Origin of the sequence: Streptomyces sp. SLBN-31, from assembly GCF_006715395.1 — a bacterium.
GTDB lineage: Bacteria > Actinomycetota > Actinomycetes > Streptomycetales > Streptomycetaceae > Streptomyces.
The window spans coordinates 565,930-623,600 of record NZ_VFNC01000001.1; the positions used below are offsets into that span (position 1 = coordinate 565,930).

General features: G+C 72.1%; 48 protein-coding genes and 2 pseudogenes (1 of these 50 running past the window's edge). 31 read left to right on the forward strand and 19 right to left on the reverse strand.

Going from position 1 to position 57,671, the window contains the following annotated elements; all coding sequences use genetic code 11:
- Window positions 1–32: 32 nt before the first annotated feature.
- Window positions 33–401 (forward strand): DivIVA domain-containing protein, encoded by a 369-nt coding sequence (locus FBY22_RS02720; RefSeq protein WP_142142296.1) that lies wholly within the window; start codon window positions 33–35, stop codon window positions 399–401.
- On the forward strand, window positions 398–976 hold the full coding sequence (locus tag FBY22_RS02725; protein WP_142142297.1) for a DNA-3-methyladenine glycosylase I: 579 nt from the start codon (window positions 398–400) through the stop codon (window positions 974–976). Before FBY22_RS02720 ends, FBY22_RS02725 begins: the two co-directional genes overlap by 4 nt.
- 15 nt (window positions 977–991) lie before the next feature.
- Here the strand turns inward: FBY22_RS02725 and FBY22_RS02730 are convergent, their stop codons facing one another.
- A complete protein-coding gene (locus tag FBY22_RS02730; protein ID WP_142142298.1) occupies window positions 992–1,795 on the reverse strand; it encodes an enoyl-CoA hydratase/isomerase family protein in 804 nt (267 codons plus the stop codon).
- Window positions 1,796–1,861: 66 nt separating this feature from the next.
- On the opposite strand from FBY22_RS02730, the gene FBY22_RS43815 reads away from it, so the two are divergent.
- Window positions 1,862–2,026, forward strand: coding sequence for a hypothetical protein (locus FBY22_RS43815; RefSeq protein ID WP_160159853.1), 165 nt, complete (start codon window positions 1,862–1,864; stop codon window positions 2,024–2,026).
- Between the two features lie 152 nt (window positions 2,027–2,178).
- Window positions 2,179–2,346 (forward strand): DUF3117 domain-containing protein, encoded by a 168-nt coding sequence (locus FBY22_RS02735; protein ID WP_003966491.1) that lies wholly within the window; start codon window positions 2,179–2,181, stop codon window positions 2,344–2,346.
- A 105-nt stretch (window positions 2,347–2,451) separates the two neighbouring features.
- Here FBY22_RS02735 and FBY22_RS02740 read toward each other — a convergent pair whose 3' ends face one another.
- Window positions 2,452–3,150: an O-methyltransferase gene (locus FBY22_RS02740; RefSeq protein WP_313905430.1), complete on the reverse strand. Its 699-nt coding sequence runs from the start codon at window positions 3,148–3,150 to the stop codon at window positions 2,452–2,454.
- Between the two features lie 238 nt (window positions 3,151–3,388).
- Here FBY22_RS02740 and sigE point away from each other — a divergent pair, with 238 nt between their 5' ends.
- From sigE to FBY22_RS02765, 5 genes are all read left to right on the forward strand, one after another.
- Complete coding sequence (sigE, locus tag FBY22_RS02745; protein ID WP_142142300.1) at window positions 3,389–4,093, forward strand: RNA polymerase sigma factor SigE; 705 nt, start codon at window positions 3,389–3,391, stop codon at window positions 4,091–4,093.
- Complete coding sequence (locus tag FBY22_RS02750) at window positions 4,090–5,097, forward strand: anti-sigma factor (protein ID WP_142142301.1); 1,008 nt, start codon at window positions 4,090–4,092, stop codon at window positions 5,095–5,097. The genes sigE and FBY22_RS02750 overlap by 4 nt, the downstream gene beginning before the upstream one ends.
- Before the next feature lie 121 nt (window positions 5,098–5,218).
- On the forward strand, window positions 5,219–7,318 hold the full coding sequence (locus tag FBY22_RS02755; RefSeq protein WP_142142302.1) for a trypsin-like peptidase domain-containing protein: 2,100 nt from the start codon (window positions 5,219–5,221) through the stop codon (window positions 7,316–7,318).
- Window positions 7,319–7,520: 202 nt separating this feature from the next.
- A complete protein-coding gene (locus FBY22_RS02760) occupies window positions 7,521–7,961 on the forward strand; it encodes a sec-independent translocase (RefSeq protein ID WP_142142303.1) in 441 nt (146 codons plus the stop codon).
- A gap of 225 nt (window positions 7,962–8,186) precedes the next feature.
- Window positions 8,187–8,852, forward strand: a complete 666-nt coding sequence (locus tag FBY22_RS02765; RefSeq protein WP_174267070.1) for a hypothetical protein — start codon at window positions 8,187–8,189, stop codon at window positions 8,850–8,852.
- A 68-nt stretch (window positions 8,853–8,920) separates the two neighbouring features.
- Here FBY22_RS02765 and FBY22_RS02770 read toward each other — a convergent pair whose 3' ends face one another.
- The 3 genes from FBY22_RS02770 to FBY22_RS02780 are packed head-to-tail and all read right to left on the reverse strand — an operon-like array spanning window position 8,921 to window position 11,976.
- A complete protein-coding gene (locus tag FBY22_RS02770; RefSeq protein WP_142142305.1) occupies window positions 8,921–10,054 on the reverse strand; it encodes an Mrp/NBP35 family ATP-binding protein in 1,134 nt (377 codons plus the stop codon).
- 43 nt (window positions 10,055–10,097) lie between these two features.
- Window positions 10,098–10,691, reverse strand: a complete 594-nt coding sequence (locus FBY22_RS02775; protein WP_142142306.1) for a DUF1003 domain-containing protein — start codon at window positions 10,689–10,691, stop codon at window positions 10,098–10,100.
- Complete coding sequence (locus FBY22_RS02780) at window positions 10,681–11,976, reverse strand: magnesium transporter MgtE N-terminal domain-containing protein (protein WP_142142307.1); 1,296 nt, start codon at window positions 11,974–11,976, stop codon at window positions 10,681–10,683. The genes FBY22_RS02775 and FBY22_RS02780 overlap by 11 nt, the downstream gene beginning before the upstream one ends.
- A gap of 213 nt (window positions 11,977–12,189) precedes the next feature.
- Here FBY22_RS02780 and FBY22_RS02785 point away from each other — a divergent pair, with 213 nt between their 5' ends.
- Window positions 12,190–12,933 carry a hypothetical protein gene (locus FBY22_RS02785; protein ID WP_142142308.1) on the forward strand — a complete coding sequence of 248 codons (744 nt, stop codon included), beginning with the start codon at window positions 12,190–12,192 and terminating at the stop codon, window positions 12,931–12,933.
- A 4-nt stretch (window positions 12,934–12,937) separates the two neighbouring features.
- On the opposite strand, the gene FBY22_RS02790 is transcribed toward FBY22_RS02785, so the two are convergent.
- Window positions 12,938–13,453, reverse strand: coding sequence for a hypothetical protein (locus FBY22_RS02790; protein ID WP_142142309.1), 516 nt, complete (start codon window positions 13,451–13,453; stop codon window positions 12,938–12,940).
- A 23-nt stretch (window positions 13,454–13,476) separates the two neighbouring features.
- Window positions 13,477–14,607, reverse strand: a complete 1,131-nt coding sequence (locus FBY22_RS02795; RefSeq protein WP_142142310.1) for a magnesium and cobalt transport protein CorA — start codon at window positions 14,605–14,607, stop codon at window positions 13,477–13,479.
- A 475-nt stretch (window positions 14,608–15,082) separates the two neighbouring features.
- Here FBY22_RS02795 and FBY22_RS02800 point away from each other — a divergent pair, with 475 nt between their 5' ends.
- Window positions 15,083–15,667 carry a suppressor of fused domain protein gene (locus tag FBY22_RS02800; RefSeq protein ID WP_142142311.1) on the forward strand — a complete coding sequence of 195 codons (585 nt, stop codon included), beginning with the start codon at window positions 15,083–15,085 and terminating at the stop codon, window positions 15,665–15,667.
- A gap of 41 nt (window positions 15,668–15,708) precedes the next feature.
- Here FBY22_RS02800 and FBY22_RS02805 read toward each other — a convergent pair whose 3' ends face one another.
- A complete protein-coding gene (locus FBY22_RS02805) occupies window positions 15,709–16,935 on the reverse strand; it encodes an MFS transporter (RefSeq protein WP_142142312.1) in 1,227 nt (408 codons plus the stop codon).
- 167 nt (window positions 16,936–17,102) lie between these two features.
- Between FBY22_RS02805 and FBY22_RS02810 the strand changes: the two genes are divergently transcribed.
- From FBY22_RS02810 to FBY22_RS02820, 3 genes are all read left to right on the forward strand, one after another.
- Window positions 17,103–17,744: a DUF6758 family protein gene (locus FBY22_RS02810; RefSeq protein ID WP_142142313.1), complete on the forward strand. Its 642-nt coding sequence runs from the start codon at window positions 17,103–17,105 to the stop codon at window positions 17,742–17,744.
- Between the two features lie 109 nt (window positions 17,745–17,853).
- The gene (locus FBY22_RS02815; RefSeq protein WP_142142314.1) at window positions 17,854–18,711 is read left to right on the forward strand and encodes a PHP domain-containing protein; all 858 of its coding nucleotides are present in this window, start codon (window positions 17,854–17,856) and stop codon (window positions 18,709–18,711) included.
- 47 nt (window positions 18,712–18,758) lie between these two features.
- Window positions 18,759–19,364 (forward strand): MarC family protein, encoded by a 606-nt coding sequence (locus tag FBY22_RS02820; RefSeq protein WP_142142315.1) that lies wholly within the window; start codon window positions 18,759–18,761, stop codon window positions 19,362–19,364.
- A gap of 83 nt (window positions 19,365–19,447) precedes the next feature.
- Here FBY22_RS02820 and FBY22_RS02825 read toward each other — a convergent pair whose 3' ends face one another.
- Window positions 19,448–19,600: a hypothetical protein gene (locus FBY22_RS02825; protein ID WP_142142316.1), complete on the reverse strand. Its 153-nt coding sequence runs from the start codon at window positions 19,598–19,600 to the stop codon at window positions 19,448–19,450.
- Window positions 19,601–19,782: 182 nt separating this feature from the next.
- Between FBY22_RS02825 and FBY22_RS02830 the strand changes: the two genes are divergently transcribed.
- Window positions 19,783–20,676 carry an NYN domain-containing protein gene (locus tag FBY22_RS02830; RefSeq protein WP_174267071.1) on the forward strand — a complete coding sequence of 298 codons (894 nt, stop codon included), beginning with the start codon at window positions 19,783–19,785 and terminating at the stop codon, window positions 20,674–20,676.
- Here the strand turns inward: FBY22_RS02830 and FBY22_RS02835 are convergent.
- Both FBY22_RS02835 and FBY22_RS02840 read right to left on the reverse strand, forming a co-directional pair.
- Window positions 20,673–21,572 (reverse strand): alpha/beta fold hydrolase, encoded by a 900-nt coding sequence (locus FBY22_RS02835; RefSeq protein WP_142142317.1) that lies wholly within the window; start codon window positions 21,570–21,572, stop codon window positions 20,673–20,675. The two genes, FBY22_RS02830 and FBY22_RS02835, sit on opposite strands and share 4 nt — an antisense overlap.
- A gap of 481 nt (window positions 21,573–22,053) precedes the next feature.
- On the reverse strand, window positions 22,054–24,837 hold the full coding sequence (locus FBY22_RS02840; RefSeq protein ID WP_142142318.1) for a DEAD/DEAH box helicase: 2,784 nt from the start codon (window positions 24,835–24,837) through the stop codon (window positions 22,054–22,056).
- A 468-nt stretch (window positions 24,838–25,305) separates the two neighbouring features.
- On the opposite strand from FBY22_RS02840, the gene FBY22_RS02850 reads away from it, so the two are divergent.
- Entirely contained in the window at window positions 25,306–26,043 is a 738-nt protein-coding gene (locus FBY22_RS02850) for a ferritin-like domain-containing protein (protein WP_174267072.1), read from the forward strand.
- Between the two features lie 57 nt (window positions 26,044–26,100).
- On the opposite strand, the gene FBY22_RS02855 is transcribed toward FBY22_RS02850, so the two are convergent.
- The 4 genes from FBY22_RS02855 to FBY22_RS02870 all read right to left on the reverse strand — a co-directional run bounded on the left by FBY22_RS02855 (window position 26,101) and on the right by FBY22_RS02870 (window position 28,145).
- Window positions 26,101–26,370, reverse strand: a complete 270-nt coding sequence (locus FBY22_RS02855; RefSeq protein ID WP_142147309.1) for a hypothetical protein — start codon at window positions 26,368–26,370, stop codon at window positions 26,101–26,103.
- A 274-nt stretch (window positions 26,371–26,644) separates the two neighbouring features.
- Window positions 26,645–26,872, reverse strand: a complete 228-nt coding sequence (locus tag FBY22_RS02860) for a DUF3107 domain-containing protein (protein ID WP_142142321.1) — start codon at window positions 26,870–26,872, stop codon at window positions 26,645–26,647.
- Window positions 26,873–27,071: 199 nt separating this feature from the next.
- Window positions 27,072–27,716, reverse strand: a complete 645-nt coding sequence (locus tag FBY22_RS02865) for a TetR/AcrR family transcriptional regulator (protein ID WP_058923384.1) — start codon at window positions 27,714–27,716, stop codon at window positions 27,072–27,074.
- 204 nt (window positions 27,717–27,920) lie between these two features.
- Complete coding sequence (locus FBY22_RS02870; RefSeq protein ID WP_142142322.1) at window positions 27,921–28,145, reverse strand: hypothetical protein; 225 nt, start codon at window positions 28,143–28,145, stop codon at window positions 27,921–27,923.
- 173 nt (window positions 28,146–28,318) lie between these two features.
- On the opposite strand from FBY22_RS02870, the gene FBY22_RS02875 reads away from it, so the two are divergent.
- The 9 genes and pseudogenes from FBY22_RS02875 (at window position 28,319) to moeZ (ending at window position 39,099) form a co-directional block, all read left to right on the forward strand.
- Window positions 28,319–29,401, forward strand: a complete 1,083-nt coding sequence (locus tag FBY22_RS02875; protein ID WP_142142323.1) for an alpha/beta fold hydrolase — start codon at window positions 28,319–28,321, stop codon at window positions 29,399–29,401.
- Window positions 29,402–29,409: 8 nt separating this feature from the next.
- On the forward strand, window positions 29,410–30,816 hold the full coding sequence (locus FBY22_RS02880) for a DUF3152 domain-containing protein (RefSeq protein WP_142142324.1): 1,407 nt from the start codon (window positions 29,410–29,412) through the stop codon (window positions 30,814–30,816).
- 5 nt (window positions 30,817–30,821) lie between these two features.
- A pseudogene (locus FBY22_RS02885) lies at window positions 30,822–31,115 on the forward strand (ABC transporter permease subunit); the annotation flags it as partial.
- Window positions 31,112–32,703: pseudogene (locus tag FBY22_RS02890) on the forward strand (dipeptide ABC transporter ATP-binding protein). The pseudogenes FBY22_RS02885 and FBY22_RS02890, both read left to right, overlap by 4 nt.
- Window positions 32,704–32,893: 190 nt before the next feature.
- Window positions 32,894–34,567 carry a DUF3492 domain-containing protein gene (locus tag FBY22_RS02895; protein WP_260844699.1) on the forward strand — a complete coding sequence of 558 codons (1,674 nt, stop codon included), beginning with the start codon at window positions 32,894–32,896 and terminating at the stop codon, window positions 34,565–34,567.
- Entirely contained in the window at window positions 34,564–35,826 is a 1,263-nt protein-coding gene (locus FBY22_RS02900) for a hypothetical protein (protein ID WP_142142326.1), read from the forward strand. The genes FBY22_RS02895 and FBY22_RS02900 overlap by 4 nt, the downstream gene beginning before the upstream one ends.
- A gap of 334 nt (window positions 35,827–36,160) precedes the next feature.
- Window positions 36,161–37,120 (forward strand): NAD(P)-dependent oxidoreductase, encoded by a 960-nt coding sequence (locus FBY22_RS02905; protein WP_142142327.1) that lies wholly within the window; start codon window positions 36,161–36,163, stop codon window positions 37,118–37,120.
- A complete protein-coding gene (locus FBY22_RS02910; RefSeq protein WP_142142328.1) occupies window positions 37,108–37,857 on the forward strand; it encodes a spherulation-specific family 4 protein in 750 nt (249 codons plus the stop codon). Before FBY22_RS02905 ends, FBY22_RS02910 begins: the two co-directional genes overlap by 13 nt.
- A 63-nt stretch (window positions 37,858–37,920) precedes the next feature.
- Window positions 37,921–39,099: an adenylyltransferase/sulfurtransferase MoeZ gene (gene moeZ, locus FBY22_RS02915; RefSeq protein WP_142142329.1), complete on the forward strand. Its 1,179-nt coding sequence runs from the start codon at window positions 37,921–37,923 to the stop codon at window positions 39,097–39,099.
- A gap of 77 nt (window positions 39,100–39,176) precedes the next feature.
- Here the strand turns inward: moeZ and FBY22_RS02920 are convergent, their stop codons facing one another.
- The 3 genes from FBY22_RS02920 to FBY22_RS02930 form a co-directional block, all read right to left on the reverse strand.
- Window positions 39,177–40,739, reverse strand: a complete 1,563-nt coding sequence (locus FBY22_RS02920; protein ID WP_142142330.1) for an alpha/beta hydrolase — start codon at window positions 40,737–40,739, stop codon at window positions 39,177–39,179.
- Between the two features lie 136 nt (window positions 40,740–40,875).
- Window positions 40,876–42,417, reverse strand: a complete 1,542-nt coding sequence (locus tag FBY22_RS02925; RefSeq protein ID WP_142142331.1) for an alpha/beta hydrolase — start codon at window positions 42,415–42,417, stop codon at window positions 40,876–40,878.
- Between the two features lie 94 nt (window positions 42,418–42,511).
- A complete protein-coding gene (locus tag FBY22_RS02930) occupies window positions 42,512–45,244 on the reverse strand; it encodes a lysylphosphatidylglycerol synthase domain-containing protein (protein ID WP_142142332.1) in 2,733 nt (910 codons plus the stop codon).
- Between the two features lie 186 nt (window positions 45,245–45,430).
- On the opposite strand from FBY22_RS02930, the gene FBY22_RS02935 reads away from it, so the two are divergent.
- The 5 genes from FBY22_RS02935 (at window position 45,431) to nudC (ending at window position 55,866) form a co-directional block, all read left to right on the forward strand.
- Window positions 45,431–45,817: an MGMT family protein gene (locus FBY22_RS02935; protein WP_142142333.1), complete on the forward strand. Its 387-nt coding sequence runs from the start codon at window positions 45,431–45,433 to the stop codon at window positions 45,815–45,817.
- Window positions 45,818–46,074: 257 nt separating this feature from the next.
- Window positions 46,075–49,758, forward strand: coding sequence for an ATP-dependent DNA helicase (locus FBY22_RS02940; RefSeq protein WP_142142334.1), 3,684 nt, complete (start codon window positions 46,075–46,077; stop codon window positions 49,756–49,758).
- Between the two features lie 101 nt (window positions 49,759–49,859).
- Window positions 49,860–53,354, forward strand: coding sequence for an ATP-dependent DNA helicase (locus FBY22_RS02945; protein WP_142142335.1), 3,495 nt, complete (start codon window positions 49,860–49,862; stop codon window positions 53,352–53,354).
- A gap of 10 nt (window positions 53,355–53,364) precedes the next feature.
- The gene (locus FBY22_RS02950; protein WP_142142336.1) at window positions 53,365–54,768 is read left to right on the forward strand and encodes a dipeptidase; all 1,404 of its coding nucleotides are present in this window, start codon (window positions 53,365–53,367) and stop codon (window positions 54,766–54,768) included.
- Window positions 54,769–54,924: 156 nt separating this feature from the next.
- A complete protein-coding gene (gene nudC / locus FBY22_RS02955) occupies window positions 54,925–55,866 on the forward strand; it encodes an NAD(+) diphosphatase (RefSeq protein WP_142142337.1) in 942 nt (313 codons plus the stop codon).
- Between the two features lie 85 nt (window positions 55,867–55,951).
- On the opposite strand, the gene FBY22_RS02960 is transcribed toward nudC, so the two are convergent.
- Window positions 55,952–56,194, reverse strand: a complete 243-nt coding sequence (locus tag FBY22_RS02960; RefSeq protein ID WP_058923365.1) for a mycoredoxin — start codon at window positions 56,192–56,194, stop codon at window positions 55,952–55,954.
- A gap of 183 nt (window positions 56,195–56,377) precedes the next feature.
- Here FBY22_RS02960 and FBY22_RS02965 point away from each other — a divergent pair, with 183 nt between their 5' ends.
- Window positions 56,378–57,671 carry the 5' portion of an ATP-dependent DNA helicase UvrD2 gene (locus tag FBY22_RS02965; RefSeq protein WP_142142338.1) on the forward strand. The gene runs 905 nt beyond the window's last position, so only the first 1,294 of its 2,199 coding nucleotides appear in the window; it begins with the start codon at window positions 56,378–56,380; the stop codon falls past the right edge of the window.

The following is a 57,671-nucleotide window of genomic DNA, read 5'->3' on the forward strand; positions in this document are numbered from 1 at the left end:
GCTTCCTGACACCGAGCGTGGGGACCACCGCGATGGTTATGTTCTTGTTCCTGGTCGTCGCTCTCGCCGTCGTGGTCGCCGCGGTCACCCTGGCCGTGGTGGGCGGCGGCGAGGGCGAGGGCCCGTTGCCCGAGGCGGCCCCGGACCGGCTGCGGGACCCGTTGCCGCTGGACCGCCCGGTGGGCCGGGCGGACATCGACGCCCTCCGCTTCCCCCTGGCCGCCCGCGGCTACCGCATGGCGGACGTCGACGACGCCCTCAACCGGCTCGCGGCCGAACTCTCCGAGCGCGACGCCCGCATCGCCGACCTGGAGTCGGCCCTGGCGGGCGCCCGGGCGGCGGCCCACGCCCCGCACATCTCCATGGAGAAGCCGACGCACGAGCAGGGGGAGCAGCGGTGACCGACGGCGCCGCCATCGCCGGCCCGGACGGCGCGCTGCGCTGCCCGTGGGCCCTGTCCACCGAGGACTACGTGGCCTACCACGACGAGGAGTGGGGCCGCCCGGTCCACGGCGACGACGCCCTCTTCGAACGCCTCAGCCTGGAGGCCTTCCAGTCCGGACTGTCCTGGATCACCATCCTGCGCCGCCGCCCCGGCTTCCGCGCCGCCTTCGCCGACTTCAGGATCGGAAAGGTCGCCGCCTTCACCGAGTCCGACCGCGCCCGGCTGCTCACCGACCCCGGCATCATCCGCAACGCCGCCAAGATCGACGCGACCCTGTCGAACGCGCGCGTGCTGGCCGAATGGGCGCCGGGCGACCTGGACGAACTGATCTGGTCCCACGCCCCGGAGCCGGGCCCGGCCCCGAGGACGCTCGCGGACGTCCAGGCCGTCACACCGGAGTCGACGGCCCTGTCCAAGGCCCTGAAGAAGAAGGGCCTGCGCTTCGTGGGCCCGACCACGGCATACGCCCTCATGCAGGCGTGCGGCCTGGTCGACGACCACCTGGAGGCGTGCGTCGCCCGCCTCGCGTGAGGGCGCGGGCGGTGATCAGCGGCCCAGGTACTTCGGCTTCTCCTTGTTGACGAACGCCTGCACCGCGATGACGTGGTCCTCGGACGACCCCGCCCGGGTCTGCAGTTCGTCCTCCTTCTCCAGGCTCTCCTGAAGGGAGTGGGACAGCGCGTAGGCGAGGGACTCCTTGATCGCCCCGTACGCCACCGTCGGCCCCTCCGCCAGGGCCCGCGCCACCTTCTCTGTCTCGGCACGGAACTCGCCGGCCGGCACCAGACGGTTCACGATCCCGAGCTCCTGCGCCTCCTGCGCGGTGATGCTTCGTGGGAAGAGCAGCAGATCGGCGGCGCGGCCGGGCCCGACGACCCGCGGCAGCGTCCACGAGATCCCGGAGTCGGCGGTCAGCGCCACCCCGGCGAAGGACGTGTTGAACGCGGCGTTGTCGGCGACGACCCGGTAGTCCGCGGCGAGCGCCAGCCCGAAGCCCGCGCCCGCGGCCACCCCGTTCACCCCGGCCACCACCGGCTTCGGCATCGCCACCAGGGCCCGCACGATCGGGTTGTAGTGCTCCTTCACCGTGCTCATCGTGTGCGACGACCCCGTCTCCCGGTCCGACGCCAGCAGCCCGATGTGCTCCTTGAGGTCCTGGCCGACGCAGAACGCCCGTTCCCCGGCGGCGGTCAGCAGCACCGCCCGTACGGCGTCGTCACCGGCCGCCTCCTGGACCGCCTCCCGCAGCGCGACCTTCGTCGCGATGTTCAGCGCGTTCATCGCCTCGGGGCGGTTCAGCGTGATCGTCGCGAGTCCGGCGCTCACCTCGTAGAGCACGGTGTCGGCCATGGTGTGTCCCCTCCGCTGTCGCGGCTGCGGGCGTACCGGCCGGTACGCCCCTGTCCACAGGACAGCATGGCGGAGATCACCGCCGTAGAACCGGAACGGACGTGTGACCTGCGTCAAAGAATTCTGCGGGGTTTTTCGCCGTCGGAAACCCGCAAGGTCGCGCAGTATCGCAGTCACATCGCCGAATTGAGTGGTTTTGCTCGCGCGCGTTGCCCAAGCGATGCCGACTGATGTTGGTCATCGGGTCCTGAGATGCGGGATAATGGCTTGGAAGCAATGTGTTCGATGCCGGTGTCGCGTGTCCAAGTCCCACGCCTGGACCGCGCGTGCCCTCCAGGGCCGTCGGCTTTGACGATGAGCTGGTTTCAGGAAGGGGAACGAGCATGGCGGCCATGAAGCCGCGAACGGGTGATGGCCCGCTCGAGGTGACCAAGGAGGGGCGGGGCATCGTCATGCGCGTTCCGCTCGAAGGCGGCGGTCGGCTCGTCGTCGAGCTGACCCCTGACGAGGCCGACGCGCTCGGCGACGCCCTCAAGAAGGTCGTCGGCTGACGCGGAAGCGACCATACCCCTACAGCCGCCCCGGCATCCAAACGATGCCGGGGTCGCTGTTTTTCCCGGCGCGCGTACGTCCCTCACGTGCCGTTCGCGGCACGGTCAGCGCTTGACCGCGCACAGCAGGCCGTCGCCGACGGGCAGCAGCGAGGGCACCAGTTCCTGGCTCTCGCGCACCGCGCGCAGCAGCTCCCGCAGCCGCAGCACCTCGGTCGGCTGCGGGCCCGAGTCGACCGTGCGGCCGTTGGCGAAGACGCCCTCGAAGACCACCAGACCGCCCGGACGGAGCAGGCGCAACGATTCAGCGAGGTAGTCCATGACCTCCTGCCGGTCGCCGTCGCAGAAGACCAGGTCGTAGCCGGCGTCCGCGAGGCGGGGCAGCACGTCCAGGGCACGGCCCGGGATGAAGCGCGCCCGGTTGCTGGCGAAACCAGAGGCACGGAAGGCCTGACGGGCGAACTGCTGGTGCTCCGGCTCCGGATCGACCGTGGTCAGCACGCCGTCCGGGCGCATGCCGTGCAGGAGATGGATGCCGGAGACGCCGGTGCCGGTGCCGATCTCGGCCACCGCCTTGGCGTCCACCGAGGCCGCCAGCAACCGCAGCGCGGCGCCCGTGCCGGGCGACACCGAGCGCAGCCCCGCCTCACGGGCCCGGTCGCGGGCCCAGCGCAGGACTTCGTCCTCGGCGACGTAGGCGTCGGCGAACGCCCAGCTCGTCTGCCGGTTGCCGGTAATGACCCTCTCCTGTCCCCGTGGTTGCCTGGGCGTGACTGTATCCGTTGGGCCCGGGAACCCGCAGATGGGACCGGGCGTTTACAAGGGTGTGGACGACGGCGGGGGGACACAGTTGGATCACGACGACGGACGGACCGCCGAGCAACTGCAGACGCAGCGGGCCGAGCCGTATCAGCCCAGATCAAATTCTCGTAAAACCGCTTATCCGGTCCTAACGGGCGAGGTGGCTATGGTAGGGGCTCCACTGGACACCACCGGAGATGACAGGGGAGGTGCGGCCGCGCCCAACGGGGATCGGGGTGGAGTGCTGCGGCGCTTCCTCGGATCGGCGGGCAGGCCGAAATCCGTGAACGACACCGCTGCTGACCCCAGCCACGCCGCTGACCAAGCCCAGACCGCGACTTTCTCCACCGACGCGGACGGGCAGGCGTGGACTCCGCCCACGTGGGAGGAGATCGTCAGCATGCACAGCGGCCGGGTGTACCGGCTGGCCTACCGCCTGACCGGCAACCAGCACGACGCCGAGGACCTCACGCAGGAGGTCTTCGTCCGCGTCTTCCGCTCCCTGTCGACGTACACGCCGGGCACCTTCGAGGGCTGGCTGCACCGCATCACCACCAACCTCTTCCTCGACATGGTCCGCCGCAAGCAGCGCATCCGCTTCGACGCGCTCGGCGAGGACGCGGCCGAGCGGCTGCCCAGCCGCGAGTCCAACCCCCAGCAGATCTTCAACGACGCCCACTTCGACGCGGACGTCCAGCAGGCCCTGGACACCCTCGCGCCCGAGTTCCGCGCCGCGGTCGTCCTGTGCGACATCGAAGGACTCTCGTACGAGGAGATCGCCGCGACCCTGGGCGTCAAGCTCGGCACGGTCCGTTCCCGGATCCACCGGGGCCGTTCGCAGCTGCGCAAGGCCCTCGCGCACCGTTCACCCGAGGCCCGGGCGGCCGAGCGCCGCTCCTTCGTGCCCCGGGTGGCCGCTCTGGGAGGAGGGGGCGCGACCGCGTGAGTGGATCACGACCCAACCCGGCGGAACGCCGCCTGGCCGAACAGCATCTGGGAGACCGGCTCTCCGCCCTGGTGGACGGAGAGCTCGGACATGAGACGCGCGAGCGGGTCCTCGCCCACCTGGCCACCTGCGCCAAGTGCAAGGCGGAGGCGGACGCGCAGCGCCGGCTGAAGAACGTCTTCGCGGAGGCGGCCCCGCCGCCCCCGTCCGAGAGCTTCCTGGCCCGACTCCAGGGGCTTCCCGGAGGAGGTGACCCGGACGGCGGTGGCTCGCCGTTCGATGGGGGTGGATTCGCCGGACTGTCCGGACGCCTCCAGGGCCCGGCGACGACCGGGGTCTTCGGCCTGAAGCGCGGTGACCGCTTCGCGTTCGACTACGTCCCCTCGGGGCCGGGGTCGCACGCTCCCGTCCTGCCCGCCTCCGACCCGCGTGACGCCGGCCGGGGATTCCGCATCCACGACGTCAGCCGTCACGAGAACGACCGTCCGGCCTCGCGCGGCATGCGGTTCGCCTTCGTCGCCGCCGGCGCGGTGTCGCTCGCCGCGATCGCGCTGGGCGGTGTCACAACCGGCACGCCGACCGACACCGCCGCGGACGCGCGCGGCGGAACGGGCGCCGGCAGCAACGTGACACCGGCGCGCACGCAGGGTTCGGGAGCCGCGACGGCCCCCGAGAGCCAGCGGCGCCGGGGGGTGGGCCCCCTCCTCACCCAGCAGGGCCAGACCTCGCTCGGTGACACCCCGGTGGCCCCGACAGAGGTGTCCGCCCCGTTGCTGCCGGGAGTACCGCGTCCGGCGGCCGCCGCGCAGACCCTGCACACGCTGACCGCCCCGGTGGTGGCCGGCGCGGCAGTGATGTCCCCGCTGATACGCCCGCTCACCGCGTCCGCGCCGCTCACGCTCACCACGTGGTCGGCGGTCCCCGAGGCGACCCGCCCCGGGCTGCTCGCCGCGCCCGTCCCCGCCCCCGACTCCGCTCCCTCCCCCTCCGCGTCCTCCCGCTGACCCGGCTCCGTGAACCTGGTTGAATCCGGGGTGGACCGCGCCCACGGCAGGCAGCCGGGTGCGGAGTCGAACAACCGCGGCCACCGAGACGAACCGTGCCGCGGTGAGCTGTGGGGAGAGCATGGACGAGGGGAAGCCGACGAAGCCGAAGTGGTGGAACCGCACGGGCCGCCAGGCCTCTGCCGACGCCGACGGCGACTTCGAACTCCAGCGGCCGGCGGTGCCGGGGGCCGACGGCGACTTCGAGCTGCAGCGCCCCCGGGATACGGCCGCCGCCGAGGGAGTTCCGGAGCCGGAAGGACCTGACGCGCCCGGCGTACGGGGCGACGCCGACGCGGCCCGGGCCGCCGAGACACCGGCGGCCGGCCAGGCCCCGGAGGCACCGGCCGCCCCGGCGGCCGACTTCGCTCCCGCGGCGACCGCCGCCCCAGCCCCGCCCGTGGAGCTGCGCAAGCCGCTGCACGACCCCGACCCCTACAGCACCCCGCCGTACGGCGAGCCCGGCCCCTGGGCCCCGGCCCCACCGGTCCAACACCCGGCGACCCCGACGCCGCATGGAGCATCGCCCGCAGCGCCACCCCACGGCGCGGCCACACCGGCCCACGGCACGGCGGCCCCGACGCCGCATGGCGCGGCCACACCGGCCCATGGCGCGGCGCCCCCGGCCCCGCATGGCACGGCGGCCCTGGCCCCGCATGGCGCGGCGGTCCCTGCGCTCCACGGCACGGCGACCCCTGCCGCGGCCCCGCCGGTCCAGCCCCCGGCGGCCACACCGGCCCATGGCGCGGTGCCCCCGGCCCCGCATGGCGCGGCGGTCCCTGCGCTCCACGGCACGGCGACCCCTGCCGCGGCCCCGCCGGTCCAGCCCCCGGCGGCCACACCGGCTCACGGCACGACGACCCCGGCGCCCCATGGCACGGCGGCCCCCGCGCCCCCGGCGGACCCCGGCCCGCAGCCGGTGGCGCCTGGGGCGGACGCCGTGCCTCAAGGGCCGCCCGGCGTGGCCCAGGCGCCGTCGGCCGACCCCTGGCGGAACTACGACCCGTGGGCGCAGCCCCCCACGCCCGGTCCCCTCCAGCAGACCGGTGCCTCGCTCGCCGGCGGGCCGCCGCGGCGGGGGCGGAGGGTCCTGGTGCTCGGGGCCCTGGTCCTCGCCCTCGTGGCCGGAAGCGTCGGCGGGGTCATCGGGGCGTATCTGGAGCGGAACGGCGGCGTCGGTGCCGTAGAGCTGCCGCAGGCCGGGAAGGAGCCCGCCGGGCGGGCGCCGGACAGTGTGGCCGGGATCGCCGCGCGGGCGCTGCCCAGCGTGGTGACCCTGCATGTGACCGGTGCCGAGGAGTCCGGTACCGGAACCGGCTTCGTACTGGACGGTCTCGGGGACATCCTCACCAACAACCACGTCGTCGAGCCCGCCAAGTCCGGCGGCCGGATAACCGTCACCTTCAACAGCGGCGACACCGCCAAGGCCACCGTCGTGGGCCGGGACAGCGGGTACGACCTCGCCGTCGTCAAGGTGAGCGGGGTGCGCGGGCTCAAGCCCATGCCCCTCGGCAACTCCGACAACGTCCAGGTCGGCGACCCCGTCGTGGCCATCGGCGCCCCCTTCGACCTGGCCGGCACGGTCACGTCCGGCATCATCAGCGCCAAGGAGCGGCCCATCACGGCCGGCGGGGACAGCGCCGACGGGACCGACGTGTCGTACGTCGACGCCCTGCAGACCGACGCGCCGATCAACCCCGGAAACTCCGGCGGCCCCCTGCTGGACTCGCGGGCCCGTGTCATCGGCATCAACTCCGCCATCCGGTCCGCCGACGACGGCTCGGACTCCGGCAGCGGGCAGGCCGGTTCGATCGGCCTCGGGTTCGCCATCCCCGTCAACCAGGCCAAGCGCGTCGCCGAAGAGCTCATCAACACCGGCCACGCGACCCACCCCGTCATCGGCGTGACCCTCGACATGAGCTACACCGGGGACGGCGCCCGCGTCGGCACGAAGGCCTCCGGCGGCGGCCCCGCCGTCACCACGGGCGGTCCCGGCGACAAGGCGGGCATCGAACCGGGCGACGTCATCACCGCGGTCGACGGCCAACGCGTCCACTCCGGCGAGGAACTGATCGTCAAGACCCGCGCCCACCGCCCCGGCGACCGCCTGGAAGTGACCCTGCGGCGGGACGGCAAGGAGAAGAGGATCTCCCTGGTGCTCGGTTCCTCCGGCAGCGGCTGATTGACACGAACCTCACAGGTGCGCCCCGCAACCCCCGCCCACAAGGCAAACAACCCCCAAAACCGCACACGCGGCCACATTCCAAGGCCCCGGGACAGTACCGGTCGTACAGGATGGCCGGGTACCGTGGACCCGGCCCGGACCACGGAAGACCGCACAGACCGCGAGGGCCGAGGACCGAGGACATCGCTAGGAGCTTCAGGTGTTCAATGACGTAGGACCGCTCGAGCTGGTCACGCTCGTTGTCCTTGCCGTGCTCGTCTTCGGTCCGGACAAGCTCCCGAAGGTCATCCAGGACGTCATGCGGACGATCCGCAAGATCCGGGAGTTCTCGGAGAGCGCCAAGCAGGACATCCGCTCCGAACTCGGCCCCGAATTCAAGGACTTCGAGTTCGAGGACCTCAACCCCAAGACGTTCATCCGCAAGCAGCTGGACAACGACGACCTGGGGCTCAAGGAGATCCGCAACGGCTTCGACCTGAAGAAGGAGATGGCCGAGGTCACGGAGGCGGTGCAGACCCACGACTCCGACTCCTCCGTGTCGGCGGCGAACGGTTCCCCCGGGGCCTCCGGCGGCCGCGTCGACATGACGAAGAAGCCCGAGGAGGACGACCGTCCGCCCTTCGACGCGGACGCCACCTGAGCCGTGTCGCGGGGGCTTCGAAGCCGTCGTACGTGACGCGTTTCATACTCCGTCCTGCCCTCCGGGGCCTGAACCGGCCTTCCTCGGCGCCCCGCGCGGCGGGCGGTTTCCCGGCTGTCCGGAGCGGGGTGGCTATGCTGCCGAGTTGTTGTGCGGACCGGACGAGTCAGCCCGAAGGGGGGCGGGCCGCTTCGGTCCGACGAGAGCGAGGAGGCGTCCGGGCACATGGAGACGACGAGTCGGGCAGTCGCGCAGGCGCCGGCCGCGGAGGGCGGACAACACGTCCCCTCCGCCCGGCGCACGGTCGACGGCTACCTGCAGGCGCCCTTCCCGTGGTACGGCCTCGACGAGGCCTTCACGGGGCCGCGCTGGCTGATGCAGGTCGGAACGGCGGCCGACGGTGCCGTCGAACACGGGTCGATCGGGCACGGCGACGAGCCCTCGGTCAAGAACGAGGTGGGCAACACCGGTGAGCCGCGGGAGAAGTTCGCGGTCGTGGTGACGGTCGCCGCGAACCCGTCCCGCAGGAGCGCCGACGGCACCGGCCTGCTGGAGGCCACGTCGGTCTCCTCGGCGGCGTGGCTGGCGGGCGTGGGGCTGCTGTCGTTCACGTGGCCCGGCCAGATGGACCACACGCTGCGGGACGACTGGCTGGAGCAGCAGACGGAGACGGCCTGGGCGCTGGCCGACGACCTGGAGGGCCCGGAGTGGTCGACTCTCTCCCTGCCCGTGGACGGCGTGCCCACGCCCTTCCACTACCGGGAGTCCGAGTTCGGCTGGGTGCTCGCCGGGTCCACGCAGGAAGGCGTGCACGTGGGCGCGTACGGCAGGGGCATGAGCGCGTACGGGCTCGGCTTCGCCATGATCAAGGACATCGCGGCGTACGAGTAGCGCCGAGTGGGGAACTGCGGGCCGGAAGCGGCCGGTCGCGCAGTTCCCCGCGCCTCTGGGGCGATGATCTAGAACTTGTTCCTGGGGGTGATCCCCAGGGACATCCCCGAAAGGCCCCTCTGGCGGCCGCCCAGCTTGCCCGCGATGCCCCGCAGTGCGGTGCCCGCCGGGCTGTCGGGGTCGGTCAGGACCACCGGCTTGCCCTCGTCGCCGCCCTCGCGCAGACGGACGTCGATCGGGATGCTGCCCAGCACCGGGACCGTCGCGCCCGTCGTGCGGGTCAGGCCGTCGGCGACCGTCTGCCCGCCGCCCGTGCCGAAGACGTCGACCATCTCGCCGCAGTGCGGGCAGGGCAGCCCGGACATGTTCTCGACCACGCCGACGATCTTCTGGTGGGTCTGGACGGCGATGGAGCCCGCCCGCTCGGCCACCTCGGCGGCCGCCTGCTGCGGGGTCGTCACGACCAGGATCTCGGCGTTCGGGACCAGCTGGGCCACGGAGATCGCGATGTCGCCGGTGCCCGGGGGCAGGTCCAGGAGCAGGACATCCAGGTCGCCCCAGTAGACGTCGGCGAGGAACTGCTGCAGCGCGCGGTGCAGCATCGGGCCGCGCCACACGACCGGCGCGTTGCCCGGCGTGAACATGCCGATGGAGATGACCTTCACGCCGTTCGCGGACGGCGGCATGATCATGTTCTCGACCTGGGTGGGACGGCCGTCCGCGCCCAGCATGCGCGGCACGCTGTGACCGTAGATGTCGGCGTCGACGACACCGACCTTCAGGCCGTCGGCCGCCATGGCCGCCGCCAGGTTCACCGTCACCGACGACTTGCCGACGCCGCCCTTGCCGGACGCGACCGCGTACACGCGGGTCAGCGAACCCGGCTTGGCGAAGGGGACCTCGCGCTCGGCCTGGCCGCCGCGCAGGGCGTTCGCCAGCTCCTTGCGCTGCTCGTCGCTCATCACGTCGAGCGCGACGTCGACGCGGGTGACGCCCTCGACGCGGGAGACCGCCTCGGTCACGCGCTGCGTGATGGTCTCCCGCATGGGGCAGCCGGAAACCGTCAGGTACACGGTGACCGCGACCGCGCCGTCAGCCCCGATCTCCACCGATTTGACCATCCCGAGCTCGGTGATGGGGCGGTTGATCTCGGGGTCGTTCACCGTCGCCAGTGCCTCGCGCACCGCGTCTTCGCTAGCCATAGGAACGATGGTACGGCTCGCTAGCCTCGCCCCGGTAAGCCCGTCACCGGTCTTCTACGTCACGTGCCCGCGACCGTTCCGTCGGGAATACGGCATGTTCGTGGTGCCCGTCCTTGCGGTACTCCAGCTCCTTCATCAGGTCCTGCAGCTCGGAGCGGATCCAGTCGCGGGTCGCGACCTCGCCGAGGCCGATGCGCAGGGCGGCGATCTCCCGGGTCAGGTACTCGGTGTCGGCGATGGAGCGCTCGTTCTGCTTGCGGTCCTGTTCCAGGTTGACCCGGTCGCGGTCGTCCTGCCGGTTCTGCGCGAGCAGGATCAGCGGGGCCGCGTAGGAGGCCTGCAGGGACAGCATCAGGGTCAGGAAGATGAACGGGTAGTTGTCGAAGCGCAGGTCCTTCGGCGCGAAGACGTTCCACGCCACCCACATGATGATGACGACCGTCATCCAGACGATGAACCGCCCGGTGCCCAGGAAGCGCGCGATGCGTTCCGACAGCCGCCCGAAGGCCTCCGGGTCCCACTCGGGCAGCAGCCGGCGGCGCGGCGGGCGCGGCTGGTCCAGCCTCGGCCGCGGGCGGGTGCTCGCCGTGGCGCCCGCCGGGGTCCGCTCACGCGTGCTCTCGCGCTCAGGAGCCATGCGCGGCCACCCCCTCCGCATCCTCGTCGTCCAGGTGGAACTCAGTCTCCCGCCAGTCCTCGGGCAGCATGTGGTCGAGTACGTCGTCCACGGTCACCGCGCCCAGCAGCGACCCGGCCTCGTCCACGACGGGCGCCGCGACCATGTCGTACGTCGCGAAGAACCCGGCGACGACCTGCAGTGGATCGTCCGGGTCCAGCGGCTGCAGGTCGTCGTCGATGATCGAGCTGACCAGGGTGTACGGCGGGTCGCGCAGCAGGCGCTGGAAGTGGACCGTGCCCAGGTACTTGCCGGTGGGGGTCTCGTCCGGCGGGCGGCAGACGTAGACCTGGGCGGCGAGGGCGGGGGAGAGGTCGGCGTTGCGTACCCGGGCGAGGGCGTCGGCGACCGTGGAGTCCGGCCGCAGCACGATCGGCTCGGTGGTCATCAGACCGCCCGCCGTGTGCTCCTCGTACGCCATCAGGCGCCGCATGTCGGCCGCGTCGGCGGGCTGCATCAGGCTCAGCAGCCGCTCCTTGTCCTCCTCCGGCAGTTCGGAGAGCAGGTCGGCCGCGTCGTCGGGGTCCATGGCCTCCAGGACGTCCGCCGCCCGCTCCTCCTTCAGCTTGCCGAGGATCTCGATCTGGTCGTCCTCCGGGAGCTCCTCGAGCACGTCGGCCAGACGGTCGTCGTCGAGGGCCGCGGCGACCTCCGCGCGCCGCTTGGCGGACAGATGGTGCAGCACGTTGGCGAGGTCGGCCGGGCGCAGCTGCTCGAAGGTGGCCAGGAGGCTCTCGGCGCCCTGTCCGTGCTCCTCCAGGGAGAAGCCGGTCACCGCGGACCACTCCACCGTCAGTGCCTCGCCCTTGGCCCGCCGGAAGGCGCCGCCCTTCCTGCCCTTGCGGACGAAGACGCGGTCGACCTCCCAGTCCCGACGGGCCGCCAGGTGATGCACCGACAGATCGAGGACGGTGACCTCCTCGCCGGTCTCCACGAGCGTGACGCGCCGGTCCAGGAGCTCGCCGAACGCGAGGCGCTCGGTGGGCCGTTGCTCGAACCGGCGGACGTTGAGCACACCGGTGGTGATGACCTGTCCGGACTCGATGCCCGTCACCCGGGTCATCGGCAGGAAGATACGGCGCCGGGTGGACAGTTCCACGACGAGACCGAGCACGCGCGGGGGCCGCCGCCCGACGCGCAGCATGACGACCAGATCGCGTACGCGACCCACCTGGTCGCCGCTGGGATCGAAGACGGCGACACCGGAGAGGTGCGAGACGAAGATCCGGGGGGCGCCCGCTGCCATGGCCGCGCCTCCTTTTCTGACGGGTTCTCTTACGGGTGTTTCGGCTTGCGTTTCTTTTCCGCTTTGCCCACTCCGGTGGGCTTCAGGCTAGCCCGTCACGATCGCGGCCGCCCTGGTGGGAGGTCCGGACGGACTGCCTCCGCCCCGGCCCGGGGACCCCCGGTACGCTGCCGTACGCCGCTCACGTCCCACGACCGGAAGGCAGCCCGACCTGTGTCTGTGATCCCCCAGGACCGTATCCGCCGGACCACGCTGCTGAGTGCGATGTGCGCCCTGGTCGTGACGGGCACGGGGTTCCTCACGGGATGCAGCGAGGACCCCGATGCCGGCACCAACGGGGTCGGCAAGCTGTCGGCCGCGCAGATCCAGTCGAGAACCCGGGCGGCCGCCGAGTCGGCGCAGACCGTGCGGCTCTCCGGCACCGTGGTCACCAACGGGCGCACGTACACGCTCGACATGCGCCTCAAGCCCGACGGCGGCACCGGCTCGGTCACCGCCAAGGGCGTCGCCTTCGGGCTGCTGCGGATCGGCGAGAAGCTGTATCTGAAGGCGGGCGCGGGCTTCTGGAACCACGCCGACGGCGGCACGGGCGCCACGAGCGCGGGCAAGCTCGACGGCAAGTACGTGAAGGTGCCGCAGGGCGACCCCTCGTACAAGAGGTTCAGCGGTTTCACGGACAAGGACGTCCTCCTCGAAGGCCTGTTGAACCTGCACGGGTCCCTCGCGACCGACGGTCATCACGAGCAGTCGGGTACCCGCACCATCCGCATCACCGGCGACAAGGGATCCGGCGGCACCCTCGACGTATCCCTGGAGGGCAAGCCGTACCCCCTGCGCCTGCAACGCGCGGGCGGCGCGGGCACGCTGACCTTCTCCTCCTGGAACAAGGACTTCGCGCTCGACGAACCCGACAAGAGCGAAACGGTCGACTACGGCAAGCAGCTGCCGACGTCCTGAACGGCTAGCCGCGCCCGCGTTTCCTCTTGAAGAGCAGGCGGGGAAGTCCCGCGGGCGCCGGCCGGCGCGTGGTGGCGGGGGACGGCAGCGGTGCCTCGGCCAGCGAACCGTCCGGCAGGGGCGCGGGCGTCCCCGCCGGCTCCAGGCGCAGCACCCGGCACTCGCGGGCCCAGCGCTCGGGCATCGCCTCCCCGTCGGGCGCGTTGAGACGCTTGCCCTTCAGTTCGGCGACCGCGGCCTGCCACGCCTCGGACCCGGACGCGAGCTCCACGACCCTCGCCGGCCAGGTCACCAGCCGGCCGCCCTTGTCCTTGCTGCGCACGGTCACCTCGGCCGGGCCGCCGTCGGCCAGTCCGGACAGCGGCTGCTCACCGGGGCCGTCGCCGACCACGCACGCGGCACCCTCGTGCCACACGTGCCACAGCGCGCGGGCGGGCACCCCGGCACCCCGGACCCAGATGAGGCCGGACTTCTTCGTGGCCTCCTCGACGAGGGCCTGGTCGAGCAGCTCGCTTGTCATGGGCCCAGCCTATCCAGGCCGTCTCACAGCCAGCCGTTCCGCTTCAGGCTGCGGTGGATGCCGACGCACAGGGCCACCGTGACGCACAGGACGGTCGGGTAGCCGTAGTGCCAGTGGAGTTCGGGCATGGAGTCGAAGTTCATGCCGTACACCCCGGTCACCATCGTCGGGACGGCGATGATGGCCGCCCACGCGGTGATCTTCCGCATGTCCTCGTTCTGCGCGACCGACGCCTGGGCGAGGTTGGCCTGGAGGATGGAGTTCAGCAGCTCGTCGAAGCTGAAGACCTGCTCCTGGACACGGGCCAGGTGGTCGGCGACGTCCCGGAAGTACTTCTGGATGTCCGGGTCGATCAGCCGCATCGGCCGCTCGCTCAGCAGCTGCATCGGCCGCAGCAGCGGCGACACCGCCCGCTTGAACTCCAGTACCTCGCGCTTGAGCTGGTAGATCCGCGCCGAGTCGACACCGCGCGCGACACCGCCGCGGCCCGGCGAGAAGACCTCGGTCTCCACCTCGTCGATGTCGTCCTGCATGGCGTCGGCGACCGCGAGGTAGCCGTCCACGACATGGTCGGCGATCGCGTGCAGCACCGCCGAGGGGCCCTTGGCCAGCAGCTCGGGGTCGTCCTGGAGGCGGTGGCGCAGCGCGCGCAGCGAGCCCTGGCCGCCGTGCCGGACGGTGATGAAGAAGTCCCGCCCGGTGAAGCACATGACCTCGCCGGTCTCGACGATCTCGCTGGTGGCGGTGAGCTCGTCGTGCTCGACGTAGTGGATGGTCTTGAAGACGGTGAACAGGGAGTCGTCGTACCGCTCCAGCTTGGGCCGCTGGTGGGCCTGGACGGCGTCCTCCACGGCCAGCGGGTGCAGCCCGAACTCGCTTGCGATGCCGGAGAATTCGGACTCGGTCGGCTCGTGCAGCCCGATCCACACGAAGCCCCCGTCGCGCCGCACCGAACGCATCGCCTCGTGCGGGGTCAGCGGCTGCGGGGTCTGCACCCGGGAGCCGTCGCGGTAGACGGCGCAGTCGACGACGGCCGAGGGGGTCGCCGGGTCACGGGTGGTGTCGTAACCGCCGTTGTCCAGGTGCAGCGCGCCCTTGCGCAGCACGGGCCGGGAGGGACGGACCGCGGCGCGGAGGTCACGGATCATCGACATGGCTGGCTCCTTCGTGACAGGCAACGAAAGGGCGCCGACGACGGATGGAACTACCCGGAATGGGGACGTCCTGGGCCGTGGGTGTTTGGCACGTCCACAAAGCGGGGAGCACCGCACCGTCGCGGTGGCGGGTTTCGCTGCTGATTCAGATCGGACAGATCAGGCAAGGCGAGACGAAGTGCTCTTCCGCGTGAGGACGCAGACCTGAAAGGAGGCGGTCAGCCAGAGCCGGACCAGCTACATCAGCGGCGGGAAGAGCGAGTGGTACTGCACGGGTGACTTCGATCCATGACAGCCCCACCTCCTCCGGCCGGTCCCTCGTAAGGGACGATCCACTCCCGCAAGGGAGTTCCACAGTGTCGGGACTCGATGCAAACGCTTCTGCGTGCTGCCCCGACGACCGGGCCAGAGTATCAGCCGCCCAAAGTGTCAAGGCCCTGCTTTGCCCGGTACTGACGAGTTCTATGCTCGCCGCATGGTTGATGTTCTTCCTCTGGTCGAGGCAAGGTTGCGCACCGCCCTGGGCGAACCGGACGCCCGCGCGGCCGTCACGTTCCTCGGCACGGACCGCATCGAGGTGCTCCGTTTCCACGAGGACGGCATCGTCCGCTACGCCACCCTCGGCATGTCCGCGCAGCCGATGAGCGACCCCACCGCGGTGCTCGCCGACCCGGTCAAGGGACCGCGCGCCGAGCTGGTCCTGTCGGTGCGCGCGGGTGTCGCCGACACCGACAAGGCGCTGCGCCCGCTCGCCGTCCTCGCCGCGTCCCCGCAGGTGGAGGGCGTGATCGTGGCTCCGGGGGCCTCGCTGGACGTGGGTGAACCCCTCTGGCCCGGCGCACCGTTCAGCTCCGTCCTGGTCGCCGAGCCCGGCGGCCTGGTCGAGGACCTCGCGCTCGACGAGCCCCTCGACCCCGTCCGTTTCCTGCCGCTGCTGCCCATGACGGCGAACGAGGCGGCCTGGAAGCGCGTGCACGGCGCCCAGGCCCTCCAGGAGCGCTGGCTGACGCACGGGACGGACCTCAGGGACCCGTCCCGGAAGTCCGTCCCGCTGGACTGAACGGCGAGTGAGCAAGCTCACCAACCGACGTCTGCGAAGCGTCAGTTGGCGAACACCGTGACACCGTCCTCGGTGGCGTGCGCGGTCTCCAGCTCCTCGGCGTCGTGCGTGAGCGCCCGGCGTCGTACGACGACGATGAGCGCGCCGACGACCGCCGTCACCGCCGCCACCACGAACGGGACGTGGATGTCGGTCCACTCCTCGATCTTCGGCGCGAAGTAGGGCGCCGCGGCGGCGGCGAACCAGCGCACGAAGTTGTAGCCCGCGCTCGCCACCGGGCGCGGCGCGTCCGACACGCCGAGGGCCAGCTCGGTGTAGACGGTGTTGTTCACGCCGATGAACGCGCCGGACAGGATCGTGCAGACGACGGCGGTGGTGTGGTCGCCGTAGCCGAGGACGAGTACGTCCACGGCCAGCAGCACCAGCGAACCGCCGAGCACCTTCAGGGAGCCGAACCGCTCCTGCAGGCGCGGCGCGACGACCACCGAGAACACGGCCAGCAGCAGACCCCAGGCGAAGAAGACGGCTCCCGACTTGTAGGGGGTCATGTTCAGCACGAACGGCGTGAAGGCCAGCACGGTGAAGAACGTGTAGTTGTAGAAGAACGCGGAGGCGGCGGCGGAGGCGAGCCCTCCATGACCGAGCGCCCTGATCGGGTCGAGGAGCGAGGTCTTGCGGGCCGGCTTCGGCTGCTCCTTCAGGAAGGCCGTGATGCACAGGAAGCCGATCGCCATCAGCGTGGCCGTACCGAAGAACGGGTAGCGCCAGCTGACGTTCCCCAGCACCGCGCCCAGCAGCGGGCCGCAGGCCATGCCGAGGCCCAGGGCGGACTCGTAGAGCAGGATCGCCGCCGCGCTGCCGCCCGCCGCCGCGCCCACGATGACCGCGAGGGCCGTCGAGACGAACAGCGCGTTGCCGAGGCCCCAGCCGGCACGGAAGCCGACGAGTTCGCCGACCGAGCCGGAGGTGCCGGCCAGGCCGGCGAAGACGACGACGAAGGCGAGGCCGAGCAGCAGCGTCCTGCGGCCGCCGATGCGGCTGGAGACGAAGCCGGTCAGCAGCATCGCCACGGCGGTGATCAGGAAGTACGAGGTGAAGAGCAGCGAGACCTGACTCGCGGTGGCGTCGAGGCCCTGGGCGATGGACGGCAGGATCGGGTCCACGAGTCCGATGCCCATGAAGGCGACGACGGACGCGCCGGCCGTCGCCCACACCGCCTTCGGCTGCCGCAGGATGCCGCCGGCTCCCGCGTCGAAGGGGTCAGCCATGCTTCCTCCACTTCCCGTCGAGATAGTTGGTGTTTACACATACTAAGTTAGCCCGGCTAATTAATGCAAGCGGCATCTAGTTTTGGGCGGGGATTGTCGGGAACGGTTCCGTCCGGACGGGTGATCGTCCTTGACGTGGCGGAGCAGTGGTAGGACCGTGGGGCCCTATGAGGGGCGAACCCAGTTGCCCGAAGTGTGGTGGCCGGGTCAGGGCTCCCGGACTCTTCGCCGATTCCTGGCAGTGCGATGCGCACGGCACCGTGCACCCGGTGCAGCCCGTGGTCCCGCCCAGCGTCGAGGCCCTCAGCGTCGTGGTGCACCGCACGCAGGTGCCGGTGTGGATGCCGTGGCCCCTGCCGGTCGGCTGGCTGTTCACGGGTGTGGCCTGCGCGGGCGACGACCGGCACGGCGGCCGGGCCACCGCGGTGGCCTGCTCGGGGCCGGGCCCGCTCGGCGGCATGGGGGAGCTGATCCTCGTCGCCGAGGAGCTGGGGGTCGGACTCGGCGCGCGGTACGCGGGCGTCGACGGACCGGACCCGGGGCCCTACCTGAACGTCGAGAAGCCGTCCGAGGCCAAGGTGCTCGCCGGCGGCCGGCCGACCCCGCTGTGGCTCGTCTCCGGCACCCCCGAGGACCGCGCGGTCTTCGCCGGGGAGGCGCGGGGGATGTGGCTGTGGGCCGTGGTGTGGCCCGAGCAGTCGGGGCTGCTGATGTACGACGAACTGGTGCTGACGGATCTGCGGGACGCGGGGGCCGAGGTCGAGCTCGTTCCCTGCGGCGCGCTCTCACCCAGACTGTTGAAACCCTGAGCGTCGGCTGTAGGGGGCGCACAGTGGATTCGGGTGTGACAGAGGCGTCCGTAAATCCGGTTATCCTTGAGCCTCCCGATCCGTCCCGTCACCGCCTGGAGCCCGCCGCGTGCGCATCGACCTGCACACCCACTCCACGGCCTCCGACGGTACGGACACCCCCGCCGAACTCGTGCGCAACGCCGCCGCGGCCGGGCTGGACGTCGTCGCGCTGACCGACCACGACACCACCCGCGGGCACGTCGAGGCCACCGCCGCGCTGCCCGCGGGCCTCACGCTCGTGACCGGGGCCGAGCTGTCCTGCCGTGTCGACGGCGTCTCCATGCACATGCTCGCCTACCTCTTCGACCCCGAGGAGCCGGCCCTGCTCGCCGAGCGCGAGCTCGTGCGGGACAACCGGGTGCCCCGCGCCCAGGGCATGGTCGCCCGGCTCAACGAGCTCGGCGTGCCGGTCACCTGGGAGCAGGTGCGGCGGATCGCCGGGGACGGGTCGGTCGGACGGCCGCACGTCGCCACCGCCCTCGTCGAACTGGGCGTGGTGGCGACGGTGAGCGACGCGTTCACCCCCGAGTGGCTGGCCGACGGCGGCCGGGCCTTCGTCGAGAAGCACGAGACCGACCCCTTCGAGGCGATCCGGCTGGTCAAGGCCGCGGGCGGGGTCACTGTCTTCGCGCACCCGGGCGCCAGCAAGCGTGGCCGTACCGTGCCCGAGGCGACGATCGCCGAGATGGCCGCCGCCGGACTCGACGGCATCGAGGTCGAGCACATGGACCACGACCCCGACACCCGGGCGCGGCTGCGGGGTCTGGCGCGGGAACTCGGGCTGCTCGTCACCGGGTCCAGCGACTACCACGGCAGCCGCAAGACGTGTGTCCTCGGCGAGTACACGACCGACCCCGAGGTGTACGGCGAGATCACGCGGCGGGCGACCGGGGCGTTCCCCGTTCCCGGGACCGGCGGGGCCTGAGCACCACCCCGCCTCCCCGCTCACCCTCGTCACTCAGCTAGGCCCTCATGTTCGACCTCGCCGTCTTCGGCTCCCTGTTCTTGACCCTTTTCGTCATCATGGATCCCCCCGGGATCACCCCGATCTTCCTCGCCCTGACCGCCGGGCGCCCCGGCAAGGTGCAGAAGCGCATGGCCTTCCAGGCCGTCTGCGTGGCGGGCGGGGTCATCGCCGTCTTCGGGGTCCTCGGCCACCAGATCCTCGACTACCTGCACGTCTCGGTGCCCGCGCTGATGATCGCGGGCGGGCTGCTGCTCCTGCTGATCGCGCTGGACCTGCTCACCGGCAAGACCGACGAACCGAAGCAGACCAAGGACGTCAACGTCGCCCTCGTACCGCTGGGCATGCCACTGCTGGCCGGACCCGGCGCGATCGTGTCCGTCATCCTCGCCGTGCAGAAGGCCGACAGCATGGCCACGCAGGTGTCGGTGTGGTGCGCGATCCTCGCGATCCACGTCGTGCTGTGGCTGGTCATGCGCTACTCGCTGCTGATCATCCGGATCATCAAGGACGGTGGCGTCGTCCTCGTGACACGGCTCGCGGGCATGATGCTGTCCGCCATCGCCGTGCAGCAGATCATCAACGGGGTCACGCAGGTGATCAAGGGCGCCTGAGCCCCGTAAGCGCAAAGCCCCTGTACGGCGTCAGTGCCGTACAGGGGCTTCGAAGCTTCGGCGGTGATCCGCGTCAGTGTCTGTTACAAGGCCGTGGTGTCGGCCGGACGGATCCAGAGTCGCTGCCCGATGGCGGCGGCCTGCTGGACGATTCGGTTGACGGAGGCGGCATCCACGACGGTGCTGTCCACGGGCGTTCCGTCGACCTCGTCGAGTCGCATGATTTCGAAGCGCATGGCCTCTCCCTTCGTCTCGTGGTTCTGATTCAGTCAACGGGCTGCGTGTTACAAACATTCCCTACGCTAAGGAAATTTTTCGAACAGCTAACTACTAGCCGGTAAGGGACCGTCGAGACGGCTGGACGAGACCGACCGGGACCGGTTGTGTTCGCAGCGTGACCGCCGGGACAATGGAGGCGATGAACGACGACCTCGCGGCCCTCAGTGCCCGCATCGACCGCACCAACGAGCTGCTGCAGCGCATGCTCGCCGAGGTGGCGAAGACGCCCTCGACGCATGCGATCTTCGTCGACGCGGGATACCTGTACGCGGCCGCGGGGCGCCTGGTCGCCGGGACGGAGGACCGCCGTGCCTTCGACCTCGACGCCGAGGGCCTGATCGAGGCACTCATCGACCGGGCCCGCACGATCTTCGCGGACAGCCGGCTGCTGCGCGTCTACTGGTACGACGGCGCGAGACGCCGCATCCACACTGCCGAGCAGCAGTCGATCGCCGAGCTCCCCGACGTCAAGGTCCGGCTGGGCAACCTCAACGCCAACAACCAGCAGAAGGGCGTCGACTCACTGATCCGGACCGACCTGGAGTCCCTGGCCCGGCACCGCGCGATCAGCGACGCGGCACTGCTGGGCGGCGACGAGGACCTGGTGTCGGCGGTCGAGGCGGCGCAGGGGTACGGCGCCCGGGTCCACCTGTGGGGCATCGAGGCACCCGAGGGCCGCAACCAGGCCGAGCCCCTGCTCTGGGAGGTCGACAGCCAGCGCACCCTCGACCTCGACTTCTTCAAGCCCTACGTCGCCCGGCGCACCGCCCCCGCCTACGAGGCCGGCACCACCCGGCCGACCCGCGAGAACGTCCGCTTCGTCGGCGCGCAGATCGCCGCGAAGTGGCTGGCGGCCCGGGGGCGGGAATCGCTGGTCGAGCTGCTGCCCGGGCATCCGTACCTGCCGGGCTCGGTGGACCAGGACCTGCTGGTCGAGGCCGAGGGCCTGCTGCAGTACTCGCTGCGCGGGCAGGCGGATCTGCGGCGGGCGCTGCGGGACGGGTTCTGGGACCACCTGCAGACGCAGTACTAGCCGACGCCGCTCCCGCCCTGGGCGGCGCCCGTCCCGTCCCAGAAGTCGGCGAACGCGCGGGCCGTTTCGAGGGGCCTGTCGGTGTTCGGGGAGTGCTCGGCGCCCTCGATGACCGTGCGGTGGGCGCGCAGCCTCTGGGCCATGTCGTCCAGGAGCGGCACGGGCCAGGTGTCGTCGCGCTCTCCCGACAGGACGTGGAAGGGCAGCGGCACGGCGGCGAGTTCCGCCACACGGTCCGGCTCGACGCACAACTGGCGGCCCGTGGCGAGGAGTTGGGCGGGCTTGTTGCCGAGCCAGCGGCGCCGCAGGTCCTCCTGGTCGTCCAGACCGGCGTCGAGCTCGCCGGTGTCGGTCTCCTCGGGCGCCTCCATCGCCTGGATCGCCTCCCACACCTCGGCCATCGACATCACGGCGAGGGCGTCGCGCAGCAGCTTGACCCGCTGCTGCTGGGAGGCGGAGATGTGCCCGGGGCCGGAGGCCATGAGGGTGAGCGAGCGGAAGGGGGAGTGGTCCAGCAGGACGGCCGCCCGGGCGATCTGCCCTCCGAGGGAGTGGCCCACGAGGTGGAGCGGCGTGCCCAGGGCGGCGGCCTGCGCGAGGACGTCCTGCGCCAACTCGCTCTGCGCGTAGGCCGACTCGTCGTGTTCCGGGCCGTCGGACTCGTACTGCCCCCGCCCGTCCACGGCGACGGTCCGGTAGCCGCGGGCCGCGAGGGGCGCCTGCAGGGGGTTGAAGTCCTCCTTGCTTCCGGTGAAGCCGGGAAGCAGCAGAACGGTGCCCTTCTCGGCAACGCCGGCCGCAACGGGCGCATCCACGACGGCGAACTCCCCACGCCCGGTACGCAGGTCATACGCACGGGCACCGGGCGGCGGGGTGAAGGACGGAGGCCTGCTCATAGGGGTGAGGTTATCCGGCCGGGGGGAGGGGGCGGGGAGGCGGGCGGGGTGGGGTGCCGGGTCCGGGTCGCGGGGGTGTGCTGCGTGCCGGGTCCGGGTCGCGGGGTGTGCTGGGCGTGGGGCGGCCGCTCGTGGTGTCGCGGGCTGGGTGTCGCGGTGCGGCGGGAGCGGGCTGCTTGCCCGGCGTGTGTTGGCCGTGGGCTGGGCGCTGGGGGTGTGGCGGCGGGCTGAGTGCCGCGGGGCGGGGGAGCAGGGTGCTTGCCCGGGTGTGCTGGGCGCGGGCTGTGCGCAGGGGTGTGGCGGGCCGGGCGCGGCGGTCCCGGCCGGAGCGGGCTGCTTGCCCGGGTGTGCCGCACGGGTCGGCCGCCGGGGGCTGTGGTGCCCGCGGGGTGGAGACGCCGACGGCCAGGGCGCCCGCGGGGTGGAGACGCCGACGGCCCGGGCCACGTGATGTGGGCCGGGCCGTCGGGTGGGTGAGCGGTCAGCTCTCCGTGGGCTCCGCGGTGGCCGCCACCTTGCGGGTGCGGCGCGTCCTGGGCTTGGCCTCGGCCGCGTCGGCGGGAGCCTCGGCGGACGCCGCGGCCTTCCGCGTGCGCGTCCGGGGCTTGGGCTCCGGTTCCTCGGAGGCCTGGGCCGGGATCTCGGCCGCGACGGCCTTCTTGCGGGTGCGGCGCGGCTTGGCCTCGGCGGCCTCCGCCGTGTCGACGGCGGTCTCCGCGGCGGCCGCGGCCTTGCGGGTGCGCGTGCGCGGCTTGGCCTCGGCGGCCTCGGGCGCCGTGCCGGCCTCGACCGACTCGGCGGCCTTGCGCGTACGCCGACGGGGCGCGGCCTCGGCGGTCTCGGCCGGAGCCTCGGCCGCCACGGCCTTCCTGCGGGTGCGCGGCTTGGTCTCCACGCCCTCCGTCTCGAGCGCCGTCTCCGCGGTCGCCGCCGCCTTGCGCGTACGGGTACGCGGCTTGGCCTCGGCGCCTTCCGCCGTGTCGACGGCCGCCACCGCGGCCTTACGGGCGCGGGTGCGCGGCTTGGCGTCCGGCTCGTCGGCGGCCTGCGCCGGGATCTCGGCCGAGACCTCGGCCACGGCGGCCTTCTTGCGCGTACGGGTACGCGGCTTGGCCTCGACGGCCTCCGCCGTGTCGACGGCGGTCTCCGCGGCGGCCGCAGCCTTGCGGGTGCGCGTGCGCGGCTTGGCCTCCACGGCCTCCGCCGTGTCGACCGGAGCCTCCACCGCAGCCGCCGTCTTGCGCGTGCGGGTACGCGGCTTCGGCTCCGTGGCCTCGGCGGTGTCCGCGAGCGGCTCGGCGGCCGTGGCCTTCTTGCGGGTGCGGCGCGGCTTGGCCTCGACGGCTTCCGCCGTGTCGACGGCGGTCTCCGCGGCGGCCGCCGCCTTGCGCGTACGGGTGCGCGGCTTGGCGTCGGCGGCCTCCGCCGTCTCTGCGACCGTCTCCGTGCTCGCCGCGGCCTTGCGGGTACGGCGGCGCGCGGTGGTCTGCGTCGCCTCCGGGGCCGACTCGGTCGCCGGAGCCCCCTCGGCCGTGTCCAGCGCGGTCTCCGCGGCTGCCGTCGCCTTGCGCGTACGACGACGCGGCTTGGCCTCCGACGCCTCGGGCTCCGCGACCGCCGGGGCCGGGGTCTCGGCGACGGTCGTCTCCGCCGAAACCACCGTCGGCTCCGCGGACTTGCGGGTGCGGCGGCGGCGCGGCTTCGCCGCGCTCTCCGCAGCGCCGTCCAAGGTGGGGCCCTCGGCGGTCTCCACGGCGGACTCGGCGGCCGTCGCGGCCTGCGTGGGCGTGGTCTCCGGAGCCGTCGCCGTGGCGGTCAGCGGCTCCTGGGACGCCCCGCTGCGGGTGCGGCGACGTCGGCGCGGGGTACGGGTACCCGTGGCCTCCTCGGGCGCGGTGACCTCGGCCGGGGCCGTCGTCTCCGACGTGACCGCGTCGTCCGTCAGCGCCCCGCCGCGCGTACGACGGCGCCGTCGCGGCGTACGCGCCGGACGCTCACGGTCGGCGGAGTGGGACTCGCCCCGGCCGCCCCGGTCGCCACCCCGGCCACCGCGACCGCGCGCACCGCGGCCGCCGGTCTCACCCAGGTCCTCGAGCTCCTCCGCGTCGAGACCCGCGCGCGTGCGCTCGGCACGCGGCAGGACACCCTTGGTGCCGGCGGGGATGCTCAGCTCCTCGTAGAGGTGCGGGGAGGTGGAGTACGTCTCCGGCGGGTCGTTGAAGTTCAGCTCCAGCGCCTTGTTGATCAGCTGCCAGCGCGGGATGTCGTCCCAGTCGACCAGCGTGATCGCCGTGCCCTTCGCACCCGCGCGGCCCGTACGGCCGATGCGGTGCAGGTACGTCTTCTCCTCTTCCGGCGACTGGTAGTTGATGACGTGCGTCACGCCCTCGACGTCGATGCCGCGCGCGGCGACGTCGGTGCAGACGAGGACGTCCACCTTGCCGTTGCGGAAGGCGCGCAGCGCCTGCTCACGGGCGCCCTGTCCGAGGTCGCCGTGGACCGCTCCGGCGGCGAAGCCGCGCTGCTTGAGCTGGTCGGCGAGGTCGGCCGCGGTGCGCTTCGTACGGCAGAAGACCATGGCCAGGCCCCGGCCCTCGGCCTGCAGGATGCGCGCGACCATCTCGGGCTTGTCCATGTTGTGCGCGCGGTAGACGAACTGCGCGGTGTTCGCGACCGTCTTGCCCTCGTCGTCCGGCGCGGTGGCGCGGATGTGCGTGGGCTGCGACATGTAGCGGCGCGCGAGACCGATGACCGCGCCCGGCATGGTCGCCGAGAACAGCATGGTCTGGCGGCGGGCCGGCAGCAGGTTGATGATCTTCTCGACGTCGGGCAGGAAGCCCAGGTCGAGCATCTCGTCGGCCTCGTCGAGGACGAGCGCCTTGATGTGGCTGAGGTTGAGCTTCTTCTGGCCCGCGAGGTCCAGCAGCCGGCCCGGGGTGCCGACGACCACGTCGACGCCCTGCTTCAGGGCCTCGACCTGGGGCTCGTAGGCCCGGCCGCCGTAGATGGCGAGAACGCGTACGTTGCGCACCTTGCCCGCGGTCAGCAGGTCGTTGGTGACCTGCGTGCACAGCTCGCGCGTGGGGACGACGACGAGGGCCTGCGGGGTGTCGGTGAGGTCCTCGGGCTTCGCGCGGCCCGCCTCCACGTCCGCGGGGACGGTGACGCGCTCGAGGAGCGGGAGGCCGAAGCCCAGCGTCTTGCCGGTGCCGGTCTTGGCCTGGCCGATGACGTCCGTGCCGGAGAGGGCGACGGGGAGGGTCATCTCCTGGATGGGGAAGGGGTTGATGATGCCGACGGCCTCGAGGGCCTCGGCGGTCTCGGGAAGGATTCCGAGATCTCTGAACGTCGTAGTCAGGGTGCTGCCTCTTCTGTGTGCGCGGTGCGAGGCGAGCGCGGGGGTCTTGACGGACCGTGCCGGGGACGTCGGCTGCCTTACGGGATGGCCGTAGGGCACGGGACCACTGCCGACGCTCTAGCGCTCGTACCGCTGAGGGTGTCCCTCCGGAGGCCGTACGCGATGTGCCGTACGGTTGGGAGGTCTGTCGGGTCGGAGCCGATCGGGCCACCGACCGGGCATCCTCATACGTGCGGCCTGTCGAGTCCTCGGCAGGCGCATTACCACTGTACCCCGGAATCGCGCACATGCGATGGCCGATTTGGTCACGTAGCCGTCATCACACTGATTGACCAGGGCCTTCCGCAGCCCGGCGAGCGGACTATTGTGCGCTTCATGACGACGCCTGACAACACCTCTGACGCACCCGCCGAGCACACCGGAGTGGCGGCCCAGGACTGGGCCACGGCCTCCGCGGAACCGCAGTACCGGGCCGCCGTCGTGGACCTGCTCGGCGCGCTCGCCTACGGCGAACTCGCGGCGTTCGAGCGGCTCGCGGAGGACGCGAAACTCGCGCCGACGCTGGCGGACAAGGCGGAGCTGGCGAAGATGGCGTCGGCCGAGTTCCACCACTTCGAGCGGCTGCGCAACCGGCTGACCGAGATCGGCGAGGAGCCGACCCAGGCGATGGAGCCGTTCGTCGCCGCCCTGGACGGCTTCCACAAGCAGACGGCACCGTCGGACTGGCTGGAGGGGCTGGTCAAGGCGTACGTCGGTGACTCGATCGCCAGCGACTTCTACCGCGAGGTCGCGGCCCGCCTCGACTCGGACACGCGGGAGCTGGTCCTGGCCGTCCTGGACGACACGGGGCACGCGGGGTTCGCGGTGGAGAAGGTGCGCGCCGCCATCGACGCCGATCCGCGGGTCGGCGGCCGACTCGCCTTGTGGGCACGGCGGTTGATGGGCGAGGCGCTGTCGCAGTCGCAGCGGGTCGTCGCCGACCGGGACGCGCTGTCCACCATGCTCGTGGGCGGGGTGGCCGACGGGTTCGATCTGGCCGAGGTGGGGCGCATGTTCTCGCGGATCACCGAGGCGCACACCAAGCGGATGGCCGCGCTGGGACTGGCCGCCTAGCGCAGGCCCCTGGCGGGGGAGCTCATGGTGAGCTTCCCCGGCCGTCGTCGGGAGGATCTATGCCGGTGCCTGGCGCCGGCGGAGTCTTCCCGCGGGGCGCAGGAGCAGGGACAGGGACGCCGCCGAGACGATCGCCGCGCCGATGAGGACGAGCAGGGAGTTGCCGGGGTCGAAGGCGCTGTGCGTGAGGAAGGCGCCGAAGAGGGCTCCGGCGACACCGGTCGCCAGGACCAGGGAACGGGCCGGCAGACGGTGGGCGAGGCGGCGGTTCGCCGTCCACGCCAGCACGAGACCGAGCAGAGCGGAGCCGAGTGCTTCGATCAACATCATGAGGTTCCCTCCCACACGGCCACACAGCGCGCAAGGCGCGTATCACGGTCGTAGCCCGTCATACCCGTGACCTGCGGAATGCAATCCTCCTCTGTGTACGACCTGTGCTCCATCCGTGGAGGAGAAAATCCGCTCGGGGTGAGGAGGCGATCAGCTCGGGGTGGAGGAGGGACTCCGCTCGCCGCGGAGGGGGGAATCCGCTCGTGGCGGCCCAACGGAACGCGAAAGGGCCCGGCGACTCTACGGTCGCCGGGCCCTTCGTCGCGTGTGACTACAGCGCGCCGAAGCCCACCTTGCGCGGGGCCGGCTCGCCGAGCTCGACGTAGGCGAGGCGCTCGGCCGGGACGAGGACCTTGCGGCCGTGCTCGTCCACGAGGGTCAGCAGCTGCGACTTCCCGGCCAGTGCCTCGGCCACGATCCGCTCGACCTCCTCGGCACTCTGACCGCTCTCCAGAACGATCTCGCGGGGCGCGTGCTGCACGCCGATCTTGACCTCCACGGCTATGTCCCTCCGACGGTCGGTGAAGTGCGCGACCAATCCGCGCCGTACCCAGCACACATTAGCCCGGTGAGGGGAGGTACACGTTCCGCACGAGAACGCCAGGAGCGAACAGCCGACGGGAACAAACGACCCTCACGCGCGCGTGCATGCCCTCAGTGACGTGGTGTCCTGTACGACGCCCACGCGCGCGTGCCGGTCAGTGGTTCTGGTCCGTGCCGTGCAGCGGGAAGCCCGCGATGCCGCGCCAGGCCAGCGAGGTCAGCAGCTGCACCGCCTGGTCGCGCGGGACACTGCGGTCGCTGTGCAGCCAGGAGCGGGCCACGACCTGGGCCAGCCCGCCGAGCCCGGAGGCCAGCAGCATCGACTCCGCGCGCGAGAGGCCGGTGTCCTCGGCGATCACGTCGCAGATCGCCTCCGCGCACTCGTTCGTGACCTTGTCGACGCGCTCGCGCACCGCCGGCTCGTTCGTCAGGTCCGACTCGAAGACCAGGCGGAACGCGCCGCCGTCGTCCTCGACGTACGCGAAGTAGGCGTCCATGGTCGCCCGTACGCGCTGCTTGTTGTCGGTCGTCGACGCCAGCGCGCTGCGCACCGCCTGGATCAGCGACTCGCAGTGCTGGTCCAGCAGGGCCAGGTAGAGGTCGAGCTTGCCCGGGAAGTGCTGGTAGAGCACCGGCTTGCTGACACCGGCGCGCTCGGCGATGTCGTCCATCGCGGCCGCGTGGTAACCCTGTGCCACGAAGACTTCCTGGGCGGCGCCCAGCAGCTGGTTCCGTCGGGCTCGGCGCGGCAGGCGCGTGCCCCTCGGGCGCGCCGCCTCTGTCTGCTCGATGGCTGTCACGCCGCCTCCCAAATTCGTCCACATGCGGTGTGCGCCGCGCGGCCATCGTACTTTTCGGTAACCCTGAGCGCGCGGTGCGAGCGCAGAATTTCACGTACCGGACGGCGGCGAAAGCCGGACGGGGGGTTTCAGACCGGGGCGGAGTGGGCAGGCGAGGGCTCCTTTCCTGCTCGGTGGCGCCCATGAGCGCACTCGCGTCCCTGGTCAGCGGTAGTCGTCCTCGTCGATGGAGACGATCCGGCGCTGCTCGACGAGGTCGGCCTCGTTCGCGCGGGCCGGGTCGACGTCGTCGAGCGGGTCGTCCTGGTCCGGCGTGAGGTCCGCCTGCTGCTCGGCGGCGTCGTTCTCCGGTGCCTCGACGTCGAACTCCGATGCCCTGCGGGCCTCTTCGTCGGCGAACGTCTCGGGATCGGTGGGGTCTACGGTCATGGTGGGCTCCCTTCCTACGAACGTCCCTGGGAGAAGCAGGGGCCACAGCGGGTGCCCTCTGTACGAGCCTAGGCAACACCCGATGCGGACGCCATGCGATCCGCACGTCACCTGTTGTCATCTGTGACGGCGAACACATGAACCAGTACGTGATCGTCTCGTAACATTGCCGCATGTCCTCGACCGAGCTGCCGTCCGTACCGGCGATCAACGTGCTCCCGAAGGTGACGCCCGTCAGGGTCGCCGAGGGCGAGCGGCTCAGGTCGGTCGGGTTGCCCGGAATCACGCTCACCATTCGTGCGAGACCGCCCGCGCGCGAGGGGCTGCCGCCCGCGCTCTACGTCCACGGACTCGGCGGTTCCTCGCAGAACTGGTCGGCGCTGATGCAGGAGCTGGAGGGCGTCGTCGACGGCGAGGCCCTCGACCTGCCGGGTTTCGGCGACTCACCGCCGCCGGACGACGGCGACTACTCGGTCACCGGGCACGCGCGCGCGGTGATCCGTCATCTCGACGCGGCCGGGCGGGGCCCCGTGCACCTCTTCGGCAACTCGCTCGGCGGTGCCGTGACGACGCGCGTTGCGGCCCTGCGGCCCGACCTGGTGCGGACCCTGACCCTGGTGTCTCCGGCCCTGCCCGAGATCCGCGTCCAGCGCAGCGCGGTGCCCACCGGACTGCTGGCGCTGCCCGGAGTGGCCGCGTTGTTCTACCGGCTCACCCGGGAGTGGTCCGCGGAGCAGCGCGTCACCGGGGTCATGGCGCTCTGCTACGGCGACCCCGGACGGGTGACGCCGGAGGGCTTCCGCCACGCCGTCGAGGAGATGGAGCGGCGGCTCCGGCTGCCGTACTTCTGGGACGCGATGACGCGCTCCGCGCGCGGCATCGTCAACGCGTACACCCTGGGCGGCCAGCACGGCCTGTGGCGCCAGGCCGAGCGCGTCCTCGCCCCCACCCTGCTCATCTACGGCGGCCGGGACCAGCTCGTCGGCTTCCGCATGGCCCGCAGGGCGGCCCACGCCTTCCGTGACTCCCGCCTGCTGACCATGCCGGACGCGGGGCACGTGGCGATGATGGAGTACCCGGACACCGTGGCCCGGGCCTTCCTCGAACTCCTCGAAGAGACCGGGCAGTTGCCGGACGGCGTACCCTCCAGGAGCCGCCGGGCCCGTGCGGGCGAGGCGGGTCATGGGCCGGCTTCCGTTGGTTACGGTGAGGTCGTGCGTGAGAACGAGGCCGCTGCCGAGAGCGCGGGGAGCTGAGGGGCGACGTGGGACGCCACAGCCGCCGCGGGAGTGCTCCCGCGGCGAAGAGCGAGGCCGAGGCCGAGCGCGCCGGTCGCGGGAACCGGGCCGCGCAGGGGCCGCCGGGCGCACAAGAGCGCGGGGCGGCGCAGCGGGCTGACGGCGCGCCCGCACGAGGGGTACCCCGCCCCGCCGACGGCACACCTGCCGGCGGCGTGCCCGGATTCGCCGACGGCACGCCGGCCCGCGGCATGCCCCAGGTCCGTGGTGGACACACCCAGCAGCGTGAACCCGGCGGTGCCTGGGGCGAGTTGCGGGGGCAGGCGGGTAACGGGCGCGCGCCCTCCGCCGGACGCGGACCCTCGTACGGACCTTCCGCCGGACGCGGATCCTCCGCCGGGCCCGGTCTGGCCATACCGCGGCAGCGGCAAGAGCCTCGGTTCGGCCCCCGGCAGGACTACCTCGACGCCTTCGACGAGGACGAGGACGACGACGTCTTCGCGCGCCGTTCCGGTGTCTCCGCGCACGCCGCCGACCCGTATCCCTCCGTCGCCGAGCGGACCCCCCGTAGCGGCGCAGGTGTCCCCGCCGATACGGACGGCGACGAGGACGACGCGCCGCCCACCGGCGTCCCCGCGCAGAACACCGGCTCCAAGGGGCGGACGTTCACCGGGATCGCGGCCGCCGCGGTCACCACCGTGCTGGCCGTCGTGGTGGCGGGCCAGGTCACGCACGGACGCGACGACACCGCCGTGGGCACGCAGTCGGCCACCGACCAGGCGCGGGACGTGCGGTCGACTCCGTCGGCGGCACCGTCGCCGAGCGTCGCCACGCTGACGTACGAACAGGCGATGGGCCAGAGGTACGCGCTGGGCGCCACGCTCCGGGGCCCGGGGAAGTTCGACACGGTCCCCGGCACCGACCGGGCGCCCGGCAAGGGCCGGAAGTACACGTACCGCGTCGACGTGGAACGGGGACTGGGGCTGGACGGGGCCCTCTTCGCCGAGGCCGTCCAGAAGACGCTCAACGACGACCGCAGTTGGGCCCACGACGGCGCCCGGACCTTCGAGCGTGTCGACAGCGGCAAACCCGACTTCGTCATCACGCTCGCCAGCCCCGGAACCACGGCCACGTGGTGCGCCAAGTCCGGCCTGGACACCACCGAGGACAACGTCTCGTGCGACTCGGCGTCCACCGAGCGAGTGATGATCAACGCCTACAGATGGGCCCAGGGGTCGAAGACGTACGGCGACCGGATCCACGCCTACCGGCAGATGCTGATCAATCACGAGGTCGGCCACCGGCTCGGCTACGGCCACGTCAGCTGCAGCAAGAACGGCCAGTTGGCGCCCGTGATGCAGCAGCAGACCAAGTTCCTCGACCACGACGGGATCCACTGTCTGCCCAACCCCTGGCCGTATCCCGGGAGTTGACGGGCGCCGACGGCGCCAGCGAGCGGTCGATCGTCGGCCGCCACGCCCTGCGCGGCGCCCTCGCGCCGATCATCGCGCTGAACGCCAACGACGTCGGCGCGATGGTGGGCGGCGCCGTCCTCACCGAGACCCTCTTCGGCCTTCCCGGCATCGGTCAGGAACTCGTCCACGCCGTCAACGTGGTCGACCTGCCGGTCGTCGTCGGCATGGTCCTGGTCATCGGCTTCTTCGTGGTCCTCGCCAACGCCGTCGCGGACGTCCTGTACGCGGTGGCCGACCGACGGGTGGTACTGACGTGAGTCTCGTCGAAGTCACGGACCTGACCGTCGGGTTCGGCGCCCTGAAGGCCGTCGACGGCCTCTCCTTCGGGCTGGCGCCGGGCGCCGCGCTTGCCCTGGTCGGCGAGTCCGGCTCCGGCAAGTCCACCGTCGCCTCGGCCCTCCTGGGCCTGCACCGCGGCACGGGCGGCCGGGTCGGCGGCTCCATCGAGGTGGCCGGCACCGACGTACAGCGGGCGTCAGAGGACGAACTGCGGCGGCTGCGCGGAGGGAAGGCCGCGATGGTCTTCCAGGACCCGCTGTCCTCCCTCGACCCGTACTACGCCATCGGCGACCAGATCGCCGAGGTGCACCGCTTGCACACGCGCGTGTCACGGCGAGCGGCACGCGCGCGTGCGGTCGAGGTGCTGGAGCGGGTCGGCATACCCGACGCTCCGCGCCGGTCCCGCTCGCGCCCCCACGAGTTCAGCGGTGGCATGCGCCAGCGGGCGCTCATCGCCATGGCGCTCGCCTGCCGGCCCGACCTGCTGATCGCCGACGAGCCGACCACCGCCCTCGACGTGACCGTCCAGGCCCAGATCCTCGACCTGTTGCACATCCTGCGCGAGGAGACGGGCCTGGGGCTGCTGCTCGTCACGCACGACGTCGGCGTGGCGGCCGAGAGCGTCGACGAGGTGCTGGTGATGCGACACGGGCGCGTGGTGGAACAGGGCCCGGTCGGCGACGTACTGAGGTCGCCCACCCAGGCGTACACACGCGGCCTGCTGGACGCTGTACCGCGCGTGGACGCGCCGCGCGCCCCCTCGCGGGCCTCCGACGAGATCGTCCTGGAGGCGACCGGACTCCGGCGCGAATTCGGGCGCGGCAAGCGGGCGTTCACGGCCGTCGACGACGTGTCGCTGCGCGTCCACCGGGGCGAGACCCTCGGCGTCGTCGGCGAGAGCGGCAGCGGCAAGACGACGCTCGGGCGGATGCTCGTGGGGCTCCTGGAGCCGACGGCCGGGCAGGTCCGTTACGAGGGCCACGCGCGCGTGGGCGTGAACCCGGCCGTCCAGATGGTCTTCCAGGACCCCGTTTCCTCCCTCAACCCGCGCCGCAGCGTGGGCGAGTCGATCGCCGACCCGCTGCGCGCGCGGGGCGAGCGCGACGAGACGCGGATCAGGGGGCGCGTGACGGAACTGCTGGAGCGCGTGGGGCTCGAAGCGGCGCACTACGACCGCTATCCGCACGAGTTCGCGGCGGTCAGCGCCAGCGCGTGGGCATCGCGCGGGCGCTCGCGGCCGACCCGCGCGTCATCGTCTGCGACGAGCCGGTCTCGGCCCTCGACGTGACGACCCAGGCCCAGGTCGTGGAGCTGCTCGGCGAACTCCAGCGCGAACTCGGCCTGGCGCTGGTCTTCGTCGCCCACGACCTCGCCGTCGTGCGCCGGGTCAGCGACCGGGTCGCGGTGATGCGCCAGGGCCGCATCGTCGAGTCAGGTCCCGCCGAGGAGGTGTACGACAACCCGCAGGACCCCTACACCAAGCAGCTCCTGGCCGCCGTACCGGCGCTCGACCCCGAGGTGGCGGCCCGGCGCAGGACGGCCCGGCGCGAACCGGCCTCCCCCTGACAGAACGTGACTGCGTGATCTCGTAGCGCGATCGAACGCAACTCGCACGGGAAAGTTACGACCGTTCACCCCTTTTGGTGGTGCGATGGACAACCGTCCATCGCGCCACCGCCTTGTCCGCATACGTTCTTCCCGCTGCGAGCCGCCGGGTCAACGGCGGCTCCCCAAACGGGAGATCGGGGGTGCGCACGTGCGCATCGGACTGCTTACGGAGGGTGGCTATCCGTATGTGAGCGGTGACGCCACGCTCTGGTGCGACCGGCTGGTGCGCGGGCTCGAGCAGCACGAGTTCGACGTCTACGCCCTCAGCAGCAGCCGGAGCCAGGAGGACGAGGGCTGGGTCGCATTGCCACCGCAGATCGGCCGGGTACGTACCTCCCCGCTGTGGGCGGCCGAGGACGACGGGGTCGTGTACGGGCGGCGCGCCCGCCGGCGATTCATCGAGTGCTACGGCGAACTGGCGGCCGTCCTGTGCGCGTCCGTTTCCCAGGAGGCCGTGTCGAACCTGGAGGCGGACCGTTTCGCCAGCGCGCTGTACGGGCTCGCCGAACTTGCCCGCGACGACGGGGGCGGCCTAGGGGGCGCACTGCGCTCCGAGAGCGCCGTGCGCGCCCTGGAGCGCGCCTGTCGTGCGCCCGGCGCCCAACGGGCGGCGCGCGAGGCGCGCGTATCCGATCTGCTCTCCGTCGCCGCGCACCTCGAACGCGCTCTGCGCCCCCTCTCGCTCGACTGGTACCAGGACGACGACCTCGGCGCGGTCGACCTGTGCCACGCCACGACCGGCGGTCCGGCGGCGCTGCCCGGACTGCTTGCCCGCCACTTCTTCGGCGTACCCCTGCTGCTGACCGAGTACGGCGTGCGGCTGCGCACGCACTACCTGGCCGCCACGGACGCCCCACCCGCCGTACGCTCCCTGCTCGCCGCCTTCCACGGCAGGCTCGCCGCCGAGACCTACGACCGGGCCGCGATCGTGACACCCGGCAACGCGCACGCCCGCCGCTGGCAGGAGCGCTGCGGCGCCGACCGCGCCAAGCTCCGCACGGTCCACCCCGGCATGGACGCCTCGCCCTTCGCCGAGGTAGGGGAGTCCACGGACTGCGCCGACCCCGACACGCTGGTCTGGGTCGGCCGCGTCGAACCCACGAAGGACCTGGTGTCGCTGCTGCACGCCTTCGCCGAGATCCGCAAGGAGGAGCCCAAGACCCGACTGCGGATCATCGGCACTCCGGCCGGCCCCGAGGGCGAGGCCTACCTCGGCCACTGCCGCGCCCTCGCCGCACAGCTCTTCCCCGACGAGGCCGAGGGCCCGCACACCGTCGGCGACAACCCCGTCTCCTTCGCCGAGATCGGCGGCCCCGAACTGCCGACCCCCGCCGACGCCTACGCCGCCGGCGGCGTGACGGTTCTCTCCAGCGTCGTGGAGGGATTCCCGATCAGCCTGGTCGAGGCCATGTTCTGCGGCCGCGCGACCGTTTCCACGGACGTCGGCGCGGTCGTGGAGGTCATCGGCGGAACCGGACTCGTCGTTCCGCCCCGCAATCCGCGGGCGCTCGCCGAGGCCTGCGTGGCGCTGCTGCGCGACCCAGCGCGCCGCGAGCGGCTGGGCGCGGCCGCACGCGCGCGTGCACTCGAACTGTTCACCGTCGAGCAGAACACCACGGCATTTCACGGCATTTACCTGGAGATCGTCGCGCGCACCCCGGTGCGCCGGGTCGTCGTCGACGAGACCGGAGAGCCCCGGCCCTTCGCCGTCCCCGCCGAGGCCCATGTACCGGGCCGCTGGACCGGCGCCCACGTCGCGGCCCGCAGCGCCCCCGCCTGGGCGACGGAAGCACAGGTCCGCGCCACGGAGGGTGCGCGATGAGCGAGCTGGGAGAACTGGACGGCCCGGGCACACCGCACAGCCCCGGCGCATGGGACGAGCGATCACAGGAGTCGATGACGGACGAGGCGCCCGCACGCACGGACGGCGAAACCACCCCACGCACCCGTGCCGACGCAAAACCGCCCGCCCCCCGCCGCACCGCGGCCGACCCCGTGAAGGCACTGATGCACCGTCACCGGGAACTGTGCGCACGGGCGGTGGACCCCCTGGAGATCGCGGCCGGCCTGGAGGCCCACGGCATCACCGACCGCACCGCCACGCGTTTCCGTCACCGCGACGTCTTCGCGCTCGCGGAGGAGATGTTCGCCCGAGCCGCCCGAGACGAGAACCCGTCCGAGCCCCCGAAGACCACCAATGCCTCCCGCGTACGCGCCGGCTGGGCACTGCTCACCCTCCTCCCCGGCGTCCTGGCCACGGCGACACTGACGGCCCTTCACCTCACCGACGGACAGACACACACGGCCATCGCGGCAGCCGCCGCCCTGGCCACCCCCCTGACCCTGCGCGCAGCACTCTCCCGCGGCCCCCTGGCCCCAACTCACCCCACACCACCGGGCTCCACCTCACACGCCCCCGGCACCACCCTCTGGACCGCCTGGCTCCTCACCTACGCCCTACTCGGCGACGGCCTCCTGCAAGCAGCCCTCACCGGCGGCCCCGACGGCCTGCCCACAGCCGCCGCCGACGCCTCCTGGCCCCTCATCACGGCCCCCCTCCTGGCCCTCGCGTGGTCCTGCGCCCCCGCGGCCTGGACGGCCCACCTCCTGGCCGCACGCGCCCACCGCAGACTGACCACCAGCCGCGCCCTGGACGACTTCTCCACAGCGGTACGCCCCCTTCTCCTCGCCACCCTCACGCTCTACCTGATCGCCCTGACGACGCTGCTGGCCCTGACCGGCGCGGCCCTGGGCGAGCCCGCACCCTACGCAAGCACGCTCCCCCTGGGCGCCCTGCTGTTCCTCGCCCGCCTCCTGACGACCCACGGCTTCACCCACGTCCCCGCCACCGTCCTCATGGCGACGGCCACCACCGAAGCCACGGCACTGGCCACGGTCTTCGCAGCCCGCCTCCCCGGCTGCACACCGCTCGCCACCCCCGTACAGACGCTGGCCGACACCTGGGGACCAGCAAGCATCCCGACCCTCACCTGCACCACAGCGGCACTGATCCTGCTGATCCACTCCGCTCGCACCCTCACCAGGGCCTCGGCCCACACCCCACCGGAGCCCCCGTGCTGAGCCGGCCATCACACGCCGGCGACAGCCTCGTACGGCGAGGAGGGGCCGTGCCGGGGGGTGCCCGCCCGCAGTGCCGGGCGTCAGGACACTGCACCACACGGCCGACAGCACCGCCCGACCGAGGACGGACACCCCCCGGCGCGGCCCCGACCCACCCACCATCCCCAGGCGCCACGCGCAAAACCACGAAAGCCGCACAGGCGCCGCAGGCATCCCGGCGCTACCGCCCGGAGGCCCCCGCCTCCGTGCGACCGCCCGGAGGCCCCCGCCTCGAAGGAGCACCACAGATGACCACCGCCCACCCCACCCCCGACGGCGCCCAAGGAGCCGCCCGATGAGAGTCCTGCTGATCGGAGCCAACGGCTACCTCGGCCGCTTCGTGGCCGACCGCCTCCTCGCCGACCCGGCCGTCCAGCTCACCGCCCTCGGCCGGGGCGACGACGCCGACGTCCGCTTCGACCTCGCGTCCGGCAGCCCCGGCGCCCTCACCCGCTTCCTCGACGCGGTACACCCGGGGGTCGTCGTCAACTGCGCGGGCGCCACCCGGGGCGGTGCCCGCGAACTCACCCGGCACAACACCGTCGCCGTCGCCACCGTCTGCGAGGCCCTGCGCCGCAGCGGCTGCGGCGCCCGTCTGGTGCAGATCGGCTGCGGCGCCGAGTACGGCCCCAGCCAGCCCGGCTCCTCCACGGCCGAGGACGCCGTCCCGCGTCCCGGCGGCCCGTACGGCGTGAGCAAGCTCGCCGCCACCGAACTCGTCCTCGGCTCCGGCCTGGACGCGGTCGTCCTGCGCGTCTTCTCGCCCGCCGGCCCCGGCACCCCGGCCGGCTCGCCCCTGGGCCGCCTCGCGGAGGCCATGCGCCGAGCCATGCAGTCAGGCGACGGCGAGCTCAAACTCGCGGGCCTGGGCGCCCAGCGCGACTTCGTCGACGTACGCGACGTGGCACGGGCCGTCCACGCCGCGAGCCTGTCCGCCGCCCAGGGCGTCATCAACATCGGCTCCGGCCGCGCCGTCCGCCTGCGCGACGCCGCCGCCACCCTCGCCCGCGTGGCCGGATACGGCGGCGCCCTCCACGAACTCGACGGCCCGCCCGGCCCGCTGCGCGCCCCGATCGGCCACCCTCGCGGTGATTCCGACCACGTGGCCTCCGTCGCGTACCCGTACCCGGACGGCTGCGGCAGCTGGCAGCAGGCCGATGTGCGCACCGCACGCGACCGGCTCGGCTGGCGGCCCCGGATCAACCTCGAAGAGTCCCTCGCCGACATCTGGATGGAGGCGGCATGCCGCATCTGACCAGCACCAAGACGTACTCCCCGAGCACGGCGTTCCGCACCGTCTTCGGCATCCCCGGCTACGCGCACCCCCTCGTCGCCCCCACTGAATGGAGCGAACTGACCCGCCCGGGCACACCCCTGCACTGGGTGGTCCTCAACGTCGCCGACGGCCCCGGCAGCCGCCCCGACCCGCACTGCCTGGAGGCGGCCGGCCGCCTGCGCAACGCGGGCGTCCGCGTCCTCGGCCACCTCGACGCCACCTTCGGCGCCCGCACCTTCGGCGAGATGATCTCCGACGCGCACCGCTACATCGACTGGTACCGGGTCGACGGCTTCCTCCTCGACCGCTGCCCGACCGAACGCACGTCGCTTCCCGGGATCCGCCGCACCGTCACCACGCTCCGCGCCGTCCGTGACGACGCCCACATCGTCCTCGGCCACGGCACCCACCCGTACCCCGGATACGCGGAGGCCGCCGACCAGCTGGTCACCTTCTCGGGGCCGTGGAACGACTACCGCTGGTCGCAGGTGGCCGAGTGGACGGCCGACTACCCGCCCGACCGCTTCTGCCACTTCGTCCACGGGGTCCCGGGCCCCCACCTCGACGAAGCGCTCCGCATCGCCCGCTGGCAGGGCGCCTCGACCATCTACTTCACGGACCGCACCGACCGCGGCGGACGCACCGACCCTTGGGAGACCATGCCCGGCTACTGGGACGACATCGTCTCGCGGATCGGAACGGGTGTCTCGGAATGAAAAAGGCCATGGCACTGTTACACGGAGAACAACCGTACTGATTGACCGACCAACGGAGTCCCCGTGTCGCTGCCACCCCTGGTCGAGCCAGCCTCTGAGCTCACCGTAGACGAGGTTCGCAGGTACTCCCGCCACCTGATCATCCCCGACGTCGGGATGGACGGGCAGAAGCGGCTGAAGAACGCCAAGGTGCTCTGTGTGGGCGCCGGCGGCCTGGGCTCGCCGGCGCTGATGTACCTGGCCGCCGCGGGCGTCGGCACCCTCGGCATCGTGGAGTTCGACGAGGTCGACGAGTCGAACCTGCAGCGCCAGATCATCCACAGCCAGTCCGACATCGGCCGCTCCAAGGCCGAATCCGCCCGTGACACCGTCAAGGGCATCAACCCGTACGTGAACGTGATCCTTCACGAGGAGCGGCTCGAGGCCGACAACGTGATGGACATCTTCAGCCAGTACGACCTGATCGTCGACGGCACGGACAACTTCGCGACCCGCTACCTGGTCAACGACGCGTGCGTGCTGCTGAACAAGCCGTACGTGTGGGGTTCGATCTACCGCTTCGACGGCCAGGCCTCCGTCTTCTGGTCCGAGCACGGCCCCTGCTACCGCTGCCTCTACCCGGAGCCCCCGCCGCCGGGCATGGTCCCCTCCTGCGCCGAGGGCGGCGTGCTGGGCGTGCTGTGCGCGTCCATCGGCTCCATCCAGGTCAACGAGGCCATCAAGCTCCTCGCGGGCATCGGCGAGCCGCTGGTCGGCCGGCTGATGATCTACGACGCTCTGGAGATGCAGTACCGCCAGGTCAAGGTCCGCAAGGACCCGAACTGCGCGGTCTGCGGCGAGAACCCGACCGTCACCGAGCTCATCGACTACGAGGCCTTCTGCGGCGTCGTCTCCGAGGAGGCCCAGGAGGCGGCGGCCGGCTCGACGATCACTCCGAAGCAGCTCAAGGAGTGGATCGACGACGGCGAGAACATCGAGATCATCGACGTCCGCGAGATCAACGAGTACGAGATCGTCTCGATCCCCGGCGCCAAGCTGATCCCCAAGAACGAGTTCCTCATGGGCACCGCCCTGGAGACCCTCCCGCAGGACAAGAAGATCGTCCTGCATTGCAAGACGGGTGTCCGCAGTGCGGAAGTCCTCGCGGTCCTGAAGTCGGCGGGCTTCTCCGACGCCGTGCACGTCGGCGGCGGAGTGATCGGCTGGGTCAACCAGATCGAGCCCGACAAGCCGATCTACTAGGAACCGCACAAGCCGGTCCACCAGGTTCCGGAAGGGGCTCGGCACCACGGGTGCCGGGCCCCTTTGCGTACCGCGGCCTACCGCGCACAGACCTTGCCGTCCTTCGGCACCCTCCCGTCGAGCAGATACGCGTTCACCGTCGAGTCGACGCAGTCGCTCCCGTTGCCGTACGCCCCGTGTCCCTCGCCCTTCCAGGTGAGCTCCACACCGACGCCCTTGCCCAGTTCGTCGGCCATCTTCCTGGCGCCCTCGTACGGCGTCGCCGGATCGCCGGTGTTGCCGACCACCAGGACCGGCGCCGCGCCGGGCGCGCTCACCTCCGGGGTGTCGTACTGCCCGGCCACCGGCCAGTCGCGGCACCAGCCGGCCGTGTCCCAACCGAGGAAGTCCCCGAACACGGGCGAGATCCTCTCGAACGTCGGCAGCAGCTTCTTCGTCTGTTCGGCGGTCGGCCGCTGCTTGTCGTCCAGGCACGATATGACCCGCTGGGAGTGGGTCGTCGTGCCGTAGTGCCCCGAGGAGTCCCGCTCGTTGTAGCCGTCGGCCAGTGAGAGCAGCTCGGTGCCGTCGCCCCGCTCCGCCGAGTCCAGGGCACTGGTCAGGGCCGGCCAGCCCGACTTGCTGTAGAGGGGCAGGACGATGCCGGTGAGCGCGAGCGTCTGCGTCAGCTTGCGCCCGGAGGAGGTCGGCAGCGGGTGCGCGTCGAGCCGCTCGACCAGGCTCGCGATCTTCCGTGTGCCCTGCGCGGGGTCCTGGCCGGTCGACTTCAGGTAGTCGTCCAGCGCCCGTTGGAACCCCCGGGCCTGGTTCTCCGCGTGTCCCACCGAGTCCGCGCTGGGGTCGACGACCGCGTCGAGGACGAGCCGTCCGACGTTCTTCGGGAAGAGATGGGCGTAGACGCCGCCCAGTTCCGTGCCGTAGGAGATGCCGAAGTAGTGCATCTTCGAGTCGCCCAGCACCTGGCGCATCAGGTCCATGTCGCGGGCGGTGTCGGTGGTCGACACGTGGGCCAGGATCTTTCCGGCGGCCTTCTGACAGCCCTTGCCGAAGTCGACGGCGTCCTGGAAGTACGCCTTCTCCTCGGCCGGGGTGTCGGGTGTGGCGTCGATGTCCTCGGCGGCCTGGATCGCCTTGTCGCCGCGGCAGCGCACTCCCTCGCTGGCGGCGACTCCGCGCGGGTCCCAGCTGACCAGGTCGTAGTGCTCGCGCAGCACGGACACCGTGGCCGCGTACTGCGGCATGGTCGACACCCCCGAGCCGCCGGGGCCACCGAAGTTGAACAGCAGCGACCCGAGGCGCTTGCCGCCGCGGGCCTTCTCGCGGATCAGTGCCAGACCGATCGTCCCGCCGTCCGGCTTCGACCAGTCCAGCGGCACCTTGAGGGTCGCGCACTGCCAGTCGCTGCCCGGCGCGGCTGCGTCCGCGGTCGCCTTGCAGCGCCCCCAGGCGAGCTTCTGCGCGGTCAGGGAGGAGGGCAGGGCGGCGGCCGTACCGGAAGAGCCGGTCGAGGGCGAGGCGGCCGGACTCGTCTTCGAGCCGCCCTTGCCATCGCCGCCGTCGGACGACGAGCCGCCGCTGCAGCCCGCCACCAGCAGTGCGGCGGCGGCTCCGAAAGCCGTCCACCGAGCGAATCGCGCCATGTGCGTCCCCCCTGACAGGCCGTCCGCATCGAGCAGCGGACCGCGGTCAGGCCATACTAGGCAGATCACGCCGAGCTCGCGCAGGCCTGTGGATAACCTCCTGACCTGCACTTTTACCCGGGAATCCCGGGCTGTGTCAGGAACAGACGGTTCCGGCGGCCGGTACTGTCCCGTCCAGCAGATAGCCGTTCACCGCGCTCTGCACGCACTTGTTCTTGCTGTCGTACGCGCCGTGCCCCTGCCCCTTGTACGTCAGCTCCACGCCGACGCCCTTGCCCAGCGCGTTCACCATCTTCTTCGCACCCTCGTACGGTGTGGCCGGGTCGCCGGTGTTGCCCACGACGAGGATCGGCGCCGAGCCGGCCGCGCTCACGTCGGGGTGGTCGGCGGCGCCCGCCACGGCCCAGTCGGTGCAGCCGGCCATGGACCAGGCCAGGAAGTCGCCGAAGAGCGGTGAGGCGGCCCGGAACTCGGGGAGCTTGTGCTGCACGTAGGCGGTGTCGTAGCGGGCTTTGTCGTCCGCGCAGTTGATGGCGATGTTCGCGGCCGTGATGTTGCTGTACTCGCCGTTCTCGCTGCGGCCGTTCATCGAGTCGGACAACGCCATCAGGATCTTGCCGTCCCCGGCGTACGCCTCCTGCAGGCCCTCGGTCAGGTACTGCCAGAAGTCCTTCGAGTACAGGGACTGCGCGATGCCGTTGGTCGCGGCGGTCTGGGTGAGCTGACGCGGGAAGATCCCGGAAATCGGCTTCTTGTCGAGGTCCTTCAGGAGCTTGGCGATGCGGTCCTTGACGTCCTGCGCGCTGTCGCCGATCGGGCAGGGCTGGGTCTGGGAGGTGCAGTCCGCGGCGAAGTTGTCCAGGGCGAGCTGGAAGCCGCCGGCCTGCCCGAGCGAACTCTGTTCGACGTTCTGCGTCGGGTCGACGACCGCGTCGAAGACGGCCCGGCCCACGTGCCGGGGGAACAAGTGGGCGTAGACGCCGCCGAGTTCGGTGCCGTAGGAGATGCCGAAGTAGTAGAGCCTGTCGTCGCCGAGGACCTGCCGCATCAGGTCCATGTCCCGGGCCGCGTCGGTGGTGCGCACGTGCGGCAGCACCTTCTTGGAGTTCTTCTCGCAGGCCGAGTTGAACTTCTTGGTGTTGTCCACGAACTCGGTGCGCTCGGCGGCGTCGTCGGGGGTGGCGTCCTGCTGGAAGTAGTTGTCGAGATGCTGGTCGTTCTCGCACTTCACGGGCGCGCTGCGGCCGACTCCGCGGGGGTCGAAGCTGACCAGGTCGTAGCGGGTGCGCAGCTTCGCGTAGTCCTGGCCGAAGGAGGGCAGTGTGGTGACGCCCGAGCCGCCGGGCCCGCCGAAGTTGAAGACGAGCGAACCGATGCGTTCGCTCGCGCTTCCGCTCGTCCTCGCCCGGATCAGCGCGATGCCGATCGTGTCGCCCTTGGGCTTGCCCCAGTCCAGCGGCGCCTTCATGGTGGCGCACTGCCAGGTGCCGCCGTTCGGCAGCGGGGACGGCGCGGAGCCCCCGCCCTCCGCCGCGGAGGGGGCCGGGCAGTCCTTCCAGTGCAGCTTCTGGGCCGACAGGTCCTCGTCGTTCTCGGCGTTGTCGCTGCAGGCCGCCAGTACGGAGGACAGCAGTACGGCGGTCAGGACAGCGGCCCGCAGGCGCGGAGGCTTCGGCATGCTTCCATCCTGTGGCCGCGCCGGGCGACCCGCTCGGGACACGGGCCGTATGAGGTACGCGCGCGTACGGACGTCGCACGACCGAGGCGTCGTATCAGAGTGCCTGCTTGCGGGAGAGCTGGTTGAAGGCCAGCCAGCCCGGCAGCACCGGCAGCCACAGCGTCAGCAGCCGGAACAGCAGTACGGCCGGGGCCGCGACCTCCTTGGGCAGACCCACGGCGATCAGACCGACCGTCAGCGTCGCCTCGACGGCGCCCACGCCGCCCGGGGTCGGGGCCGCGGAGCCGAGGGCGTTGCCGGCGAGGAAGACGACGGCGACGCTGGCGATGCTGAGCGAGGTGCCCTGCTGGCCGAAGGCGCGGATCGAGGCGTCCAGGCACATCACGAAGCAGGCGGTCAGCAGCAGCATGCCGCCGATGCCGGTGACCAGCTTCTGCGGCCGCTGCAGCACGTCCAGCATGCGCGGCACGACACCGGCGAAGAGCGAGCGCACGCGCGTGACGACGAATTTCCGCAGGAACGGCACCGAGGTGACCACCAGGACGAGCACCGCCACCGTCAGCAGACCCGCGATGACGGTCCGGGACGGCGACAGCGACGGCGTCTTCTCGGTGCCGGTCAGGTAGCCGAAGGACAGCAGCATCAGGATGTGGCAGCCGAGCCCGAACAGCTGGGAGGCACCCACGCTCGCGACCGCCAGGCCGGGCCGAACGCCCGCGCGCTGCAGGAAACGCGTGTTGAGCGCGACACCGCCCACCGCCGCCGGCGCCACGATCTTCACGAACGATCCGGCGACCTGGGCCGCGACGGTCCGCAGGAACGGCACCCGCTCGGGCACGAACCCCAGCAGGGCCATCGCCGCGGCGAAGTAGCTGGCCGCGGAGAACGCGAGGGCCGCGACGACCCAGCCCCACTGCGCGTTCTCGATCAGCGGCCCGAACTCGATGTGGGTGAGCTGCGTGAGCAGGAAGTACGCGCCGATGGCACCCGCGATGAAACTGATCAGAGTCCGCGGCCGCACCCGCTCCAGCCGGGCCGGCTCGACCGGCGCCTGCGGCCTGATGAGCAGCACCTGGTGGCGGATCTGCGTGAGCAGATCCTCTTCCCGCGCTTCGTCGATGGCCTCGTCGATGGCCCGCTTCTCGGCCCGGGCCTCGGCCCGTACGGCCTTCTTGTCGGGCTTTTCGAGTACGGGCCCGGCGCTGTCGTCGGCCGCCTCCAGGCGGGCCTGCTTGGCCTGCCGCGACGCCTCCAGAACCGCCTCACGCTCGCGCTGGGCCCGTTCCCTGGCCAGCCTGCGCAGGGTCGCCCGGGAGGTGCGGCTGAGGGCGATGGGCTGCAGCATCGGCAGGCAGTCGGCCACCGCGTCCGGGCCGAGCACGGCCACCGCCGACGCGACCGCGCGCTCGGCGCCGACCCGCAGACCGAGCGTCACCAGGAGCTGGGAGACGTCCATGCGCAGCAGCAGATCGCCGGCCGCGATCTCGCCGACGCGCAGGTCGGTGAGGATGACCGTGCCGGAACGATCCACCAGAATCGCGTCGCCCACGAGCCGGCGGTGCGCGATGCGCCGGGACTGCAGGGCCCGCACCTGGTGCCAGGTGTCGTGCAGCAGTTCGTCGGTGATCTCGTCGTCCGCCAGGGAGTCGAGTGTGCGCCCGCCGGTGTGCTCGTAGACGAGCATCACCGCGTCGGGGCCGAGTTCGGAGGTCGCGATCAGCTTGGGCGCGTTGGCGCCGGCCGCGATGGCCGCGTAGGCGAGCAGAGCCTCCTGCTCCAGGGCCTGGCGCAGCGACTGCAGGCTGCTGCGGGTGGCGAAGCCGCGCAGGGTGAGGTTGCGCCACGCGCGGTAGAAGAACCCCTGGGCCTGCTGCTCACGGTCGACGACGGTCACGTCCAGGGGCGGCCCGTCCTCCAGGGTGACGAAGTAGCGCCGGCCGCGGTCGCCGGTCTCGTGGGGCTCCGGCACCTCCTCGCGAGCCGCGGTCACCGGGCGGAACCCGACGTGCCGCAGGCCCGCCATCAGCGTCCTGCCGGTGGGGCGGACGTTGGGCGATCCGACCGCGTAGAGCGTGCCGTAGGCCACGGTCCAGCCGATCAGCACCGTCAGGATGATCGAGAACGGTGTCGTGTAGCCGGTGACCAGCATCGAGAACGCGTCGAGGAGCAGCACGATCCACAGCACGGCCCGCCAGCGGGGCCGCCGTGACATGCCGACCGCGGTCATGTAGGCGATGACGGGGGCGAGATATCCGTGCACCGGGTCGGTCAGGGCGTGGATGTCGCCGGGGGAGGGCTGGGTGAGCGCCTCCTGGATGGAGCCGGGGGCGGCCTTGGCGACCCACAGGTCGGTGGCGAGCGTCACACCGTGCGCGAGGACCGCCGCGAGGACGCCATCGGCGATGCGCAGCCCGTCGCGCTTGATCAGCCGCTCGATCGCGAACGCGACCGGAACCAGCAGGATGGCGATGCTGGAGGCCAGCCCTGCGATCTTGATGAGCAGGTCGGGCGCCTGCCCGGTGCCCTTGTTGATGTCCTGTTCGAGGCCCGACGTGGTGCCGTGCGCGAACGCGGCGATCGCGAGCAGCAGCACGATCCCCAGCACGCCCACCATCAGGCGCATCAGGTCCGAGGGGCGGTGCACGCGCGCGGGGAGAAGCGGTTCGTCGCCCTCCACCTCGTCGATGTGCGCCTCCTCGACGAGGTCGACGTCGTCCCTGTCCGAGGCCTTCGCGGACGTCCCCGTGCCGCCGGAAACGGGTTCCGGGCGCGACGAAGCGTCAGAGGTGCTCTCCGCGTCCTCTGGGTGCACACCCTGCTGCTTCATCGTCTCTTCTTGATCTCGTATCACCGGTCACCGCCCGCATGATGGTGGCATGCCCCACCGACACACGGGGGCATCAGGGTGCAAACGCGGGGGCGGACAGTCTGCCGGAAGCGCCGCCCGGGGGCGAGGGATACGCACGGTCACGAGCACGTCCCACTGTCGGTGGCGTGGGGCAGGATGGGCCGGATGAGCGAGGAGAGCCTGCCGCACGAGGACCGACCGGAACACCCGGACGCGCTGCCGGAGTACGCCGAGCGAGTCCTCGAGGTCGCCGAACTGGTACCGCCCGGGCGTGTCATGACTTACGGGGACGTCGCCGAGTGGCTTCAGGAGGGCGGACCCCGGCAGGTCGGCCGGGTGATGGCCCTCTACGGAGGTGCCGTGCCCTGGTGGCGCGTCGTCCGCTCGGACGGCGTCCTGCTGCCCGGGCACGAACTGCGGGCGCTCGACCACTACCGCGCCGAGGGCACGCCTCTGAAGGAGGCGAGCAGGGCCGCCCAGGGCCACCTGCCGCGCCTCGACATGAAGCGGGCGCGCTGGGACGGCGGCGGACGCGCTGAGGGTCACACCTGACAGCTTCCGCCATCCGGCAACCCCGTGTGTGACCCGTGATCCGTATGGGGGAACAGGGGCATGTCTGTCGCATGCCGTACGTTCGAGGGGCGAGGGACATGCGAGGCGTGAGCGTCGGGAGGGAAGAAGCGGAAGCTCTGCTTCCGTCCCGCCCGTCGGCGTAGCGTCGGCTGCACACGTCCCCCTCACCCCGCGATCACCGCCGTGCACGCACGGTGGTCGGACAACCAGCACACCCACCAGGACCGGCGAACCACGTGAGCTCCTCTTCCTCCACCAGGCGCCTGTCGCACCCCGCGGTGCGACAGGGGAACCGTGGCGCTTACCGGCTGGTGCGTACCCCTCCGGTCCGACCGGATCCCCCTCTTCTGGACGCCGCTCAGCGCTCCGTGGTTGACCACAGGTCCGGCCCACTGCTCGTTCTCGCAGGTCCCGGCACCGGAAAGACGACCACACTCGTCGAGTCCGTGGCGGCGCGCATCGCCCGTGGCGGCGACCCCGCGCGCGTGCTCGTGCTGACGTTCAGCCGCAAGGCGGCCGTCGAGCTGCGCGACCGCATGGCGCTGCGCGTGGGGGCGGCCCGCGCTCCCCAGGCGACCACCTTCCACTCGTTCTGCTACGCCCTCGTGCGCGCCCACCAGGACAGCGAGCTGTTCGTGGAGCCGCTGCGTCTGCTGTCCGGCCCGGAGCAGGACGTCGCCGTCCGCGAACTGCTCGCCGGCCAGCCCGACCTGGAGCGACTCGGCCTCGCGCACGTGCGCTGGCCGGACGAGCTGCGCGCCTGCCTGACGACCCGGGGCTTCGCCGACGAGGTCCGCGCGGTCCTCGCCCGCAGCCGGGAACTCGGCCTGGACCCGGTCGCGCTGGACGACTTCGCCCGCCGTATCGGCCGCCCCGACTGGCGTGCCGCGGCGGCCTTCCTCGCCGAGTACCTCGACGTCCTCGACATGCAGGGCGTGCTCGACTACGCCGAACTGGTCCACCGCGCGGTCCTCCTCGCCCGTCGGCCCGAGGTCGCCGAACGGCTCGCCGCGCAGTACGACGCCGTCCTCGTCGACGAGTACCAGGACACGGACGCGGCCCAGGTACGGCTGCTGCACGCGCTCGCGGGCGGCGGCCGCACCCTCGTCGCCTTCGGCGACCCGGACCAGTCGATCTACGCCTTCCGGGGCTCCGACGTGAACGGCATCCTGGAGTTCCCTCACGACTTCCCGCGCGTGGACGGCCGCCCGGCGCCCGTGCAGGTCCTGCGCACCTCCCGCCGCTCCGGCGCCGCCCTGCTCGCCGCGACCCGCCTGCTCACCCAGCGCATGCCGCTCACCCGGCTGCCGGCGGAGAAGGTCCGCGCCCACCGCGAGCTCGCCCCCGTCCGGGAGGGCGGCCGCGCCGAGGTGTACACGTATCCGACGTCCGGTACGGAACTGGACAACATCGCCGACATCCTGCGCCGGGCCCACCTGGAGGACGGTGTCCCGTGGCGCGACATGGCCGTCCTGGTGCGTGCCGGGTCCCGGACGATCCCCACGGTCCGCCGCGCGCTGACGGCCGCCGGCGTGCCCCTGGACATCGACGGCGACGACCTGCCCCTGGGCCACGAACCGGCGGTGGCCCCCCTGCTGACGGCCCTACGGGCGGTGGCCACGGCGGAGGAGGGGACGGCTCAGCCAGAGGAGAACCGGCGCGAGCAGCCCGCATCCGAGGCGTCCCCGCCGGGCAAGGCCCTGGCCGAGGACGCCCCGCCCGAGGCGGCGCTGTCCGAGGAGACTCCGCGCGAGCAGACCGCACCCTGGGCGGCCGTGCCGGGCGAGGCCCTGGCCGGAGAGACCCCGTCCGAGGCGGTCCTGCCCGAGGCGACTCCCTCCGACGCGCCCTCGTCTGAGGCGACTCCCTCCGACGCGCCCTCGTCTGAGGCGACTCCCTCCGATGCGCCCTCGTCTGAGGCGACTCCGTCCGACGCGATCCCGTCCGAGGCGACTCCGTCCGACGCGATCCCGCCCGGAGAGCCCCCGTCCGAAGCGTCCACGCCCATGGCCCGCTCGCCCGAGGCGGCAGCCCCCTGCTGGCTCGATACCGAAACCGCCCTCAGCCTCCTCGCGTCCCCCCTCGGCGGTATGGACGCCGCCGACCTGCGTCGTCTCGGCCGGGCCCTGCGGGACGAGGAGCGGGCCGCGGGCAACGCGCTGCCGCCGCCGTCGGACGAACTGCTCGCGCGGGCCCTCGCCGAGCCGGAGCGCCTGGCCGTGCACGACCCCGCGTACGCGCGTGGCGCGCAGCGGCTCGGTGCCCTGCTCCGCAAGGCCAGGGAACGGCTCGCGGGCGGAGGCACGGCCGAGGAGGCGCTGTGGGACCTGTGGCAGGGCACGCCGTGGCCCACCCGCCTGGAGCGTTCCGCGCGGCGCGGCGGGGCCGCCGGGCGCAACGCCGACCGTGACCTGGACGCCGTGTGCGCGCTGTTCGCGACCGCCGCGCGCGCGGAGGAGCGCACCGGCGGGCGGGGCGCCCTGAACTTCCTGGAGGAGATCGAGGCCGAGGACATCGCCGCCGACACCCTCACGCGGCGTGCGGTACGTCCGGACGCCGTACGCCTGATGACGGCGCACCGCTCCAAGGGCCTGGAGTGGCGTCTCGTCGTCGTCGCAGGCGTCCAGGAAGGACTGTGGCCCGACCTGCGCCGCCGCGGCTCGCTCCTGGAGGCCGACCGCATCGGCCGTGACGGACTCGCCGAACCGCTCACCCCGGGCGCGCTGCTCGCCGAGGAGCGCCGCCTGTTCTACGTCGCCGCCACGCGCGCGCGTGAACGCCTCGTCGTCACCGCCGTGAAGGCACCGGCCGACGACGGCGACCAGCCTTCCCGCTTCCTCACCGAACTCGGCGTCGAACCCAAGGACGTCACGGGCCGGCCGCGCCGCCCCCTGTCCGTCGCCGCACTGGTCGCGGAACTGCGTGCCACGACGGTCGACCCGCGCGTCTCGGACACCCTCAGGCAAGCGGCCGCCCACCGGCTCGCACGCCTCGCCGCGCTCGCCGACGAGGACGGCCGCCCGCTCGTCCCCTCCGCCCACCCCTACCGCTGGTGGGGAATGTTCGAGCCGACCGAGAGCAAGGTGCCGCTGCGCAACCGCGACCAGCCCGTTGTGCTCTCCGGAAGCGCCCTCGACCAGCTCGCCAACACCTGCTCGCTGCAGTGGTTCCTGGGCCGCGAGGTGAAGGCCGACGCGCCCGCGACGACCGCCCAGGGCTTCGGCAACGTCGTGCACGTCCTCGCCGACGAGGTCGCCTCCGGGCACACGCCCGCCGACCTCGCCGTCCTCATGGAACGCCTCGACTCGGTGTGGAACGCCCTCGCCTTCGACGCGCCGTGGAAGTCGGCGCAGGAGAAGGAGAACGCGCGCGTGGCGCTCGAACGCTTCCTGAAGTGGCACGTCATGGACCGCACCGGCCGCACCCCGGTGGCCAGCGAGCACGACTTCGACGTGACACTGGCGGCCGGTGACTACGAGGTCCGCATCCGCGGTCAGATGGACCGGGTCGAGGCCGACGGCGAGGGCCGCGCCTACGTCGTCGACTTCAAGACCGGCAAACAGGCGCCCACAGCGCGCGAGGTGGAATGCCACCCCCAGCTCGCCGTCTACCAGCTCGCCGTTCGCGAGGGCGCCGTGGACGAGGCCTTCGACGGCCTGCGCCCCGAGCCCGGCGGCGCCGAACTGGTGCACCTGCGCCAGGGCGCCGCTCAGCGCGACGGCGGCGAGACGCTGCCCAAGGTGCAGGCCCAGGACCCCATCGAGGGCTCGGCGGGGGAGTGGGTCGGCGACCTGCTCGCCACGGCCGTCGGAAAGGTGCTCGACGAGAGGTTCACGCCGACCGCCGGACAGCACTGCGCGCATTGCGCGTTCCGGGCGTCCTGCAGTGCCCGACCCGAGGGCCGGCACATCGTCGAGTAGCTCGGGTGATTCATCACACCACCCGTGCCGACCTGCGCTTCCGTCGGCTCGGAGGGTGATTTCGTCCTCCGCTGTCAGTGGTCGCCGCTAGCCTCTGTGATGTGCCGCCCCGTATCACCGATCCCGATCAGCTCAAGGAGCTCCTCGGGATTCCGTTCACCCCGGAGCAGACGGCCTGCATCATCGCGCCGCCCGCCCCGCAGGTGATCGTGGCCGGCGCCGGGTCGGGCAAGACGACGGTGATGGCGGCCCGCGTGGTCTGGCTGGTGGGCACCGGCCAGGTCGCCCCCGAGCAGGTACTGGGCCTGACCTTCACCAACAAGGCCGCCGGGGAGCTCGCCGAACGCGTCCGCAAGGCGCTGATCAAGGCGGGCGTCACCGACCCGGACGTCATCGACCCGGACAACCCGCCGGGCGAACCGGTCATCTCGACCTACCACGCGTTCGCCGGCCGCCTCCTGACCGACCACGGACTGCGCCTCGGCCTGGAGCCGACCTCGCGTCTGCTCGCCGACGCCACCCGCTTCCAGCTCGCCGCACGTGTGCTGCGGGAGGCCCCGGGCCCCTATCCGGCCCTCACCCGCTCCTTCGCGGACCTCGTCAGCGACCTGCTGACCCTCGACGCCGAACTCGCCGAGCACCTCGTGCGCCCCGAGGACGTCCGCGCGTACGACGCCGAACTGCTGCGCACCCTGCAGGGCGCCAAACTCACCAACGCCGATCTGCGCAAGGTCCCCGAGGCGGCCGCCGCCCGCCGTGAACTGGCCGACCTGGTGGTCCGCTACCGCGCCGCCAAACGCGAGCGCGACCTGCTCGACTTCGGCGACCAGATCGCCCTCTCCGCACAGCTCGCGCGCATCCCCGAGGTCGGCCGCGTCCTGCGCGACGAGTTCCGGGTGGTCCTCCTGGACGAGTACCAGGACACCTCGGTGGCCCAACGCATCCTCCTGGCGGGCCTGTTCGGCGGCGGCACCGGCCACCCGGTGACCGCCGTCGGCGACCCCTGCCAGGCGATCTACGGCTGGCGCGGCGCGTCCGTCGCCAACCTGGACGACTTCCCCGAGCACTTCGCCCGCCCCGACGGCCGCCCCGCCACCCGCCAGGCGCTCAGCGAAAACCGCCGCAGCGGCGGCCGCCTGCTGGACCTCGCCAACGGCCTCGCGGAACCGCTGCGCGCCATGCACGCGGGCGTGGAGGCCCTCCGCCCCGCCCCGGGCGCCGAACGGGACGGCGTCGTACGCTGCGCGCTGCTGTCCACCCACGCCGAGGAGATCGACTGGATCGCCGACTCGATCGCCCACCTGGTGAACACCGGCAAGGCGCCCGGCGAGATCGCCGTGCTGTGCCGCACGGCGACCGACTTCGCGGAGATCCAGGGCGCGCTCGTCGCCCGGGACGTCCCCGTCGAGGTGGTCGGCCTGTCCGGGCTGCTGCACCTGCCGGAGATCGCCGACCTGGTCGCCGTCTGCGAGGTGCTCCAGGACCCCGGCGCCAACGCCTCCCTGGTCCGGCTGCTCACCGGTCCGCGCTGGCGCATCGGCCCGCGCGACCTCGCCCTCCTGGGCCGCAGGGCACGGCTGCTCGTGTCCCACGCGCGGGTGGAGGACGACGACGACCGGGACCGGCGGCTCGCCGAGGCCGTTGAGGGGGTCGATCCGTCGGAGGTGATATCGCTCGCCGACGCCCTCGACACCTTCCTGGAGATGCCGCTCGACGCGGAGCGGGAGGAGGACGGGCTGCCGTTCTCGCCGGACGCGCGCGTACGGTTCGCGCGCCTGGCCGCCGAACTGCGCGACCTGCGCCGGTCATTGTCCGACCCGCTGATGGACGTCCTGCACCGCGTCCTCGCCGTCACCGGCCTGGAGGTGGAGCTGTCGGCGTCCCCGCACGCCCTGGCCGCCCGCCGCCGCGAGACGCTCTCCAACTTCCTGGACGTCGCCGCCTCCTTCGCCGCCGGGGACGGCGAGGCGAGTCTGCTCGCCTTCCTGGGTTTCCTGCGCACCGCGGCGCAGTACGAGAAGGGCCTCGACAACGCCCTGCCCGGCGGCGAGAACACCGTGAAGGTGCTCACCGCCCACAAGTCGAAGGGCCTGGAGTGGGACGTCGTCGCCGTCCCGGGACTGGTCAAGGACACCTTCCCCAGCACCAAGGGCCGGGAGAAGTGGACCGCCCAGGGCAAGGTGCTGCCGCACGCGCTGCGCGGCGACGCCGACACCCTGCCCGACGTCGAGTCCTGGGACTCCCGCGGCCTGAAGGCCTTCCAGGAGGCGATGAAGGAGCACCAGCACACCGAGGAACTCCGCCTCGGCTACGTCACCTTCACCCGCCCCCGTTCCCTCCTCCTCGGCTCGGGCCACTGGTGGGGCCCTACCCAGAAGAAGCGGCGCGGCCCCTCCGACTTCCTGCTGGACCTGTACGAGCACTGCGAGGCCGGGCACGGCGAGATCGAGGTGTGGGCCGAGGAGCCCGCCGAGGACGAGGAGAACCCCGTCCTGCACACGGCGAGCGCCGACCAGGTCTGGCCCCTGCCGCTGGACGAGGCGTCCCTCGCCCGCCGTCGGACGGCCGCCGAAACCGTCCTGGCACACCTGGAGGACCTCGCCTCCCACGAGGACGGCCACCCCGCGGCCGTACACGACCCGGACCGTCACGAGGACCCGGAGTGGCCCGCGCCGCCGGACGACGAGGATCCCTACGGCGAAGAGGACCCGTTCCCGGACGAGGAGCCCGGAGACTGGGACAGCTGGTCCGCGGACCGCCCGACGGTCCCGCACCAGGCGACGGGGCCGGAGAGCGCCGAGCACGTCGGCACGCGCGCGCCGGAGCACACCCGTGCGCGCGAGCACACCCGCCTCACTCCCGAGGAAGCCCGCACCATCGCCTCCTGGGACCGCGACCTGGACGCGCTCACCGGCGAGCTCCTGCGCGCGCGGGAGGCCGTCACCGACGTCCCGCTGCCGGTGACCCTCACCGCGTCGCAGGTGCTGCGGCTGGCCGCCGACCCGGACGGGTTCGCGCAGGAACTCGCGCGCCCCATGCCCCGCCCGCCGCAGCCCGCCGCGCGCCGGGGCACCCGCTTCCACGCCTGGGTCGAGGCCCGCTTCGAAGAACTCACCCTCCCCGTACTGGAACCGGACGAACTGCCCGGCAGTGACGCCGAGATCGCCGACGAGCGCGACCTGGAGGCGCTCAAGGACGCCTTCGAACGCACCGCGTACGCCCACCGCACGCCCCACCGCGTCGAGGCACCCTTCCAGCTCGTCATCGCCGGCCGGGTGATCAGGGGGCGCATCGACGCCGTCTACAAGGAGGGCGACGGCGAGGCGACGACGTACGAGATCGTCGACTGGAAGACCAGCCGCGACCGCACCGCCGATCCGCTCCAGCTCGCCCTGTACCGGCTCGCCTGGGCCGAGCAGCGGGGCGTGCCCCTGGCGTCCGTCAACGCGGCGTTCCTGTACGTCCGCACCGGTGAGGTGGTACGACCGCGGGACCTGCCGGACCGGGCCGCACTGGAACGGCTGCTCCTGGGCGAGCCGGCCGCGCAAGCAAACTGTGAGGAACCGCCCACCGAGGATGTCGGCGCGGGCCGATAGGCTCGTGACCATGAGCCAGACCCCGGACAGCGCCGTCCGTACGTACATCGAGCAGCACAGCTCCGCCTTCCTGGAGGACCTCGCGGAGTGGCTGCGCATCCCGTCCGTGTCCGCCCAGCCGGACCACGCGCCCGATGTACGCCGCAGCGCCGACTGGCTCGCCGCCAGGCTCCGGGAGACCGGCTTCCCGACCACCGAGGTCTGGGAGACCGCGGGAGCCCCCGCCGTCTACGCCGAGTGGCCCTCCGACGACCCCGAGGCGCCCACGGTCCTCGTCTACGGCCACCACGACGTGCAGCCCGCCGCCCGTGAGGACGGCTGGGACAGCGAGCCCTTCGAGCCGGTCGTCCGCGAAGGCCGCCTCTACGCGCGCGGGGCGGCCGACGACAAGGGCCAGGTCTTCTTCCACACCCTCGGCGTCCGCGCCCACCTCGCCGCGACCGGCCGCACCACCCCGGCCGTCGGCCTGAAGCTGCTGATCGAGGGCGAGGAGGAGTCCGGTTCGCCGCACTTCCGCGCGCTCGTGGAGGAGCACGCCGGACGGCTGGCCGCCGACGCCGTGATCGTCTCCGACACCGGCATGTGGTCCGAGGACACCCCCACCGTCTGCACCGGCATGCGCGGCCTCGCCGAGTGCGAGATCCACTTCTTCGGCCCCGACCAGGACATCCACTCCGGGTCCTTCGGCGGCGCGGTCCCGAACCCGGCCACCGCCGCCGCCCGTCTGGTCGCGGCCCTGCACGACGAGCACGCACGCGTGGCCGTCCCCGGCTTCTACGACGGCGTGGTCGAACTCTCCGACCGCGAGCGCGAGCTCTTCGCCGAACTGCCCTTCGACGAGGAGGAGTGGCTGCGCACCGCCAAGTCGTACGCCGCCCGGGGCGAGGCCGGCCACACCACCCTGGAACGCGTCTGGGCCCGCCCCACCGCCGAGGTCAACGGCATCGGCGGCGGCTACCAGGGCCCCGGCAGCAAGACGATCATCCCGTCCTCGGCGATGGTGAAGCTGTCCTTCCGTATGGTCGCGGGCCAGGATCCCGCGCACATCGAGAAGGTCGTCCGCGACTGGGCCGCCACGCAGGTGCCCGCGGGGATCCGGCACGAGATCACGTTCGGTGCCGCCACGCGCCCGTGCCTGACGCCGTTGGACCATCCCGCCCTGCAGTCCGTGGTCCGCGCCATGGGCCGCGCCTTCGGCAAGCCGGTCCGCTTCACCCGCGAGGGCGGCTCCGGACCGGCCGCCGACCTCCAGGAGGTCCTGGACGCACCGGTGCTCTTCCTGGGCATCTCCGTCCCGTCCGACGGCTGGCACGCGCCGAACGAGAAGGTCGAGCTCGACCTGCTTCTCAAGGGCGTCGAGACCACCGCGTACCTGTGGGGCGACCTCGCCCGCACGTGGCGTCATGCGCCCTGAGCGCCCCACGCCGCCCGGACGGGCGCGGTGCGAGGGGCACACTGAAGGGAACGCCCCGCACCGCCCAGCCCCACCGGAACCGGTCACCTCCCGCCCCGCGTCCCGCCGCACCGCCCGCCGAAACAGCCCGTTCCACAGGGGGAGTTGGAAGCACCCGTGACCACCTGGACCGACCACACCGCCGACCGCCCCATCTCGCTCACCGCCCCGAGCGGCATCGACCGCGCCGCCCATCACCGGCTCGACGAGGCCTGGCTCGCGGCGGCGTGGAGCCACCCCACGACCCGCTGCTTCGTGGTCTCCGGCGGCCAGGTCCTCATCGACGAGACGCCCGACGGCCGTACCGAACTCGTCATGACCCCGTCCTTCGAGGCTCCTCTCACGGAGGCGCACCGCTACTTCCTGGGCACCGACGAGGACGGCGTCAGCTACTTCGCCCTCCAGAAGGACGCGTTGCCCGGCCGTATCGACCAGTCCGCGCGCCCGGCCGGCCTGCGCGAGGCCGGCCTGCTGCTGTCGCCGCGGGACGCGGGCCTGATGGTGCACGCCGTCGGCCTGGAGAACTGGCAGCGCACCCACCGCTTCTGCTCCCGCTGCGGCGAGCGCACGGTCATCGCCGCGGCCGGCCACATCCGCCGCTGCCCGGCCTGCGGGGCCGAGCACTACCCGCGCACCGACCCGGCCGTGATCATGGCGGTCACGGACGCGGAGGACCGTATCCTCCTCGGCCGCCAGGTCCACTGGCCCGAGGGCCGCTTCTCCACGCTCGCCGGCTTCGTCGAGCCCGGCGAGTCCATCGAGCAGGCGGTGCGCCGCGAGGTCTTCGAGGAGGCCGGCATCAGCATCGGGCAGGTCGAGTACGTCGCCAGCCAGCCCTGGCCGTTCCCGTCCAGCCTGATGCTCGGCTTCATGGCCCACGCCACCTCCACCGAGATCGACGTCGACGGCGACGAGATCCACGAGGCCCGCTGGTTCTCCCGCGACGAACTCGGCGCCGCCTTCGACTCCGGCGAGGTGCTCCCGCCCTACGGCATCTCGATCGCGGCCCGCCTGATCGAGCTCTGGTACGGCAAGCCGCTGCCGACGCGGAGCGTGTGACGGGCAGCCCGGTACATGGCGGAACGCGAAAGGCGGTACCCGAGCCGACCTCGGGTACCGCCTTTTCGCACGCCAGGGCTGAGCGTCACACGCCGATCTTCTGCTTCACCTGGGCCAGCGACGGGTTCGTCAGCGTCGAACCGTCCGGGAACAGCACGGTCGGCACCGTCTGGTTTCCGCCATTCGCCTTCTCGACGAAAGCCGCGGACTCCGGGTCCTGCTCGATGTTGATCTCGTCGTACGTGATGCCCTCGCGGTCCATCTGGCTCTTCAACCGGCGGCAGTAGCCACACCACGTGGTGCTGTACATCGTCACAGTGCCCGGCATGTCTCTCGCGCTCCTCAGCTGCTGGGGGATCGGTGCTCGCAGAGAGGGAACGTACTTGAAAGGGCCACCATTCCCGCGCGCGGTACCGGACCCGACGTGACGCCTGCCGCATTAGTACGACAAGAGGGGCCTGCCTGTGGACAACCGGAGCACCCGTCTCCGACGACCTGGCAGCATGGCTGTGTGACAGCAGCAACGCACTCCACGCTCTTCCCGCGGGTACCGGACTCGGCCGACGCGGTGCTCGAAGGGCTCGACCCCGAGCAGCGCGAGGTGGCCACCGCCCTGCGCGGGCCGGTGTGCGTGCTGGCGGGCGCCGGCACGGGCAAGACCCGGGCGATCACCCACCGCATCGCCTACGGGGTGCGGGCCGGGATCCTCCAGCCGTCCAGCGTGCTGGCCGTCACCTTCACCAACCGTGCCGCGGGGGAGATGCGCGGCCGGCTGCGCCAGCTCGGCGCCGTCGGCGTCCAGGCCCGCACCTTCCACTCGGCCGCCCTGCGCCAGCTGCAGTACTTCTGGCCGAAAGCGGTCGGTGGCTCCATGCCCCGGCTCGTCGACCGCAAGATCCAGCTCGTCGCGGACGCGGCCGCCGCCTGCCGCATCCGTCTCGACCGGGGTGAGCTGCGGGACGTCACCGGCGAGATCGAGTGGTCCAAGGTCACCCAGACCGTCCCCGCCGACTACGCGGCGGCCGCGGCCAAGGCCGGCCGTGAGTCCCCCCGCGACCCGGCCGAGATCGCCCAGCTCTACTCCGTCTACGAGGACCTCAAGCGGGACCGCTCCGTCATCGACTTCGAGGACGTCCTGCTGCTGACCGTGGCCGTGTTGCAGGACCGGCACGACATCGCCGAACAGGTCCGCGCCCAGTACCAGCACTTCGTCGTGGACGAGTACCAGGACGTCAGCCCCCTCCAGCAGCGCCTGCTGGAGCTGTGGCTCGGCGAGCGCGACGACCTGTGCGTCGTCGGCGACGCCAGCCAGACGATCTACTCGTTCACCGGAGCAACCCCCGACCACCTTCTCGACTTCCGCGCCCGCCACCCCGGGGCCACCGTCGTCAAGCTGGTCCGCGACTACCGCTCCACCCCCCAGGTGGTCCATCTCGCCAACGGCCTCCTCGCCCAAGCCCGCGGCCGCGCCGCCGACCACCGCCTGGAGCTGGTCTCCCAGCGGGCCGCGGGCCCCGAACCCCGCTACACCGAGTACACGGACGAGCCCGCCGAGGCCGAGGGCGCCGCCCGCCGCATCCGCGAACTCATCGACGCGGGAACCCCGGCGAGCGAGATCGCGATCCTGTTCCGCACCAACTCCCAGTCGGAGACCTACGAACAGGCCCTGGCCGATGCCGGGGTCCCCTACCAACTGCGCGGCGCCGAGCGGTTCTTCGACCGGCCCGAGGTGCGCAGAGCCATCGTCAACCTCAGGGGCGCCGCCCGCTTCGGCGGCAACGACTCCCGGCTGGACGACGCCGTCG

Coding starts and splice junctions, on each gene's coding strand:
- FBY22_RS02810 (WP_142142313.1), top strand. CDS start 17,103: ATGAGGGGCGAACCCAGTTGCCCGAAGTGTGGTGGCCGGGTCAGGGCT.
- FBY22_RS02830 (WP_174267071.1), top strand. CDS start 19,783: ATGAACGACGACCTCGCGGCCCTCAGTGCCCGCATCGACCGCACCAAC.
- FBY22_RS02805 (WP_142142312.1), bottom strand. CDS start 16,935: ATGGCTGACCCCTTCGACGCGGGAGCCGGCGGCATCCTGCGGCAGCCG.
- FBY22_RS02795 (WP_142142310.1), bottom strand. CDS start 14,607: ATGTCGATGATCCGTGACCTCCGCGCCGCGGTCCGTCCCTCCCGGCCC.
- FBY22_RS02850 (WP_174267072.1), top strand. CDS start 25,306: ATGACGACGCCTGACAACACCTCTGACGCACCCGCCGAGCACACCGGA.
- FBY22_RS02925 (WP_142142331.1), bottom strand. CDS start 42,417: ATGCCGAAGCCTCCGCGCCTGCGGGCCGCTGTCCTGACCGCCGTACTG.
- FBY22_RS02960 (WP_058923365.1), bottom strand. CDS start 56,194: ATGCCGGGCACTGTGACGATGTACAGCACCACGTGGTGTGGCTACTGC.
- FBY22_RS02775 (WP_142142306.1), bottom strand. CDS start 10,691: ATGGCTCCTGAGCGCGAGAGCACGCGTGAGCGGACCCCGGCGGGCGCC.
- FBY22_RS02735 (WP_003966491.1), top strand. CDS start 2,179: ATGGCGGCCATGAAGCCGCGAACGGGTGATGGCCCGCTCGAGGTGACC.
- FBY22_RS02905 (WP_142142327.1), top strand. CDS start 36,161: ATGAGAGTCCTGCTGATCGGAGCCAACGGCTACCTCGGCCGCTTCGTG.
- FBY22_RS02920 (WP_142142330.1), bottom strand. CDS start 40,739: ATGGCGCGATTCGCTCGGTGGACGGCTTTCGGAGCCGCCGCCGCACTG.
- FBY22_RS43815 (WP_160159853.1), top strand. CDS start 1,862: ATGGCGGAGATCACCGCCGTAGAACCGGAACGGACGTGTGACCTGCGT.
- FBY22_RS02870 (WP_142142322.1), bottom strand. CDS start 28,145: ATGACCGTAGACCCCACCGATCCCGAGACGTTCGCCGACGAAGAGGCC.
- FBY22_RS02730 (WP_142142298.1), bottom strand. CDS start 1,795: ATGGCCGACACCGTGCTCTACGAGGTGAGCGCCGGACTCGCGACGATC.
- FBY22_RS02950 (WP_142142336.1), top strand. CDS start 53,365: ATGAGCCAGACCCCGGACAGCGCCGTCCGTACGTACATCGAGCAGCAC.
- FBY22_RS02855 (WP_142147309.1), bottom strand. CDS start 26,370: ATGTTGATCGAAGCACTCGGCTCCGCTCTGCTCGGTCTCGTGCTGGCG.
- FBY22_RS02825 (WP_142142316.1), bottom strand. CDS start 19,600: ATGCGCTTCGAAATCATGCGACTCGACGAGGTCGACGGAACGCCCGTG.
- FBY22_RS02900 (WP_142142326.1), top strand. CDS start 34,564: ATGAGCGAGCTGGGAGAACTGGACGGCCCGGGCACACCGCACAGCCCC.
- FBY22_RS02910 (WP_142142328.1), top strand. CDS start 37,108: ATGCCGCATCTGACCAGCACCAAGACGTACTCCCCGAGCACGGCGTTC.
- FBY22_RS02755 (WP_142142302.1), top strand. CDS start 5,219: ATGGACGAGGGGAAGCCGACGAAGCCGAAGTGGTGGAACCGCACGGGC.
- FBY22_RS02875 (WP_142142323.1), top strand. CDS start 28,319: ATGTCCTCGACCGAGCTGCCGTCCGTACCGGCGATCAACGTGCTCCCG.
- FBY22_RS02790 (WP_142142309.1), bottom strand. CDS start 13,453: ATGACAAGCGAGCTGCTCGACCAGGCCCTCGTCGAGGAGGCCACGAAG.
- FBY22_RS02800 (WP_142142311.1), top strand. CDS start 15,083: ATGGTTGATGTTCTTCCTCTGGTCGAGGCAAGGTTGCGCACCGCCCTG.
- FBY22_RS02770 (WP_142142305.1), bottom strand. CDS start 10,054: ATGGCTAGCGAAGACGCGGTGCGCGAGGCACTGGCGACGGTGAACGAC.
- FBY22_RS02935 (WP_142142333.1), top strand. CDS start 45,431: ATGAGCGAGGAGAGCCTGCCGCACGAGGACCGACCGGAACACCCGGAC.
- FBY22_RS02835 (WP_142142317.1), bottom strand. CDS start 21,572: ATGAGCAGGCCTCCGTCCTTCACCCCGCCGCCCGGTGCCCGTGCGTAT.
- FBY22_RS02780 (WP_142142307.1), bottom strand. CDS start 11,976: ATGGCAGCGGGCGCCCCCCGGATCTTCGTCTCGCACCTCTCCGGTGTC.
- FBY22_RS02930 (WP_142142332.1), bottom strand. CDS start 45,244: ATGAAGCAGCAGGGTGTGCACCCAGAGGACGCGGAGAGCACCTCTGAC.
- FBY22_RS02840 (WP_142142318.1), bottom strand. CDS start 24,837: ATGACCCTCCCCGTCGCCCTCTCCGGCACGGACGTCATCGGCCAGGCC.
- FBY22_RS02820 (WP_142142315.1), top strand. CDS start 18,759: ATGTTCGACCTCGCCGTCTTCGGCTCCCTGTTCTTGACCCTTTTCGTC.
- FBY22_RS02765 (WP_174267070.1), top strand. CDS start 8,187: ATGGAGACGACGAGTCGGGCAGTCGCGCAGGCGCCGGCCGCGGAGGGC.
- FBY22_RS02720 (WP_142142296.1), top strand. CDS start 33: ATGGTTATGTTCTTGTTCCTGGTCGTCGCTCTCGCCGTCGTGGTCGCC.